General features: G+C 35.0%; 56 protein-coding genes, 2 tRNA genes and 8 pseudogenes (2 of these 66 cut by a window edge). 40 read left to right on the top strand and 26 right to left on the bottom strand.

Going from position 1 to position 57,671, the window contains the following annotated elements; translation table 11 throughout:
• Together ABL518_RS00660 and der are read right to left on the bottom strand one after the other, a co-directional pair.
• Positions 1 to 17, bottom strand: partial view of a disulfide bond formation protein B gene (locus ABL518_RS00660; RefSeq protein ID WP_095742801.1) — the 5' portion only. It extends 505 nt beyond the left edge of the window; only the first 17 of its 522 coding nucleotides appear in the window; the start codon lies at positions 15 to 17; its stop codon lies off the left edge, out of view.
• Entirely contained in the window at positions 14 to 1,339 is a 1,326-nt protein-coding gene (gene der / locus ABL518_RS00655; protein ID WP_010963041.1) for a ribosome biogenesis GTPase Der, read from the bottom strand. The genes ABL518_RS00660 and der overlap by 4 nt, the downstream gene beginning before the upstream one ends.
• A 131-nt stretch (positions 1,340 to 1,470) precedes the next feature.
• Here der and ABL518_RS00650 point away from each other — a divergent pair, with 131 nt between their 5' ends.
• A complete protein-coding gene (locus ABL518_RS00650; RefSeq protein WP_010081834.1) occupies positions 1,471 to 1,680 on the top strand; it encodes a hypothetical protein in 210 nt (69 codons plus the stop codon).
• 9 nt (positions 1,681 to 1,689) lie between these two features.
• Here the strand turns inward: ABL518_RS00650 and ABL518_RS00645 are convergent.
• Both ABL518_RS00645 and ABL518_RS00640 read right to left on the bottom strand, forming a co-directional pair.
• Positions 1,690 to 2,833 (bottom strand): annotated as a pseudogene (locus ABL518_RS00645) (transposase).
• 296 nt (positions 2,834 to 3,129) lie between these two features.
• Positions 3,130 to 3,522: a TraR/DksA family transcriptional regulator gene (locus tag ABL518_RS00640; protein WP_010963040.1), complete on the bottom strand. Its 393-nt coding sequence runs from the start codon at positions 3,520 to 3,522 to the stop codon at positions 3,130 to 3,132.
• 106 nt (positions 3,523 to 3,628) lie between these two features.
• Here ABL518_RS00640 and ABL518_RS00635 point away from each other — a divergent pair, with 106 nt between their 5' ends.
• Positions 3,629 to 4,276 (top strand): heme exporter protein CcmB, encoded by a 648-nt coding sequence (locus tag ABL518_RS00635; protein ID WP_095742800.1) that lies wholly within the window; start codon positions 3,629 to 3,631, stop codon positions 4,274 to 4,276.
• Between the two features lie 476 nt (positions 4,277 to 4,752).
• Here the strand turns inward: ABL518_RS00635 and trmB are convergent, their stop codons facing one another.
• On the bottom strand, positions 4,753 to 5,418 hold the full coding sequence (gene trmB / locus ABL518_RS00630; protein WP_012673367.1) for a tRNA (guanosine(46)-N7)-methyltransferase TrmB: 666 nt from the start codon (positions 5,416 to 5,418) through the stop codon (positions 4,753 to 4,755).
• A gap of 139 nt (positions 5,419 to 5,557) precedes the next feature.
• Between trmB and ABL518_RS00625 the strand changes: the two genes are divergently transcribed.
• The 3 genes from ABL518_RS00625 (at position 5,558) to ABL518_RS00615 (ending at position 7,917) form a co-directional block, all read left to right on the top strand.
• On the top strand, positions 5,558 to 7,210 hold the full coding sequence (locus ABL518_RS00625) for a 30S ribosomal protein S1 (RefSeq protein WP_095742799.1): 1,653 nt from the start codon (positions 5,558 to 5,560) through the stop codon (positions 7,208 to 7,210).
• A 29-nt stretch (positions 7,211 to 7,239) separates the two neighbouring features.
• Positions 7,240 to 7,518, top strand: a complete 279-nt coding sequence (locus ABL518_RS00620) for an HU family DNA-binding protein (protein ID WP_010082087.1) — start codon at positions 7,240 to 7,242, stop codon at positions 7,516 to 7,518.
• A 72-nt stretch (positions 7,519 to 7,590) separates the two neighbouring features.
• Entirely contained in the window at positions 7,591 to 7,917 is a 327-nt protein-coding gene (locus tag ABL518_RS00615; protein WP_010082086.1) for a cell division protein ZapA, read from the top strand.
• Here ABL518_RS00615 and ABL518_RS00610 read toward each other — a convergent pair.
• Positions 7,892 to 8,170, bottom strand: coding sequence for a succinate dehydrogenase assembly factor 2 (locus tag ABL518_RS00610; RefSeq protein WP_006279484.1), 279 nt, complete (start codon positions 8,168 to 8,170; stop codon positions 7,892 to 7,894). The genes ABL518_RS00615 and ABL518_RS00610 overlap by 26 nt on opposite strands.
• A gap of 99 nt (positions 8,171 to 8,269) precedes the next feature.
• On the opposite strand from ABL518_RS00610, the gene rseP reads away from it, so the two are divergent.
• The 8 genes from rseP to surE all read left to right on the top strand — a co-directional run bounded on the left by rseP (position 8,270) and on the right by surE (position 20,900).
• Positions 8,270 to 9,388, top strand: coding sequence for an RIP metalloprotease RseP (rseP, locus tag ABL518_RS00605; RefSeq protein WP_010082085.1), 1,119 nt, complete (start codon positions 8,270 to 8,272; stop codon positions 9,386 to 9,388).
• Between the two features lie 8 nt (positions 9,389 to 9,396).
• The gene (gene bamA, locus ABL518_RS00600) at positions 9,397 to 11,733 is read left to right on the top strand and encodes an outer membrane protein assembly factor BamA (RefSeq protein WP_010082084.1); all 2,337 of its coding nucleotides are present in this window, start codon (positions 9,397 to 9,399) and stop codon (positions 11,731 to 11,733) included.
• Positions 11,734 to 12,285 carry an OmpH family outer membrane protein gene (locus ABL518_RS00595; RefSeq protein ID WP_010082083.1) on the top strand — a complete coding sequence of 184 codons (552 nt, stop codon included), beginning with the start codon at positions 11,734 to 11,736 and terminating at the stop codon, positions 12,283 to 12,285. It begins immediately after the preceding gene.
• A gap of 4 nt (positions 12,286 to 12,289) precedes the next feature.
• Positions 12,290 to 12,721: a 3-hydroxyacyl-ACP dehydratase FabZ gene (fabZ, locus tag ABL518_RS00590; RefSeq protein ID WP_010082082.1), complete on the top strand. Its 432-nt coding sequence runs from the start codon at positions 12,290 to 12,292 to the stop codon at positions 12,719 to 12,721.
• Positions 12,722 to 12,766: 45 nt separating this feature from the next.
• Positions 12,767 to 15,649 (top strand): FAD-dependent oxidoreductase, encoded by a 2,883-nt coding sequence (locus tag ABL518_RS00585; protein WP_010963032.1) that lies wholly within the window; start codon positions 12,767 to 12,769, stop codon positions 15,647 to 15,649.
• A 303-nt stretch (positions 15,650 to 15,952) separates the two neighbouring features.
• Complete coding sequence (locus tag ABL518_RS00580; protein WP_038228212.1) at positions 15,953 to 17,512, top strand: proton-conducting transporter membrane subunit; 1,560 nt, start codon at positions 15,953 to 15,955, stop codon at positions 17,510 to 17,512.
• Entirely contained in the window at positions 17,497 to 18,840 is a 1,344-nt protein-coding gene (gene ffh / locus ABL518_RS00575) for a signal recognition particle protein (RefSeq protein ID WP_095742798.1), read from the top strand. Before ABL518_RS00580 ends, ffh begins: the two co-directional genes overlap by 16 nt.
• A gap of 1,307 nt (positions 18,841 to 20,147) precedes the next feature.
• On the top strand, positions 20,148 to 20,900 hold the full coding sequence (gene surE / locus ABL518_RS00570) for a 5'/3'-nucleotidase SurE (RefSeq protein WP_010081939.1): 753 nt from the start codon (positions 20,148 to 20,150) through the stop codon (positions 20,898 to 20,900).
• A gap of 20 nt (positions 20,901 to 20,920) precedes the next feature.
• Here surE and hisS read toward each other — a convergent pair whose 3' ends face one another.
• Together hisS and ABL518_RS00560 are read right to left on the bottom strand one after the other, a co-directional pair.
• Positions 20,921 to 22,147 (bottom strand): histidine--tRNA ligase, encoded by a 1,227-nt coding sequence (gene hisS, locus ABL518_RS00565; protein ID WP_095742797.1) that lies wholly within the window; start codon positions 22,145 to 22,147, stop codon positions 20,921 to 20,923.
• Positions 22,144 to 22,707, bottom strand: coding sequence for a NifU family protein (locus tag ABL518_RS00560; RefSeq protein WP_022626407.1), 564 nt, complete (start codon positions 22,705 to 22,707; stop codon positions 22,144 to 22,146). The genes hisS and ABL518_RS00560 overlap by 4 nt, the downstream gene beginning before the upstream one ends.
• 169 nt (positions 22,708 to 22,876) lie before the next feature.
• Between ABL518_RS00560 and ABL518_RS00555 the strand changes: the two genes are divergently transcribed.
• Positions 22,877 to 23,128: a J domain-containing protein gene (locus tag ABL518_RS00555; RefSeq protein WP_223823149.1), complete on the top strand. Its 252-nt coding sequence runs from the start codon at positions 22,877 to 22,879 to the stop codon at positions 23,126 to 23,128.
• 19 nt (positions 23,129 to 23,147) lie between these two features.
• Here ABL518_RS00555 and ABL518_RS00550 read toward each other — a convergent pair whose 3' ends face one another.
• A complete protein-coding gene (locus ABL518_RS00550; RefSeq protein ID WP_251371767.1) occupies positions 23,148 to 24,677 on the bottom strand; it encodes an N-acetylmuramoyl-L-alanine amidase in 1,530 nt (509 codons plus the stop codon).
• A gap of 68 nt (positions 24,678 to 24,745) precedes the next feature.
• Here ABL518_RS00550 and ABL518_RS00545 point away from each other — a divergent pair, with 68 nt between their 5' ends.
• The 5 genes and pseudogenes from ABL518_RS00545 (at position 24,746) to truA (ending at position 28,572) form a co-directional block, all read left to right on the top strand.
• Positions 24,746 to 24,916: a J domain-containing protein gene (locus ABL518_RS00545; protein ID WP_010082675.1), complete on the top strand. Its 171-nt coding sequence runs from the start codon at positions 24,746 to 24,748 to the stop codon at positions 24,914 to 24,916.
• 104 nt (positions 24,917 to 25,020) lie between these two features.
• Positions 25,021 to 26,250 carry a cytochrome b gene (locus tag ABL518_RS00540; RefSeq protein WP_006280242.1) on the top strand — a complete coding sequence of 410 codons (1,230 nt, stop codon included), beginning with the start codon at positions 25,021 to 25,023 and terminating at the stop codon, positions 26,248 to 26,250.
• 347 nt (positions 26,251 to 26,597) lie between these two features.
• Entirely contained in the window at positions 26,598 to 27,356 is a 759-nt protein-coding gene (locus ABL518_RS00535; protein WP_010963022.1) for a cytochrome c1, read from the top strand.
• A 284-nt stretch (positions 27,357 to 27,640) separates the two neighbouring features.
• Positions 27,641 to 27,763: pseudogene (locus ABL518_RS00530) on the top strand (IS630 transposase-related protein); the annotation flags it as partial.
• A 71-nt stretch (positions 27,764 to 27,834) separates the two neighbouring features.
• A complete protein-coding gene (truA, locus tag ABL518_RS00525; protein ID WP_010963021.1) occupies positions 27,835 to 28,572 on the top strand; it encodes a tRNA pseudouridine(38-40) synthase TruA in 738 nt (245 codons plus the stop codon).
• A 79-nt stretch (positions 28,573 to 28,651) separates the two neighbouring features.
• Here the strand turns inward: truA and dnaN are convergent, their stop codons facing one another.
• From dnaN to ABL518_RS00500, 5 genes are all read right to left on the bottom strand, one after another.
• Positions 28,652 to 29,809 carry a DNA polymerase III subunit beta gene (dnaN, locus tag ABL518_RS00520; protein ID WP_095742794.1) on the bottom strand — a complete coding sequence of 386 codons (1,158 nt, stop codon included), beginning with the start codon at positions 29,807 to 29,809 and terminating at the stop codon, positions 28,652 to 28,654.
• 123 nt (positions 29,810 to 29,932) lie between these two features.
• Positions 29,933 to 30,430, bottom strand: a complete 498-nt coding sequence (locus ABL518_RS00515; protein ID WP_006279310.1) for an invasion associated locus B family protein — start codon at positions 30,428 to 30,430, stop codon at positions 29,933 to 29,935.
• Positions 30,423 to 31,316 (bottom strand): RNA polymerase factor sigma-32, encoded by an 894-nt coding sequence (locus tag ABL518_RS00510; RefSeq protein ID WP_010963019.1) that lies wholly within the window; start codon positions 31,314 to 31,316, stop codon positions 30,423 to 30,425. Before ABL518_RS00510 ends, ABL518_RS00515 begins: the two co-directional genes overlap by 8 nt.
• Positions 31,317 to 31,634: 318 nt before the next feature.
• Complete coding sequence (locus ABL518_RS00505; RefSeq protein ID WP_095742793.1) at positions 31,635 to 32,348, bottom strand: P44/Msp2 family outer membrane protein; 714 nt, start codon at positions 32,346 to 32,348, stop codon at positions 31,635 to 31,637.
• Between the two features lie 286 nt (positions 32,349 to 32,634).
• Positions 32,635 to 32,931, bottom strand: a complete 297-nt coding sequence (locus ABL518_RS00500; RefSeq protein ID WP_251371803.1) for a hypothetical protein — start codon at positions 32,929 to 32,931, stop codon at positions 32,635 to 32,637.
• Between ABL518_RS00500 and ABL518_RS00495 the strand changes: the two genes are divergently transcribed.
• Both ABL518_RS00495 and ABL518_RS00490 read left to right on the top strand, forming a co-directional pair.
• Positions 32,827 to 33,057 (top strand): transposase, encoded by a 231-nt coding sequence (locus tag ABL518_RS00495; protein WP_227738638.1) that lies wholly within the window; start codon positions 32,827 to 32,829, stop codon positions 33,055 to 33,057. The two genes, ABL518_RS00500 and ABL518_RS00495, sit on opposite strands and share 105 nt — an antisense overlap.
• Positions 33,058 to 33,260: 203 nt before the next feature.
• A pseudogene (locus tag ABL518_RS00490) lies at positions 33,261 to 33,677 on the top strand (transposase); the annotation flags it as partial.
• Between the two features lie 223 nt (positions 33,678 to 33,900).
• Here the strand turns inward: ABL518_RS00490 and ABL518_RS00485 are convergent.
• Positions 33,901 to 34,782, bottom strand: coding sequence for a zinc ABC transporter substrate-binding protein (locus tag ABL518_RS00485; RefSeq protein ID WP_010962934.1), 882 nt, complete (start codon positions 34,780 to 34,782; stop codon positions 33,901 to 33,903).
• Here ABL518_RS00485 and ABL518_RS00480 point away from each other — a divergent pair.
• Both ABL518_RS00480 and ubiB read left to right on the top strand, forming a co-directional pair.
• The gene (locus tag ABL518_RS00480; RefSeq protein ID WP_038199232.1) at positions 34,774 to 35,514 is read left to right on the top strand and encodes a metal ABC transporter ATP-binding protein; all 741 of its coding nucleotides are present in this window, start codon (positions 34,774 to 34,776) and stop codon (positions 35,512 to 35,514) included. The genes ABL518_RS00485 and ABL518_RS00480 overlap by 9 nt on opposite strands.
• Positions 35,511 to 36,941, top strand: a complete 1,431-nt coding sequence (gene ubiB / locus ABL518_RS00475; protein ID WP_095742792.1) for a 2-polyprenylphenol 6-hydroxylase — start codon at positions 35,511 to 35,513, stop codon at positions 36,939 to 36,941. The genes ABL518_RS00480 and ubiB overlap by 4 nt, the downstream gene beginning before the upstream one ends.
• Positions 36,942 to 37,357: 416 nt before the next feature.
• Here the strand turns inward: ubiB and ABL518_RS00470 are convergent, their stop codons facing one another.
• The 4 genes and pseudogenes from ABL518_RS00470 to ABL518_RS00455 form a co-directional block, all read right to left on the bottom strand.
• Positions 37,358 to 37,693, bottom strand: coding sequence for a transposase (locus ABL518_RS00470; RefSeq protein WP_049973597.1), 336 nt, complete (start codon positions 37,691 to 37,693; stop codon positions 37,358 to 37,360).
• 167 nt (positions 37,694 to 37,860) lie between these two features.
• Positions 37,861 to 38,208 carry an IS630 transposase-related protein gene (locus ABL518_RS00465; RefSeq protein ID WP_022626382.1) on the bottom strand — a complete coding sequence of 116 codons (348 nt, stop codon included), beginning with the start codon at positions 38,206 to 38,208 and terminating at the stop codon, positions 37,861 to 37,863.
• 177 nt (positions 38,209 to 38,385) lie between these two features.
• Positions 38,386 to 39,999 carry a hypothetical protein gene (locus ABL518_RS00460; protein ID WP_010962938.1) on the bottom strand — a complete coding sequence of 538 codons (1,614 nt, stop codon included), beginning with the start codon at positions 39,997 to 39,999 and terminating at the stop codon, positions 38,386 to 38,388.
• Positions 40,000 to 40,156: 157 nt separating this feature from the next.
• Positions 40,157 to 40,564 (bottom strand): annotated as a pseudogene (locus ABL518_RS00455) (IS4 family transposase); the annotation flags it as partial.
• 216 nt (positions 40,565 to 40,780) lie between these two features.
• Here ABL518_RS00455 and ABL518_RS00450 point away from each other — a divergent pair.
• Positions 40,781 to 41,712 (top strand): annotated as a pseudogene (locus tag ABL518_RS00450) (IS110 family transposase).
• A gap of 193 nt (positions 41,713 to 41,905) precedes the next feature.
• On the opposite strand, the pseudogene ABL518_RS00445 reads toward ABL518_RS00450, so the two are convergent.
• Both ABL518_RS00445 and ABL518_RS00440 read right to left on the bottom strand, forming a co-directional pair.
• A pseudogene (locus ABL518_RS00445) lies at positions 41,906 to 42,888 on the bottom strand (IS4 family transposase); the annotation flags it as partial.
• A 25-nt stretch (positions 42,889 to 42,913) separates the two neighbouring features.
• Positions 42,914 to 43,303 (bottom strand): hypothetical protein, encoded by a 390-nt coding sequence (locus ABL518_RS00440; protein ID WP_179943772.1) that lies wholly within the window; start codon positions 43,301 to 43,303, stop codon positions 42,914 to 42,916.
• On the opposite strand from ABL518_RS00440, the gene ABL518_RS00435 reads away from it, so the two are divergent.
• From ABL518_RS00435 to ABL518_RS00410, 6 genes and pseudogenes are all read left to right on the top strand, one after another.
• Positions 43,199 to 43,429, top strand: coding sequence for a transposase (locus ABL518_RS00435; protein WP_227738638.1), 231 nt, complete (start codon positions 43,199 to 43,201; stop codon positions 43,427 to 43,429). The two genes, ABL518_RS00440 and ABL518_RS00435, sit on opposite strands and share 105 nt — an antisense overlap.
• 203 nt (positions 43,430 to 43,632) lie before the next feature.
• A pseudogene (locus tag ABL518_RS00430) lies at positions 43,633 to 44,049 on the top strand (transposase); the annotation flags it as partial.
• 32 nt (positions 44,050 to 44,081) lie between these two features.
• Entirely contained in the window at positions 44,082 to 44,399 is a 318-nt protein-coding gene (locus ABL518_RS00425) for a hypothetical protein (protein ID WP_251371766.1), read from the top strand.
• A 12-nt stretch (positions 44,400 to 44,411) separates the two neighbouring features.
• Positions 44,412 to 44,684: a 30S ribosomal protein S15 gene (gene rpsO, locus ABL518_RS00420; RefSeq protein WP_006279944.1), complete on the top strand. Its 273-nt coding sequence runs from the start codon at positions 44,412 to 44,414 to the stop codon at positions 44,682 to 44,684.
• 14 nt (positions 44,685 to 44,698) lie between these two features.
• Entirely contained in the window at positions 44,699 to 46,972 is a 2,274-nt protein-coding gene (gene pnp / locus ABL518_RS00415; protein WP_095742791.1) for a polyribonucleotide nucleotidyltransferase, read from the top strand.
• A gap of 247 nt (positions 46,973 to 47,219) precedes the next feature.
• Positions 47,220 to 47,561, top strand: a pseudogene (locus ABL518_RS00410) (DUF6444 domain-containing protein); the annotation flags it as partial.
• 28 nt (positions 47,562 to 47,589) lie between these two features.
• Here ABL518_RS00410 and ABL518_RS00405 read toward each other — a convergent pair.
• The 3 genes from ABL518_RS00405 to ABL518_RS00395 form a co-directional block, all read right to left on the bottom strand.
• Positions 47,590 to 48,018: an IS630 family transposase gene (locus ABL518_RS00405; RefSeq protein ID WP_255322255.1), complete on the bottom strand. Its 429-nt coding sequence runs from the start codon at positions 48,016 to 48,018 to the stop codon at positions 47,590 to 47,592.
• 42 nt (positions 48,019 to 48,060) lie between these two features.
• Positions 48,061 to 48,441, bottom strand: coding sequence for a helix-turn-helix domain-containing protein (locus tag ABL518_RS00400; protein ID WP_007549224.1), 381 nt, complete (start codon positions 48,439 to 48,441; stop codon positions 48,061 to 48,063).
• 86 nt (positions 48,442 to 48,527) lie between these two features.
• The gene (locus ABL518_RS00395; RefSeq protein WP_233641170.1) at positions 48,528 to 48,734 is read right to left on the bottom strand and encodes a transposase; all 207 of its coding nucleotides are present in this window, start codon (positions 48,732 to 48,734) and stop codon (positions 48,528 to 48,530) included.
• Between ABL518_RS00395 and ABL518_RS00390 the strand changes: the two genes are divergently transcribed.
• Positions 48,654 to 48,953, top strand: a complete 300-nt coding sequence (locus ABL518_RS00390) for a hypothetical protein (protein ID WP_156768666.1) — start codon at positions 48,654 to 48,656, stop codon at positions 48,951 to 48,953. The genes ABL518_RS00395 and ABL518_RS00390 overlap by 81 nt on opposite strands.
• A gap of 930 nt (positions 48,954 to 49,883) precedes the next feature.
• On the opposite strand, the gene ABL518_RS00385 is transcribed toward ABL518_RS00390, so the two are convergent.
• A tRNA-Gly gene (locus ABL518_RS00385) sits at positions 49,884 to 49,956 on the bottom strand.
• Between the two features lie 179 nt (positions 49,957 to 50,135).
• Here ABL518_RS00385 and ABL518_RS00380 point away from each other — a divergent pair.
• From ABL518_RS00380 to radA, 9 genes are all read left to right on the top strand, one after another.
• Positions 50,136 to 50,756, top strand: a complete 621-nt coding sequence (locus ABL518_RS00380; RefSeq protein WP_010962900.1) for a ribonuclease D — start codon at positions 50,136 to 50,138, stop codon at positions 50,754 to 50,756.
• Between the two features lie 127 nt (positions 50,757 to 50,883).
• The gene (trxA, locus tag ABL518_RS00375) at positions 50,884 to 51,207 is read left to right on the top strand and encodes a thioredoxin (protein ID WP_010962901.1); all 324 of its coding nucleotides are present in this window, start codon (positions 50,884 to 50,886) and stop codon (positions 51,205 to 51,207) included.
• A 42-nt stretch (positions 51,208 to 51,249) separates the two neighbouring features.
• Positions 51,250 to 51,326, top strand: a tRNA-Ile gene (locus ABL518_RS00370).
• 70 nt (positions 51,327 to 51,396) lie between these two features.
• Positions 51,397 to 52,053, top strand: coding sequence for a CADD family putative folate metabolism protein (locus ABL518_RS00365; RefSeq protein WP_095742869.1), 657 nt, complete (start codon positions 51,397 to 51,399; stop codon positions 52,051 to 52,053).
• A gap of 39 nt (positions 52,054 to 52,092) precedes the next feature.
• Entirely contained in the window at positions 52,093 to 52,479 is a 387-nt protein-coding gene (locus ABL518_RS00360; protein ID WP_007548841.1) for a dihydroneopterin aldolase, read from the top strand.
• Positions 52,476 to 53,756, top strand: coding sequence for a dihydropteroate synthase (gene folP, locus ABL518_RS00355; protein WP_095742789.1), 1,281 nt, complete (start codon positions 52,476 to 52,478; stop codon positions 53,754 to 53,756). The genes ABL518_RS00360 and folP overlap by 4 nt, the downstream gene beginning before the upstream one ends.
• Complete coding sequence (locus ABL518_RS00350) at positions 53,753 to 54,232, top strand: dihydrofolate reductase (protein ID WP_038199174.1); 480 nt, start codon at positions 53,753 to 53,755, stop codon at positions 54,230 to 54,232. The genes folP and ABL518_RS00350 overlap by 4 nt, the downstream gene beginning before the upstream one ends.
• Before the next feature lies 1 nt (position 54,233).
• On the top strand, positions 54,234 to 54,971 hold the full coding sequence (locus ABL518_RS00345) for a putative folate metabolism gamma-glutamate ligase (RefSeq protein WP_010081866.1): 738 nt from the start codon (positions 54,234 to 54,236) through the stop codon (positions 54,969 to 54,971).
• 852 nt (positions 54,972 to 55,823) lie between these two features.
• Positions 55,824 to 57,167, top strand: coding sequence for a DNA repair protein RadA (gene radA / locus ABL518_RS00340; RefSeq protein ID WP_070356933.1), 1,344 nt, complete (start codon positions 55,824 to 55,826; stop codon positions 57,165 to 57,167).
• On the opposite strand, the gene ftsY is transcribed toward radA, so the two are convergent.
• A protein-coding gene (gene ftsY, locus ABL518_RS00335) for a signal recognition particle-docking protein FtsY (RefSeq protein ID WP_010962907.1) crosses the window boundary here: on the bottom strand, positions 57,154 to 57,671 show its 3' portion. The gene runs 394 nt beyond the window's last position; the window shows 518 of its 912 coding nt (coding positions 395-912); its start codon lies beyond the right edge, outside the window; the stop codon is at positions 57,154 to 57,156. The genes radA and ftsY overlap by 14 nt on opposite strands.

Raw genomic sequence — 57,671 nt, 5'->3', positions numbered from 1 at the left:
TAAAGCAGAGTATTCATTTTACATAGGGATTTTTATTTTTTTTCAAAAGCAATCTAACTGGCACACCGTCTGCAAAGAAATTTTTTCTGAGATCGTTAATTAAATAGCGTTTGTAACTTTCATCAACACTTTCAGGTATGTTACATATCAAAGAAAAAGCTGGAGGTTTAGTACCAATTTGAGCGATATACTTCATTTTAACTGCTTTGCCTTTTACAAGAGGGTGAGAATGTTTTCCTACAGCATCTATGAGCCACTTATTCAGTTTTGCAGTGCTGATCTTCTTGTTCAAGGATTCACTCACTTCAAGACACTTATCTATCACATCACCGCAGCGCATGCCTTTTAACGCAGAAATTGTTATAGTTGGCACTTCCAAGAATAACCTGGTTACTTCCTGTTGTTTGACAAATTTTATTAACCTGCTTCTGTCATCCTTACCTATTAAATCCCACTTATTTAAAACAACAATAATCCCTTTCCCTCCCTTAATTGCAGCTTCACCAATTGATAAATCCTGCTGCTCAATACCAACTAGGGAGTCTAGCATTAAAACTACCACATGAGAGCGCTTGATTGATTCCATGCTTTTCTCAACAAATCTTGATTCTAAGCCATCTACAACATTCGCCTTTCTGCGGATTCCGGCAGTGTCAATTAGAGTAATTAACTCTCCATCATGATCATATGTAATATCCACAGAATCACGTGTGGTACCTGGCTCTGAACTTGTTATTAGTCTGTTTTCTGCAAGTAAACCATTTAAAAAAGTTGATTTTCCAACATTCGGACGGCCGATGATCGCGATCCTCAGCCTACTCAGTTCATTGTTAGGTAACTCAGTGTTCTCGTTAAAATTTTCAATAACACCAGCTAATGCATCATAAAGATCAACCATGCCAAGATTATGCTCGGCAGAGATATACACCGGGCCAAGAAAATCAAAAAACTGCAAATAATCAACATTTTCGGATTTATGACTCTCGCATTTATTTGCTACTAGTATTACAGGTTTATTTATTTTTCTCTTCAGCCACTTTGCAAACTCTTCATTTCGCTCATTTTGCACTTTTGCATCAACAAGAAAGAAAATTATGTTTGAATTGGATAAAGAAAATTCGATTTGTTCAATAACTTGTAGTGAAAAATTAGTTTGGTCGTTCCATCCTCCTGTATCTATAACTTTAAACTCCAAATCGCTAATTCTCCCCATTCCCTCTCGCCTATCCCTTGTCACTCCTGGAATGTTACTCACTACTGCTGCTTTTCTTCCTACTAATCTGTTGAATAGGGTCGATTTTCCAGCATTTGGTAGGCCTACTATGGCGATTTTTAGCATAATTCAAGGGCATGTTCTATATGAAGTAAATTATAACCGAAACTTTTCAATTTAACTATTGACTTCGTAGATTATATAAGCATACTACAGTTAGAATTTTTTTATTTCGTTATGTAAAATATGGGGTAGTTATGCTAGTGTCAGAGCAAATAGAGAGTGTAGATAGAGAAGAATTAAAGCAACAAAATCATATACATAAAGATACAGAGTATTCGGAAGAGACGACAATATATGGGCATATTAATCAACATATGGAAAAAAACATCTCAAATACATTGCATGAAATATATGATGCTCTTATGTCATATAACGAATCGGAACAGCCAATGGCGTCAACTTAAGAACTTTCATTAGCAAACTCTCCTAAAGACATGATGGCGTTTAGGCTTATCTACTTTATTGCGGCTGTCCCGGTCGGATTTTAACTTTAGCGCGTATACTTAAAAAGGGCTTGAAAGTTTTTTGGCGCAATAAGTACCTGATAGAGTTTCTGCCTCATTACACTAAATAAAACTGAAAAATTTAAACGATACTCAGTAATTTGATCTGGGTTCCAAGGCCCTTGTGCATCACACATATGAAGCGATAATATATTGCACATGACCAAGTTTGCCCAAAATTCTTGTAATACAGCCTCTCCAGAAAAATTCTCTAACTCTGCTCCTACTTTGAGTCGTTTATAGCACTCCTCTATGTGCCACCTTAACACATAAGCTTTGCTCCAAAGTCTCGGTCAAAAACTCTGTTTCTCAGTTGGCTAATGTCAGCACTATAACTCTTACTTTCTGTCCTTTCATTTTATTTTTTAGCTTTTCATTTTCTAATATAAAATCAAAATCTAATTCGCCAGCGTTCCCATAGCTTACTATAATTTCTTTTTTGCAAGCGAAAAATAAAATCTACTTCCAAATTATAATGCTGCTGAATGAATTTTACTGAAGACGATCATAGATAAATAATAATTTCTCTTGATTTAATAAACGCATTTGAGTGATAACTTCGGGTAATTGCTCTGCCGCCAACGTTTGTTCACCTATATTCCAAGCTGCAAGACGAGCACTGCAAATCAGCGAAGTACACAAATCAACAAACAAATTGCCAATGGTGCCTGTTGTTCCATTTGGTTCAAACTCGGATACAATTTCCCCAGAGCTGGGTAATCTCATACCAGAACCATCTGCTGCAATAAGTCTATAGCCTCTCCAACTCAGGTTCATCCTGATAGGCTGTTTGGATGCTTAAATTCTTGAAAGCCTGTATGGCAAATCTTATATCTTGCTTTAGAAAAAGCTTGCTTTGAGGGTACATGTCAATGGCTCCATAAGTTCACATTCTATTCCCAAACTTTTTTTAACTAACTTTAAAATCATAGAAAATACTGTCGAAAAAGGAAGTTTTCTTGTTCGTGTAAAACTCAACACAATGGATTTTCTGAAAAGTTTTCGAGTATATTATATTTTTAATTTGTAGAATAAGGTTTTTTCCTTTTTGCATATTTCACCTAAAAAGGACACATTTTAGACTTCTTTGTTGAAATAAAACAGAAACAAAAGTGCTGTCCCTTGCACTCTTTGGATAATTTAATGATAAAAAATTTGGAGAGAAATTTTATACACTATCGCTGATATTTTTCCTTAAGTTGACGCCATTGCCTGAACGGATACAACTTAATTTTTAATCTGCAGGAGTCAAGTTGAGAATGTCCAATTTTCCACTTTCTTTATAGCATAACATACTTCAGCGCCTCTTGCTCCTCTTGAAGTCCAATGGGCTCACCACTTATGTGTAAATTAATCGTTAATGTTGTACACGTTCTTTTCTTTTTCTACTCTCTCTTGCTCTTCAATACAATATATAGCAAGCGGATTAGCTTTAAGTCTTTCGACTCCTATTTCTTCTCCTGTTCCATCGCAGTAACCATAAGTGCCTAATTTTATTTTTTCTAACGCCTCCTTAATTTTTTCTTTTCTATCTTTTCGACGCTTGATTAATTCCTCGTTTCCACTATCTTCATCAGAATAGTATGTATCAATACTATTATCTTCTAGTTCTTGTTTCTCTAACTCAGCGAGTATTGATTGTAACTTTAAGCTGAAGTATTCCAGTTGTTTTACGCTCATATATTCTTCATCTTCTGAAGGAGTGTAATCTTCTGGTGACTTTATTTTTGGTAACTTTTCCATAATTGCATTATCAAAAAAATAATAAAACCTATATAATTTATGAACAAAAAATTATACTACCTCAAAGTAAACACTATAATTTATAATAAACATTTAAAAGCCTAGTATGATCGACTCAGTAAAAAAATTAGTAATAGATGATAAGAACTCTACCTATATAGTATGTATTTTTATCATGATGTTAAGTTTATCTTCATTTACACTTAAAAACAACAATAAACAAGAAGTTATGTTAACATTAACATGGATATGTGCTACATTTGTTTTGCAGATTTCTACAAATAATTTGTTTACATCTGATTATCATGATGGAATATTAGAGCAAATCTTTGTACAGCCACTCTCTTCTAGGCTTATAGTTGCTTATAAAATTTTCGCTCACTGGTTATTATTTGGGTTACCGATTTCAGTAATTTCTTCCATATTCAGCTTTGCAATTCTAGGCAATAGTATTGAACACTCAATAGCAGTTGGAGTGTCTTTATTATTTAATACGCTGATAATCACTAATATTTCAGCTACTGGAAATGCATTGATGATTGGTCAAAACAACTTAGCATCAGGAGTATCGCAAATTCTTGTTTTGCCAATGATAATGCCAACCTTTGTGTATTTTAAAATGCTAACTCAATTTGAAAATTTATCCTTGAATATTTATACACTACTAATCACCATCTTAGTTTTTGTTATTTTGATTGTTAACAGCACCATAACTACTCACATGGCACTAAAATTTGCTGTGGAACAGGATTGAAAAATCTTACTGTTATTCAGTAGACTTCTTGCATAACCTAGAAAAAAGGCAAATAGTTATTATAGATTTAGGTTTATTGACAATTTGAAAAACCTTCATTCCAGCATCCTTCCCTGTCATCCAAGTAGCCCTTCGTTGTCATCCCAGTGTCAAAAACTGGGATAACAGCTAACCTGACAACCGTCATCCCGCTACTTGTTAGCGGCTAAGAGATACCGTGACGGTATGACGGTTCGCGGTGGCATGACGATAAGCCTCATCATCCCGCTACGTGTTAGCGCCGCGGCGGTATGACGATTCGCAGCGGCATGACGAGAAAGGGGCTACTTGGATGATACCTTTTTTCTACTTAGTTTGGGTTATGCAAGAAGTCTATTCCTTCATAAGGAGAAGTAGTTAAAGGAATTTACTCTATTTCTCCCTCTTTTTTTATTATTTTTAATCTATAGTTAACGTAAAAGAGATATGCAAAAACTCTATTGATCCATAGTCTGCAAATTATTAATAACACTTACTTTAAAGAACCTCACTTTACGCTGATCTTTGAGCGCTCTTCTGTGGTATTTTGTAAGAGTATAACTTGTGAAATCGTCTTCCCTATAGATTAAAGAGTTACACTGCTTTATATGTGATGCTATCCACTCTGCATAGTCCTGATGATCGGTTGCAATGAATATTTCCCCTGTTATAAGTATTTTTTTTGCTAATAAATTTAAAAATTCCGTATTAATTAATCGTCTTTTATTGTGACTTCTTTTTGGCCATGGATCTGGAAAGAGAATAAAGAATCTTTCAACACTGTTATCAGGAAAATTTGCAATCAATTCTCTTGCATCTTCTGTCCACATTAAAATATTTTTTATGTTCTGTATTTCTATGTTTGTTAGCAAGCGAGAAACCCCCTTTAAGTAGGGCTCACATCCTATAAATAATAGATCAGGTTCATTGAGCACCTGGTAAAGCATATTTTCACCGTTGCCAAAGCCTATTTCTACCCATATTCTTTTTTGTGAATTTACAATTTTCTCTATAGATTCCTTGCTGTTTTGAATAGAATATTTTTCCAATATTTCATCAACATCAGGTTTTAGCCTGGACCTTCTGGAGAACGATCTAATCCACTTGCTATTCTTAAATAGCATATTCTTGATACATATATAATTTTCTCACTATATTTTATATAGCTTAAACAATTCTCGAAATGAGTTAATGAAAAATTACTTGTCAATAATTGTTAATATTATATAATATATGAGTTCTAATAAAGTTTAAGTTAAAGGTATGAATAATAATAATCCAGTCGTAAATCTACCGGTTACTATCAGAAAGCTATCATCAAACAAATTTATAGAAGAGATATGTCAAGGCCAATTTGAGGATCAAGATAATACCTTGTTTGAAGATTCTTTTGTTAACAAAATTAAAGAAGGAGATGTGGTAGAAGGTGTAATTACAAGAATAAACCCTAACGACGTTGTGGTTGATATTGGTTTAAAATCTGACGGGAGAATTCTGATCAAGGAACTCGGTTGTAATGATGAGGTCATTATTGGCTCGAAAATCAGAGTTTATGTGGAAAGAATTGAAGATTATCATGGTAATGTTGTTCTTAGTCGTGAAAAAGCAATTAGGGACGAAAAATGGAATAAGTTGGAAGAAGATACAGTTACAAGGGCTGAAGTAAGCGGAGTTATTAAACGCTCAATTAAATGTGGCTTTATTGTTGATCTTGGTGACGGAATAAGCGCTTTTTTACCGCTGAGTCATGTGGATTTGAAGCAAGTAAAAGATGCGAAGCACCTTATTGAAACTGAACAAAAGTTCATCGTGCTTAAAATGGATAAGAAGCAGGGCAATATTGTAGTATCAAGAAAGCTGGTGTTAGAAAAATTGCACGCTGGTGAAAAAATTAAATTTTTAGAATCTTTAAATGAAGGCGATATAATAGAAGGGAAAATAAAAAGTATCACTCATTACGGTGTATTTGTCGGTATTCATGAATCAGATGTAGTGGGAGTTATAGATGGATTGTTACATATTACAGATATCTCTTGGAGTAGGGTAAGTCATCCGTCTGCAGTTTTTACTTGTGGTCAGACTATAAAAGTTAAAATTATAAAAATAGATAAGGAAAATGCTAAAATTTCCTTGGGTGTGAAGCAGCTAGAAGATAGCCCTTGGCAAGATGCAGAGTCAAAATATCCAGTTGATAGTGTGCATAAGGGTTATGTAACAAGCATAGAAGGTTATGGATTATTTGTTGAGCTTAGACCTGGAATTGAAGGTTTAGTGCACTCGTCAGAAATAACTTGGGTTAAGAGTAATTTACCAGTTAGTAGTCTCGTAACAAGGGGACAAGAAGTATATGTAAAAATTCTCAGTATTGACATTGCTAAGAGTAGGATGAGTTTAAGCATGAAAAGGTGTGTAGACAACCCTTGGCAAGTATTTATCAATAAATATCCTCCTGGTTCTATTGTTTCTGGTGAAGTGAAGAATAATACCGGCTCATATGTATCTGTTGCTTTCGGTGATTCTGAAATAGATGAGAACGTAGAAGGGACAATATATGTGAAAGATTTTAGTTGGTCTAAAAATGGTTCAGATGAGATAAAGAAGTATAATGTAGGTGATAAAATAGAAGCAAAAGTAATAAGGGCTAACGTGAATCGGGCAAGAATTTATCTTGGAATAAAACAAATAGAGTATGATCCTCTTGAAGAACTGATAAAGAAAGTTAAGGTAGGTGATAAAATACAGGTTATTGTAGATAAGAGAGAAGATAATGGACTAGTCGTTGAAGTTGAGAACGATGTAACCCTTCTAATAGATCAAGAGCATTTACCAGAGAATAAAAAATTCTCTATATCAGAAAAAATAGAAGTTGAAGTATTGGGTGTTGAAGAATATAACATAGCATTATCTGCTAAGTGATAAGGTTTACTTATTTTGGCTTCATATAAATGGCAACAAAATCTGATATAATAGCGAGGGTAGCAAAAAGACATCCTTTTTTAGATAAGGTTGTTATAGCAGCTATAGTTGATAGATTTTTTGGGATACTTTCAAGCACATTGAAACATCATAATAGAGTTGAAATTAGGGGGTTTGGTTCTTTTTCAGTTAGAAGTTATAACTTGAAAGAAACAAGCCATTTAATGTTACAGAAGTTTACAAAGAATCAATACTTTAAAACATATTTTCGTAGCAGTAAAAAATTATCTGATTTGATAAATGAATAAAAATTTATACCATAAATAAGATGAAAGTAGGGGTTTGAGTTTATACTGTACGATAGAAATTTTTAGCACCATATGCAAGTAGTAGAAATAGTTATACGTAATAACACATATAAAATATCTTGCGAAAGTGGGAAGGGGAATCATTTATTACGCCTTGCTAATAGTTTTGACAAGTTAGTTAGTTCTGTATCTCAAAAAACTGGAGGTAAGGGTTCGGATGCATTAAATTTCTTACTTGCAGCACTAATTCTTGAGGATAAAATTTTAGAATTAACAAAGCGATTAGATGAAGTAAATCAAGAGCGCGAAAAGTATAGAAACGAGAAAAGAATAGAATATACTGAGGTACTAGATAAGGTAAATAAGATTATCACTAATCTTGAGTGCATAAAGGATTAGCTTCAATAAAGCAAGCAATTAAATTGACTATCTGACTATTCAAGCCAGGAGGGAGGTTTGTCTTACGAGTTATGTAACAATATAATTCGTAATCATCAAGATCAACTATTTTTTCGTATTCGATTAGTTCGCTTAAGGAAAATTTATCAAGATATTTCAATGCGAAATGCCCTAAAAGTATATCGGTTTCTTTGCAACCCCTATGCCAGCTTCTATATATTAATTTTCTTCTGAGTAGTGAGGTATCTGTCATTACAATTAAACTTTTTTTAATTTAAAAGTTAAACTAAATACTTGTCAAGCGAGGCGCATTTTAATATACTTAACATTTTGTTAAGATCTAAATATACAGGTGGAATTAATTTCTAATCTTATCCATCAATTTAGCGATGGAATATATTATTTTTTATCATTTTCTTTAATAATTTCTGTCATAGTATTCGTGCATGAATATGGGCATTATGTTGTTGCCAAAGCATGCAAAGTTAAAGTTGAATCTTTTTCCATAGGTTTTGGTCCTGAAATTTTTGGTTTTAACGATAAGTCTGGAACTAGATGGAAATTAAGCGTTGTTCCATTGGGTGGTTATGTTAAAATGCTAGGAGATACTAATGCAGCGAGTGTCCCAGCTGATCAACAAGAATTAACGGAAGAAGAAAAATTGTATTCATTTCATACAAAACCGCGTCATAAAAAAGCAGCAGTAGTTTTTGCAGGGCCTTTTGCAAACATGGTATTTGCTGTTATAGCTTTTACAATATTTTTTAGCATAGCAGGTTATTATCGCACTCCACCGGTGATTGAAAATGTAATCGAAGGTAGTGCAGCTAAGCAAGCTGGTTTGTTGCCAGGTGACACTATTACACAAATCAATGAGCATAAAATAAAATACTTTGAAGATATTTCACGTGTGATAATGTCGAATCCTAAAACAAGAATGGAGATTGAGTATAGCAGAAATAATGAGAAGCACAGGACCAGTTTAACTCCATTAATAATCAAGGACAAAGACGTTTTTGGCAACACAATAGAAAGAGAAACTATAGGGATTATTTCAGTCAATACATTAAAGCAGTCGTCTTTTCTTGGGGCTGTGAGCTTATCAGTAAGTGAAACTTACCACACTATGTGCTTAACGATTAAAGCTATCTTTCAAATTATTGTTGGTAAGAGGAGTGCAAGTGAAATAGGTGGACCAATAAAAATCGCAAAATATTCAGGACAATCAGCTAAAAAGGGATTTATTATGGTTCTATATTTTATGGCAATCATTTCAGCTAATTTAGCTGCAATTAACTTGCTGCCAATACCACTGCTAGATGGTGGGCATTTATTTCATTATATCATAGAAGCGGTTATACGTAGGGATTTAAGCTTGAAATGTCAAAAATATGCAGCTATTTTTGGTGCTTTAGTGTTGTTTTTGCTTATGGCAACTGGAATGTCAAATGATATTAGGGATCTTTTTTGAAATAAAATATGAAAAAGCTATTTTATATACTGGTAGTGGTTTTTATTTCTTTTCCTGCCCTGCTTGTTGCTTTAGGAACTGCGGAAAAAGTGCAGGTGAAAGATGTCAAATGTATTGGTAATGAGAGGGTAAGCAACCAGACAATAGGGTTCTATATAAAACTAAAATCTGGTGATTATATAAACGACGATGATATAGACTCAATTATAAAAGATCTATATAAAACAAAGTTATTTGCTAGTGTTAATGCTTACATAGATGATAAAAAAAATTTAGTAATAAAAATTCAAGAAAATCCACTGATTAACAAGGTAGTGTTAAAAGGCAATAAGTTATTTAACAGCAAAGAGCTGCTAAGTAATGTGATTCAATCAAAGTCGCTAACTATTTTAACTGAAACAAAATTGCAAAACGATTTAGTGAATTTAGTCACTACTTATAGAAATAACGGTAAGATTGGTGTTAAAATTGAATATGACCTGAATAAGCTTTATGGCAATAGAGTCAATCTAATTTTTAAAATAAAAGAAGGCAAAACCTCTAAAATTAAGGATATAAGATTTATAGGCAACAAAAACTTTTCTGAAAATGAGCTAGAGCAAGTTATCAAAAGACATAGTAATGACATATTTAGTAAGTTATTTAGAGCTATTTTTAAAGGCGGAAATCATTATTCACCGCAATATCTATTGATTAACACAGAATTGCTCGATCATTTTTATTCATCTAAAGGATATATTCAAAATAATATTCAACCAATTGTTGAGGTTGATAATAACAATCAAACAGAGTTAACTTTTTTGATTGACGAAGGACAGCAGTATTTATTTGGAAATAATGAGGTTAATATTGAAACTGAAATTCAGGATTTGAGCCTAAAAGAAGAAATATTGGATTTTATAACAGAGGAAAACGGTAAGATATTTAATAGAGTTAAAATTAATAATACAGTAGAAAAAATAAACAAATATTTAAATGAGAAAGGATATATATTTGCAAAAGTTAATCCAGAGTATGCACAACGTGACAATGTTGTAGATGTAACCTACAGAGTGCTGCCGGGTAAAAAGATTTATATAAATCAAATTACAATTGATGGTAACGATCGCACTTTAGATAAAGTGATCAGAAGTAAGCTAAGTGTAGCAGAAGGTGATGCGTACAATATATCTGAGATTCAAAAGTCACGTAAAAAACTAATGAGTAGTGATTTTTTTGAAACAGTGAAAGTAAATAGTTATGCAGTTAATGATAATGCAGTAAATCTTGACTTAAGTGTTAAAGAAAAAAACACTACTTCGTTGTATTTGGGAGGAGGTGTGTCTCTTCCTGGTGGAGCATTGATTAAAATTGACCTCAAAGACCGTAATTTATTTGGTACTGGAAAAGAGCTCTCTTTTGCTCTTGAAAAAAGTCAATACGTATTTTCTACTGATTTAGAGTTTGTTGAAAATAATTTTAACGATTCTGATACGTCACTAGGCATGGGTGTATTTTATGAAAAACAAGATAAACCAAACACTACTTTTGATAGTTGCGATATGGGATTTTTTACAAAGTTATCATATAAAGTCACAGAGAACTTAACTAATTCCCTTCGCTATTCTTATAAGTATAATCATATACACATGGATAATAAGGGTGGACAAGACACCGATATCTCTGAAATAATACTGGACCGAAAAGGTAAACATCAGATTTCATCAGTGGGATACACGTTGGCATATAATAAACTGGATAACCTCTATACTCCAAAAGAAGGGTATTTACTGCGCTTAAGTCAGGATATTTCAGGATTGGGAGGAAACGTGAATTTCCTGAAATCTGAATTCTTATCTTTTTATACGCACCCTATATTAAGCAAAATTGACGATGATATAACGCTACGCTTTAAGATGGCGGCAGGTCATATTTTTTCTTATACTGATGAAAATCTAAACATTGGCCAGCACTTTTTTAAAGGGGGTAATGAGATTAGAGGGTTTGACCTTTCCGGTATTGGACCAAGAGCAGAAGACAAAAATAAAAGCTCATTAGGAGGCAAAACTTATTTTAATCTAACACAGCAAGTGGATTTTCCTCTACCAAAACTATATGACTATGCTGGTATCAAAGGCTCACTATTTGTTGACTATGCAACACTTTTTGGCTTAGATGATAAAAATAAGAAGTATGAAGGGAAATACTATGATAGCAAGCTTGTGAGAGTGTCACCAGGTTTTGGCTTTTCAATGCTTTCTCCTTTTGGTAGACTTAGATTGGATTTCGGGTTTCCTTTAGTAAAGGAATCTTATGATATAATACCATCACCAAATGTTAAATTTTCTATTGAAGCGGGGATTTGAATGAAATATATACAGTTATTTATATCAGTTATTGCCTTAATTATTTCCTTATTTGTGGGGTATAAGTTTGTAGGATATCAACCTCAGAACACAAAGGCTGCAATTATCGATAGTGAAAAAGTCATCAATGAATCTCTTGCTCTGCAAAATATACAACAACAAATAAAGGAGCAGAATTCTAGATTACAACAAGAATTTGAAAATGAGTTAGAAAAACTTAAGCCATCAAAAGAAGAATTTGACCTTTTGTCAGAAGAAGCAAAAAAGGAAAAGACAGGACAATTTAATAAGCACACTGTAAATGTTAGAGATAATTATGCTAAAAAAATGTTACATTTAGAAGAAAGCTATAGAGAAGCAGTAGAGAGTGTTTTTAACAAGATAAAAGAAGTCGCTAAAAAAACGGCAGAAAAAAACAACATAGATTTGGTACTATTTATTTCAAAAAAGAACCAAGTTTTATACTCCATGGATGAAGTTGATTTATCAGATGTGGTATTAAACAATATAAACAAGGAAATACCTGAATTTGCTTTAAAAGGCATTGAATAGACTTATGCAATTTAATATCAGTGATATTATAAAAACACTACCACATTCTTATCCGTTTCTCTTAGTAGATAGAGTTATAGAGTGTGATCCTGGTAAAAGTATAAAAGCAATCAAAAATGTGACTTTCAATGAGCCATTTTTTATTGGCCACTTCCCTGGTCATCCGATAATGCCAGGAGTCTTGATAATTGAATCTCTAGCTCAGGCATCTGCTATATGTGTTCTAGGTAAAGAAACAATAGAAAATAAAGTTGTTTACTTGAGATCCATTGAAAATGCAAAATTCAGAAAGCTAGTTACTCCAGGGGACACATTGATTCTTCAAGCTAACATTCAAAGTGTGTGTTTAGGTGTATACAAATTTAGGTGTATTGCATCTGTTAGCGAAGAAAAAGTTGCAGAAGCAACAATCTCAGCAGTATTGCAAAATAAATAAAATCTTCATCTGTAAGAAACAGCATGTACACTTTATAGTATAGCAATGAAGCTGAATTTCAAAATCTCATTTTCGAATCTATATACTCGCAATGGATTAACAAAATTAGATGAGACATTTTTGAATTATATTAAATCATGTGATGAGAGCTTGTTTTGTTCATTAATTGAAGCAAGAGAAAAAGCAGCTTCTTCTTCGATGTCATCCCAGTGTCACCTCCCATCATCCCAGTGTCACCCCCCGTCATCCCAGTGCTTGACACTGGGATCTAGAAAACAAGAAGAACGGTCAGCTACTTGGATGACAGATAGCCAGCTCATTATAGACCTCTCATATTTACTTGATGAATTTATTGCAAAACTTTTTAATGTTGAAAAAGAAATAGAGGAGCTAAAGAAAAAGCACAACGACTTTGCTGTAATATATAAGTGCAAAAGATTATTTGTCCAACGCTATGCATTGAAGAAATACACTAATGTGGCGAATATAGATATTACTAACAAACTCAGTCATTTTCTCACTTTGCCAACAACAGAAAAAAATTTTGCTGAGCAGGTGATGCATTGGTTTGAAGATAAAGAAAATCACAAAGAGGAAATAGAACTTGCGGCACAATATGCAGTGTGGAGAGTAAAAAATAAACAGAGTATATTATTTAGCATACATAAAAAAATTGACCACGAAAACCTCATACCATTTTCTAAAAAAGAAGTAGACAAAGTTGAAGTGCTGTATTCAAATGAAGTAAAAAGACGATACGGTTTTGACCTAACAAGTGAAAAGGCTAGTTTAGATAAAGCATTGGATAATGCTCACTACTGCATATTTTGTCATAAGCAAAGTAAGGATAGCTGCTCAAAGGGGCTAATTAATGATGACAATACTTTCAAAAAGTCTCCACTTAGAGTTGAACTGCACGGCTGCCCACTAGAGCAGAAAATATCAGAAATGAATCTGGTGAAAAGCGAAGGGTACAGCATAGCAAGTCTTGCAATTGTGATGATAGATAACCCATTATGCGCGGCTACTGGACACAGAATATGCAATGACTGCATGAATTCGTGCATATATCAAAAACAAGAACCCGTAAATGTGCCAGCAATTGAAACAAGGATTCTGGATGATGTGCTCAGTTTACCGTACGGATTTGAAATATATTCTCTGCTCAGCCGTTGGAATCCTTTAAATTTTCAGCGTTCATTGCCAAGAGAAAACACCGGAAAAAACGTTCTAGTTGTAGGCCTTGGTCCTGCTGGTTTTAATTTAGCTCATCATTTGTTGAATGATGGGCATAACGTTATTACCATTGATGGACTAAAGATTGAACCTTTGATCGATAATTTCCAGCTAATTAAAGATTTCAAACACGAAAAATTGAGTGAACGCACGGCAGGAGGGTTTGGTGGGGTGGCAGAATATGGCATTACTTCTCGGTGGGATAAGAATTACTTAAAGATTATTAGATTACTGCTGGAAAGACGTGAGAATTTCGTACTTTATGGAGGCATTCGTTTTGGTGGCACGATTAATGCTGATGACGCGTTCAACTTGGGTTTTGATCACATCGCCCTAGCACTTGGCTCTGGTAAGCCACGAATGATCAAAATAAAAAACATACTAGCTCGTGGAGTACGCATGGCATCTGATTTTCTGATGTCGTTACAACTGACTGGCGCTCTTAAATTTGATTCTATAGCAAATCTGCAAGTTCGTATGCCGATAGTTGTCATAGGGGCGGGGCTTACTGCGATTGACACTGCCACTGAAGCTTTAGCGTATTATCCAATTCAAGTAGAAAAATTTCTTCTTCGTTATGAGATATTAGTTGATAAGTATGGAAAGGACTGTGTTGAAAAAGATTGGACAGAAGAAGAGCGCGAAATTGCGAATGAGTTTATATCGCACGCACAATTGATCCGAGAAAAGCAAAAGTTAGCAAAAAAAGAGAATAGAGAAATAAAAATATTAGAGTTAATGCAGAGCCTTGGGGGAGTGAAAGTTATATATAGAAAAGAGCTAAAAGATTCACCAAGTTATCGATTAAATAGCGAAGAGGTGCAAAATGCACTGTCAGAAGGAATTTACTTTATTGAAAACTTAGAGCCAGTTGAAGTTGTGACGGATAAATATAACCATGCTGAATTAATAAAACTGATAGACACAAAATCCGGCGAAATCAAACGTATAAAAGCACGTTCTATTTTTATAGCAGCAGGTACTGAGCCAAATACAGTTATTGCAACAGAAGATAAAAAGCATTTTAAATTAAGTAATGGGTATTTTACTCATTTGAATTCATCAGGAAAAGAAATAGACCCAATATTTTCTCCTAAAATGCAAAATAAAGATAGAATATTAGTGTATAAGCAAGGCAATAAAACAATCAGCTTTTTTGGTGATCTTCACCCTTCGTATAGTGGCAGCGTCGTGAAAGCTATGGCAAGTGCTAAAAACGGCTACCCTATTATTTCTCAGCTTTTGAGTGGAGTTAATAGCTTCGTTTCTGTCATTCCAGTGTGTGATGTTGTGGGCCAGAAAAAAAATGCGTGGTCAAGTGTTGAAGACCTGGCTAATAAAGAATTATTTAATAGAATCAAAGAGCAATTCACTGCAAAGGTTATAAAAGTTCAATATTTAACAGACAAAGTTGTGGAAATAGTGATCAAAGCACCACTTGCGGCAAAGAATTTTAAGCCTGGGCAATTCTTTAGATTGCAAAATTTTGAAACCAATGGCAGAAAAGCCAATAATACAAACCTTGCTATGGAAGGTATAGCCGTAACCGGCACTGAAGTAGACAAAAAAAAAGGAATTATTTCCACTATTGTGCTGGAAATCGGCGGCTCCACTAATTTATGCAGACACTTAAGAGAAGGCGAGCAAATAATTCTTATGGGCCCAACTGGCAGACCTACTGAGGTTTACTAAGTCTCAATATTAAAGTGATGCCAAATTTTATTTCAAAAAGTAAATAATTTACTAACGCTCGTGCACAAATTAAAAATAAATTATGCACGAGTGTAGCGTTATGAATTAGGAGTGCTATATTAAAGCTTACCTCACTATTAAAGCTGTCGGTCAGATTAGATTAAAAACCTAATCTGACCGGTTTCTCTATAACCCTCTAAACTCTGATATAATTATATGATAATTAGTTTAATTAGTGGTTAATATGCAAATTGATTTTATTCATATATTGAGATAGCATAAACCATATTGGTTTTAATTATTGTGCAACTTTATAAATCGTCACTGTTACTTCTACTGACTGTATTAATAGTTATAGTCCTAAAATTACCTGAAAATTTGAGCATTGCAGTAAATTGGTCTCTCCCAATTCTAGATTTTGATTTATCTTTTCGTACCATACTAATATCTTTTTTATCAGTTGCATTTTTAGCTGTTCTACCAGCACAAAATTTGACTTTTTCAGAGATGCTATCTTTTGCTGCTTACACTATTAGTTCACTTTATGCAGTTTTATCTGAACATATGATATTGGTTATAATATTCTGTGAATTAATGACCATCAGTGCATTTTTTATTATCGCAGCTAGCTGTAGAGATAGTGGACCTGCAATAAGGTACGCTTGTGTACACTTTTTCGTTGGAGTTATATTAATAGCAGGATTGGCACTTCAAAGCACTAACCTGATAATTTTGGGTTTATTGATAAACTGCGCTTGTTTTCCTTTTTCATTTTGGGTTGTTGATGCATATCCTGCTGCATCGCTACATGGCACCACATATCTCTCTTTATTTACCACTAAAGTCTCTTTTTTAGTGATGCTTTTACACACTTATAACCTATGGCAAGATTGTACTGAAATATTAGCGCTTGTAGGCGCCATCACTGCAATTTACAGCATTATATTTGCTTCTCTTGAGCAAAATATTCGCAGATTTTTATGCTATAACGTTGTAGGACAAATGGGCTTGCTGATTATTGCAGGAAGTTTGCTCAGTCCTTCGGAAAAAGCAATACCAATTTTGATACTGCATATAATCTTCTCTCTTGTTTATCAATCATTATTGTTTGTGGTCAGTAATTCGATTATTTCACAAACAAAAACAATTAGTTTTAATGGAGTGGGTAAACTGATGTCAGTGGAAGGCATGTGTGCTATAATCGCAATACTTACAATGGCTGCATTTCCTGGAACCGTTGGATTTATCAGTAAATCATATATCACAGCTGAAATTGAAATGAACACTGTTGCCTTAAAAGGGTATAAAAATTTATATAAGCTTCTAAATTTGCTGCTTCATTTAAGCGTGGGGCTAAAGTTTCTTTATTACTTATTTATTGCAAAAAGTAAGTCAAAACCTTTAGCAGAGAGAGGAAGCAAAATGACTATGATTATTTTAGCATTTATATGCGTAATCGCTGGCAATCCTTACTTACCTATTTACAATAAACCTTCGATTTTCGATTTTGTGTACAACACAAAAAATATTTGGTCGCAATTTAATTTATTACTATGTACCACTTTATTGTTTATTCCTTTACGCAAGTTATTTTACCCGAGAGTAAATTTTAAAATGGATGTTGATTGGATTTTTAGAGCTTTCATACCCTATATTATCTTGCTGTTCAATCAGTTAGTCTCTAAAACTAGAGAAATGTTTGCCAGCGTAGTGCAAAACTTGACTAATCCACTTGTTGGTTTATACTTTAATAATATTACTAAACTTAAAGAAGTGCTGAGTTATAACTCAGTGAGTTTTGTTTCAGCTTCTTCTCTCTTTTTAATGAGTATTCTACTAATGCTATTATGTTTAAATCGTTAACTGAAAGTTTAAATTCTGTATTTAGTAAACTGAGAGGAAAGTCAATCATTTCTGAAGATGATTTTAATCTTGCCATGCGTGAAATACGCATAGCCTTAATTGAAGCTGACGTTTCACTTGAAGTTGCAAAAAAATTCATCAACGACATTAAAGATAAAGTGATTGGGGAAAAAGTCATAAAAAGTGTTTCTCCAGCACAAATGATAATTAAAATTGTACAGGATAATTTAGTTGCAGTTCTCGGATCAGAGAAAAGTGACTTAAATCTAGCAGTTAAACCCCCTGCTGTGATTATGATGGTGGGCTTACAAGGTGCAGGTAAAACAACTACCTCAGGAAAGCTTGCTTTAAAACTAAAAAAGCAAAAGAAAAAAGTGATGCTTGCCTCTTTAGACATTTATAGGCCTGCTGCCCAGAAACAACTTGAAGTGCTAGGTAAACAAATAGATGTGCAAACTTTACCTGTAGTAATAGATGAGAAGCCCATTACAATTACAAAAAGGGCAATAGCAATAGCAAAGAACGATAATTATGATGTATTAATACTAGACACTGCAGGCAGGCTTCATATTGACAATAATATGATGAATGAGTTGAAAGCCGTAAAGGAAATAGCTTCACCTGCAGAAGTTATTTTAGTAGCCGACGCAATGATAGGCCAGGATGCGGTCAACATTGCCAAATCATTCAATGAGGTAATAGGTGTAACCGGCATTATTCTCACCCGTGTTGATGGTGATGCACGTGGTGGTGCTGCTCTTTCTATGAAAATGATCGCCGATTGTCCAATTAAATTTATTGCTTGTGGTGAAAAATTAAGTGACCTCGATGATTTTTATCCCGATAGAATTGCAAAAAGGATACTTAGCATGGGTGATGTTGTCTCATTGGTTGAAAAAGCTGCTGAGATTGTTGGTCAGGAAGAAATTGATAAGTTACAAAAGAAAGTGAAAAAAGGTAAATTCGACCTAAACGACCTAGTGGGAATGTTAAAAACTCTGAGTAAAATGGATGGCATTAGCAACATAATGAAATTCATTCCTAGTTCATTTACAAAAAAGCTAAGTAGCAGTGTGCCAGATGACAATAAAGTGAAAAAATATATAGCCATCATAAACTCAATGACTGAAAAAGAAAGGCAAAATCCAGATATTTTAAATGGCAAAAGAAGACTTAGAATTTCTAAGGGGTCCGGAACAACTGTAACTGACATTAATCTTCTAATTAAGCAGTATAATCAAATGAGCTCTATGGTAAATAAGTTCAGTAAAGTTGACCATAGTAAACTCAAAGAATCTGATTTGATGGATATGCTAAGCAGAAAGTAAGTCAGCAGGTAGTGGAATGAGACAAATCATCAGTAAACCTTTAGCTATATCAAAAGCGGCTTAGGTCTCGCAAAAAAATTTACAGCTTCTTGCTAGCCAAGAAATTTATTATTAATTTTAAGAAATACTATAGCTGACCCAAGCAACACGTCATACCGCGATTCATTCGCGGTATCTCATCCGCTAACAAGAGATCCCGCTAACAAGCAGCGGGATGACGAGTTACTATACCGCTGCGAACCGTCATACCGCCGTGGTATCTCTAGATCCCGCTAACACGTAGTGGGATGACGATTGTCAGGGTAGCTGTCATCCCAGTAGCCTCTTTCTCTTGTCATCCTAGTGCCCTGACTACTTGGATCCAGGAAAAAGAATGGTGTCATGAAAGTAGCTGACACTGGTCTCCATCCAAAAGGGTGTCATCCGAGTAGCTTGACTACTTGGATCCAGGAAACTTAATTGCAAGTAATGCATTGGGTTTGGTGAGTATGGGTTTTGCGTTATAGAATGAAGCACTTTTTGTGAATTTGTAAAGAAAACTGGATCCAAGTAGTCAAGCTACTCGGATGACATCATCCTTTTTTTTGGATTCCAGACTGGAATGACAGCAGTCCTACGTCATACCGCGATTCATTCGCGGTATCTCTAGATCCCGCTAACAAGCAGCGGGATGACGGTTGTCGTTTAGCTATAAATATTTAAGAAATTTACTAAACAGAAAAAAAGGCAAAAGAAGCCCCGTAGTTGGCTAATTACTTACATTATACTTTCAAGTATGGCGTTTTTTTATTCTAAACGCTTAATAACCGCGACTCAGCTGCTTTTAAATGCAACTAACCTCAGCTATAAATGTTTAAGAAATTTACTAAACAGAAAAAAAGGCAAAAGAAACCCTAGGGTAGCTAGTTATTCACTATCCATTTTTTAAGTTGGCGTTTTTTTATGTTTTAAACGCTTTATAAGCGCGTTTCAGCTTATGTAGGTAGAAGTTTGATAAAGACATAAGGTGCACATAGTGCAAAAAATTAAACATGAGACGCCAGATACGTGAGTTTTTTTGTCATTTAATCTGTACAGAGAAGATAAATAAATAGCTTCAGTGTTTATGATAAGGGGGCTGGCGGAGTTTGTCAAGTAAGTTTTTTCGTTTCTATTGTAATGACAGTTATGGCCTGTGCAAGAAATCTATTGATTTACAGCAGGTTCTTTGTTACAGTCCACAGTTATGCAAAGAAACTTAAAGCCTCATGAGTTTATTTACAGCCAGTGGTTTACATAATTTGGAGCTGTATAGCTGAGTATTGTATATGATAATATTGATAACAAACGATGATGGCTTTGGAAGTGAAGGAATAAAATTACTCAAAGAGGTTGCACGGAATTTTGCGTCAGAAATATGGATAGTGGCACCAGATACTGATAGAAGCGGAGCTGCAAGATCTCTTGATTATCCAGTGAAACAATCTATTGGAATAAAACAACATAGTGAAAGGGAATTTAGTGTGTCTGGTACTCCTGCAGATTGTGTCATTATTGCGCTAAATAAAGTTATGAATAAAAAACCAGACTTAATATTGTCCGGAGTAAATATTGGATCAAATGTCGGGGACGATATTTGTTATTCAGGAACAATTGGTGCTGTAATGGAAGGTGCTGCAAGGTCTATACCTTCTATTGCGCTGAGCCAAGTTTATCATGATAAAATAGACTGGCACAATACAAAGGTTTTTGCACCAAAGGTTATTGCCAAGCTAGTTAAGGTTGGTTGGCCTAAAAACATAGTGATGAGTGTAAATTTTCCTGCTACGGAAAAAGTAAAAGGAGTAGAATTTGCTGAACAAGGTGAATATAACATTGATGGGGATTTAACTTTTACTGAAAATTCGAATGGCTCTTTTAGCTTAAATTGGTCTCGAGAGCACTCAGGCAGTGGTAGTATAAATAAAATAAAAGAAGGATTTATTACTATTACACCGGTAAAATTAGATTTTACAGATTATGATACTTTGAATACTATGAAAAATTCTTGTGCAGACGAATTTTCTTCTATAGCTGACTGAGAAAAACATTTGCATTGCTCCTAATAGATATTTTCTATTGTGTTATCGCGAGCAATTATTTTTTCTTCACCTGTATCCATGTTTTTAATCTTTAAAGTTTTACTACTCAATTCTTCATCGCCAAAGATTAAAGCAGCTTTAGCATTTGCTTGATTTGCTTTTTTCATTCGGGTTCTGAGCGTTCCGCTATATTCATAGATTACATATAAACCATTTCTGCGCAATTCATTTGCAAGTGTTAAAGCATGTTTTTCAGCCTCTCTACTGATTGGAATTAGGTAAATAGGTCGCTCTTCTTTCGGAGAATAATTGATTAACTCCATTATGCGCTCAATACCCCCTGCAAATCCTATTGCTGGAGTGTGTTTTCCACCTACTGAAGATACTAAATTATCGTATCTTCCACCGGCAAAAACTGCCCCTTGTGCACCTAAATCCTCTGTAACAAACTCAAACACTGTGTGGCAATAATAATCCAAACCTCGAACTAGTTTATTGTTTACGGTATAAGGTATATCAAGAATTGTTAATCCATTTAGTATTTGTTCAAAGAAATCTGAGGACTCTTTCGTATAATAATTGCTGATTTTAGGCGCATCAGAAATTATTGATTTATCTTTCTCATCCTTGGAATCCAGTATTCTGAGTGGATTTTTGATCAACCTATTTTTGCTATCTTCTGATAGATCATTTTGATACTTTGTAAAGTATAAGATCAAAGCTTCTCTATATTTAGTTATTGTTTCACCATCACCTAAAGAGTTGATTTCCAGCTTTACATTTTTATTGATGCCAAATTCAGTTAGTAAGTGCTGAGCGAGTGATATCAATTCAATATCAGCTTTTGGATCTTCTATGCCAAAAACCTCAAAATTTATCTGATGAAATTGCCTTTGTCTTCCCTTTTGCGGTCTTTCATAGCGAAATGCAGGTCCTGTTGAGAATAATTTTATCGGTGTTTGCAGTTTTTTTTCAATGAGTAGCCTGACAATCGCTGCAGTGAACTCAGGACGTAAAGTTATGCTCTTTCCCCCTTTATCATTGAAGCTATACATCTCTTTAGTGATGATGTCTGAGCTATCACCTAAGGTTTTTGTAAAAACCTCCGTGCACTCAAATATTGGAGTTTGGGTGGGCAAAAAGCCGTATAAACTTGAGATTCTGTTTGCTGTTTGCTCTATGTATTTAAACTTGTACCATTCATCAAACAGGAGATCTTTTGTTCCTCTAACCGTTTGATTAGTCATAGTGTGGTCTCTATACCTGCAATCTCTGGTATGTGGTAGCTCAACATATTTTGCACTCCTTGCTTTAAAGTAATTGCAGCACTTGGGCATCCAGAGCAAGCTCCTTGCAACTCAACATAAACTATTCCATCTTTATAGCCACGAAATTTGATATCGCCACCATCTTGAGCAACTGCAGGTTTGATATGACTTTCCATCAATTCTTTTATTCTATTTACAATTTCTATATCATTTTTATCAAAAAATTCTTCATCTGGATCATTCACTTCTTCTTTATCTAGTGCTTTTCCACCAGAAGTAAAGTGATTCATGATTGTAGTTAAAACTTCTACTTTTAATATATCCCAATTAATTCCATCCAATTTTGTTACTGAAATAAAATCATGACCGAAAAATACTCTTACCACATGCTCTATTTGAAAAAGATTTGCTGCTAGTTTAGAATTTTTTATCTCATTCGCATTTGAAAAATCAGCAGTTTCTCCTTCGTTTAAAATTTCAAATCCAGGAAGGAATTTTAGCGTATTTGGGTTTGGTGTTTCTTCAATCTGGATGAACATGTTATTTACCATGACAATTATAATTGTTACTATTTAATCATAAAATGATAAAAAAATATACATGTCATTCATCTTTTTTCTTTTTTTAGTATTCATAGTAATTACATTTGTCTTGCCTAGCGTTGTTATATTTTTTCTTTTCCTGACAAAAAAAAATAATATGAGTTTCATGATGAACTCTATATTGAGTAAGTTTTTGAACGAATTTAGTAGCAGTAGAAGTTATACTGAAAATTACACTGGTGATAACATGTCCAAGGATGAAGCATTAAAGATACTGGGGCTGAATCCTGAGGCAAGTCAAAATGAAATCAATAAAGCATATCAAAATTTAATGAAATTAGTTCACCCAGATAAGGGAGGCTCGGAATATTTTGCGCAAAAGCTAAATGCGGCACGTGATAAATTGTTAAAAAAGTGATCTTAAAAAAAGTTTTCGTTTAACGAATTTCTTCCTTTGCTTTTTCTAAATACTCCAATATTGCTTCATGTAGTGCAGTCCATGTTATCTGTTCTTCCAGGGAAGGTATAAATTCTTGTCTCCAAGCATTCTTAAACTCCTGAAACCACTGTTTTTCAAAACCCTGAAATTCTAAAGAAATATCTACTTTAAAGCTATCAATTAAACTGGAAACTTCTGCAGCTTTAGAGCTATCTAGTGATTTTAAAGATAACACTCCACTCTTTAAAATCTCTAACTCTTCCAATACATTAAGCTTAAATGGTTTATAGAGTGAAGACCATATGCGATATCTTAAATAAGAATCATAGTATAACTTAATTTTGTACATTAAAGTGGTAGATGCATCAGGAGAAATGTTATTCTCATATTGTGCAAGAGAAGATAATAAATTCTCATAATCTACTTTGCTTAAACATGGTTGTAGAGTCGATTTAATTTTTTCACTAAAGGTTAGATAACTAGAAGAAATGCCATGACTATATTCACTAAAGAATTCAGGAAATATATCTGCTTGTTCTAGTTTAAGAGGTAGATCTTTTCTAATTTCTCTTGGTAAATTATGTATTGAAAACTGATAAATAACCCATACAAAATTCTCATCAAACTCATCTGAGTAATCAGCATTATTATCAGGAAAAATTACATTACCTTTCTTATCATTCCAAGGTTCTATCTTATAGAAAAATCTGTTCAGCCTTTGTTTTAATTTCAAAATACCTTCATTTCTATCACCTGCTTTATACAATGTTTTGCCCATTTTGTGTTTAGCATCTTTAGGGTTTATTCTGTCACTTATGTGCAATCCAATTTCATTTTTCTCTAATAACTCCCAATCAAACAATTTGTGTGGATCTGGTTTACGCATTGTATAGCCAAGCTCTGGATCATACACTATAGTTCCTATTTCAGAATGACTAAATATCATATCCCTTTTAATTTTAAAACGCTCCATAAGGTATAAAATCAGCTCTTTAACAGATCTCATTTGCTCTTCCGGAAAAGGCTCAAGTCCTGTGTTTACAATTTCAATACCTACAGAATAGTTGTTAAGCTTCCGTAACTCTTCAAGCTTACTATCTACCTTAACTCTTGCATAACTAATACCAGCATGCCATGCTTCTTTCTCTAATGGAACCATTAAGGTGATGCTGCCATCCTTATCGACAATAAAATGAACTGACAATCCTCTAGCATTCAGCGTATCTTTTGTACCTTTTAGTGTTGATGTTTCAGTATGGTGAACTATAACCATTAACACTTTTTTACCTGCCCTATCACCATAATTTAAAGCTGAAGCTGGATCTAAAAATAACAAATCCTGATCTTTCAATAATGGTAATTTTTCTTGTAAATCTTGAAAATCATTCTCGATATTGCTTGAACTGGATACTTGCCCAGATATGAGAAATGCTGAGACAGTAATCAGTAAAACTAATAAATATTTGTTGACTTTAGATAGTTGGATTTTCATACCATCTTCATAAACACTTTGTAGATAATTTTTCATTATATAGTTAGAATAGGGTTGTTGAATAAATTTACAAGACAAAATCATACTAGTCTGGTAGTAGTAACATGTTCAGAGATGGAGCATTTAAAGTGCTAGGAATAGATTCTGGAGCGAACCAAAATGAAATCAATAAAGCATATCAAAATTTAATGAAATTAGTTCACCCAGATAAAGGAGGCTCGGAATATTTTGCACAAAAATTAAACGCAGCACGTGACAGGTTGCTGAAGAGGTAATTAATATTGCTTTAAAGTTTTTATTTGTGCGTAAAGGATAAGTTGCTACAATAAAAAAATAAGATAAAAGTAGCAATGGACATGTGTTCAGAAAGGTTTAAGTTATGCAGGAAGATAACAAAAAAGAAACAATAAAAGAAGAAAAAGGCATATTAGGATGGATAGAATATAGATTGCCTATATTTTCTTTTCTAAGACACACTGCTTCTTACCAAGTGCCAAAAAACTTAAATTATGCTTGGAACTTTGGCTCTTTGGCTGGTATAGCGCTGATTTTACAAATAATAACAGGTATATTTCTTGCTATGCACTACACTCCGCATGTTGATTATGCGTTTAATAGTGTAGAGCGCATAATGCGAGATGTGAATTACGGGTGGTTAATACGCTACACTCACGCTGTTGGAGCATCGCTCTTCTTTATGGTAGTCTATGTTCATATAATGCGTGGATTATATTACGGATCTTATAAAAGACCGAGAGAGATGGTGTGGTTTATTGGAATATTTATATTTTTTGCAATGATGGCAACTGCCTTTATGGGATATGTATTGCCTTGGGGACAAATGAGTTTCTGGGGTGCAACAGTTATAACCAACTTATTTTCTGCTATACCTTTAATTGGCAATAAAATAGTTATATGGTTATGGGGTGGTTTTTCAGTGGATAACCCAACACTTAACCGTTTTTTCGCTCTGCATTATCTTCTGCCTTTTGTTATTATTGCTTTAGCTATGCTTCATGTGATAGCTCTGCATAGGTTTGGCTCTGGTAACCCAAGTGGAGTGGAGGTAAAATCAGATAAGGATACCATCCCTCTCTATCCTTATTATATAGTCAAGGATTGCATAACTTTTGGTCTGTTTTTTGTAGTTTTGTTCGCATTTGTTTTCTATGCTCCCAATTATCTTGGGCATCCAGACAATTATATAGAAGCTGATTCTATGGTCACTCCGGTACATATAGTGCCAGAGTGGTATTTTTTACCTTTTTATGCAATGCTACGTTCAATTCCAGATAAACTTACTGGTGTGCTTACCATGTTTGCGTCTATTTTAGTGTGGTTTTTGTTACCTTGGCTTGATAAATCAAAAGTTAAAAGTGGTGCTTATCGCCCGGTGTTTAAGAAATTTTTTTGGGTTTTTGCAATAAATTTTGTACTTCTTGCCTGGCTTGGAGGACAAGAGGTAAAAGAGCCTTACATCACTATGAGTAGGCTATCTACTCTTTATTACTTTGCATACTTTGTGATAGTTTTACCACTGCTTAGTAAGTATGAAAAGCCAAAAGAACCACCAAAAACCTTAAGTGATTCTGTGCCGGAGATGAGGTGATGTCAATTCAAAGCAGATCTCTTACAAAATTCTCTTTCATCCCAGAGCTCTCTTCTGTCATCCCAGTGCTTGACACTGGGATCCAGAAAAAAAATAAATGGATTCCAGCATCATGTACACAATTGTATGAACGTTGTATACAACACACAGTGTCATTCCACTATCTTCCGTTGTCATCCCAGTGCTTGACACTGGGATCCAGGTATAAAAATACTTACAAATCATGCAATGGACAACAGATTCTAGGAGTGCATGATAACCATAATGTCAGTGATGAAATAAGCTGGATTCCAGTGTCAGCTACTTGCATGACATCAATTCGAAATTTACTAAAACAGTGGTTATGCATGGGATCTAATGTATTTGCAATCTTCTGCATGTTATTTCTATCTAGTCTTATATCTGCAGAAGAATTTAAATCATCACCAAATAAGAAAATAGACTGGAAATTTGATGGAATTGTCGGATCTTTCGATAGAGAGTCAATTCAGCGTGGCTATAAAGTGTATAAAGAAGTCTGTGCTGCTTGTCATTCAATGAATAGGGTAGCATTTCGTAATTTGCAAGATGTCGGTTTTTCTGAAGAAGATGTAAAACAAATAGCAGCTTCTTATCAAGTTAAAGATGGTCCGAATGATTTGGGTGAAATGTTTGACAGACCTGGAGTACCTTCGGATTATTTTATTGCGCCTTTTGATACAAAAGAAGCAGCTGCAGCAAGCAACAATGGTGCAGTCCCACCAGACTTATCATTAATTATTAAAGCAAGGCATGATGGTGCAAATTATGTCTATTCATTGTTAACAGGCTATCAAAACGGCGAACACGATGAAAATGATTTATATTTTAATTCGTATTTTCCAACAGGCAGATTAGCTATGGCGCCACCACTTTCTGAAGGAATGGTGGAATATGATGGTGCAAGGCAAGCCACAGTTGAAAATATGGCGTATGATGTGATAAATTTTTTACAATGGGCAGCAGAGCCAGAATTAGAGCGCCGGCATAAACTTGGATTAAAAGTAGTGGCGTATTTTATAATTTTAACAGTGTTTTTTGTATTAACTAACAACAAAGTTTGGAGCAAGCTCTATAAAAAGAAGTGATAGTCAATTTTGCCTCAAGCACAATGGTTGTCATCCAAGTAGCTAACACTGGTTCCTTTATGACGGTGTCATCCGAGTAGCTGACACTGGGATGGCTTTGTCGCATCGTACCTTATACGGTAATAATTTACGATAAATTCATGTAGCCATTTCGAATTTAGCCATACCAATGTCAGTAAATTTATTAAGCAAACAGCACTTAATGAGCAGTTCTTTTTCACGATTTATAGCTCTTTTCATAGAAGTCCGGATGTGATAAGGATAGATAATGATAAGGAGGTTGAATGCCAGCAGCATATAGTTATGATTTAAGAAAAAAAGCAATGGAGGCGCTAGACGAAGGAGAAAGCAGAGAAGCAGTGGCAGCAAGATTTAAGATTGGACGAACTACTTTATGGGAGTGGCAGCACTGTAGGCTTGACCATAAATTATGTTAAGATAGAAAATGACTATTTTAGATAGAGCTTGATATAATGCAGTGCGATACAAAATAACGGTAGAATATAATGGTAGTAATTTCTCTGGTTGGCAAAAACAGCAACACTCTGCTAACTCAATCCAGGAGAAGATAGAAAATGCTATATTTAATTTTAGTGGTGAGAAAGTTACTTTGTACTGTGGTGGCAGGACTGATGCAGGAGTTCATGCTTTAGGACAAGTTGCTCATTTTGATATGGAAAAGGAATTTGAGCTTTATAGAATAAGGAATGCAATAAACTATCATTTAAAATCAATTCCTATAGTCGTGCTTAATGCAGAAGTTGTAGATGATGCTTTTCACGCACGGTTTTCAGCAAAAAAAAGATATTACGAATATAGAATAGTTAATCGCTATGCTCCTGCCGCTCTGGAGACGGGTTATGTATGGCAAGTGTTTAGCCCACTTGATGTAAATATTATGCGTGAAGCTGCTAAACATCTACTTGGAAAACATGACCTTTCAAGTTTCCGTTCAAAAGATTGTCAAGCCGCAAATCCGATAAGAACAATTGATGATATCGATATAATACAAAATGGGAATCATATACACATCAAAATATCTGCTATTTCCTTTTTACATAACCAAGTGAGGATTATTGTGGGTACTTTAGTTGAATTTGGAAAAAATAGAACCAATCCGCAAGAAATGCTAAATATATTAAACCAATGCAAAAGAAGTGCCGCTGGAGTTACTGCACCACCTTTTGGCTTATATTTGGTAAAGATAGATTACTAATTTAATAAAAGCTAGTGAAATAAGTGCCATACCGCCACGGTATCTCCAGATTCCGCTAACAAGCAGCGAGATGACGAGTTTAAGTTCTCATTGGCATTACTACATATAATGCACTTGAATCGTCTTCATCAGTGATAATTGTAGCACTATTACCATCGGCTAAGCTAAACTTACATTTATTTTTTATGCAGGATAGAACATCAAGTAAATAACGCGAGTTGAACCCTATTTCTATAGGGGCTTCATTGTAGTCCACTTCTATGGATTCAGTTGCATCACTGCACTCTTGGGAGTTTGAATGCAGAGTTAGCAGCTTTTCTTGTAGTGAGAATTTAATAGATTTTACTTTATCAGATACAACAACGGAAACTCGATCTATAACGTCTGAAAGTTTTTTACTTTCAATAATCATATGCTTATCTTGAGATGCTGGAATAACTGCTTTATAATTTGGAAAAGTTCCATCTATTAATTTTGATATTAGAATATATTCACCGCATGTAAACTTGATTTTTCTGTCTGAGAGTTTTACTTTAATTTCATTACAATCGTCCAATATTTTTAACAGCTCCATAACAGTTTTACGTGGAATGATCACACCAAATTCGCCATTGATGTTCCCAGGCTTTGGCCTCTTTATACATGATAAACGATGGCCATCAGTTGCAACGCAGTACAGAAATTGCTCATCTGTATGTAGATATATTCCATTTAAATTATACCTTGTATCATCTAGTGATACAGCAAATTTTGTTTTAGTTAATAAGTCTATCAGGTCTGTATTTAGTAGAGTAAAATCATGTTTATAATTGTCTTCTTCAAGAGCAGGAAAGCTGCTTGAAACTACATTCGGTAAAGAAAAGTTTGCATTTCCGCAAGACATCAATAATTTTCCTTGGTTGTTTACTTCAAAATTGACATCCAAATCAGCGGGTAACTTCTTCACTATGTCATATAAAGTATGCGCTGAAATTTTTACTTCTCCTTCTGTTAATACGGTTGCAGCAAGTGAGGCAAACATTGAAATGTCAAGATCAGTTGCCATTAATTTTATGCTGCCGTGTTGTGCTTTGATATTTATACACGCCAAAACATCTATTGCATTACGCCTTTCAACCACTCCACTTACTCTGGATAATGTATTTAAAAGACTTGTGCGGCTCACGCTAAAACGCATCTGCTCGCACACAGAATTTTGCTTTTTGATTTCTGTATCTACACCTGCAACCTCTGACATTGCTAACTCTCAAAAATATATTTTAAATGATATCCACATCCCATATAAAGTAAAGTGCTATTTATATTTCCATTGAAAGAGTAGTCTAGTTTATACTATAGCTGGGTATTCTGTTACAATAATTTACTTTGTATGGCATAAATCATGCATTTTTTGATACGCTTTTTGAAAACCAAGTAGGGAATAAGTATCATCAATGGTCACTGTTTTTGTTTTTCCATTAACTACCATTGATAATCCCTGCTTCATTTTTAGAATGAGATCTTGATCTATTTTTGTATGCTCTGCCCACGCAAAACTTCCCTGTATTATGGGCAGTGTATATTTAATTTTTTTGTCGATATTGAGAGCTACAGGCTCCTTATCATACTGAAAACCAGAGGTAACGCTTACCTCATCTGCTTTTTTATCAACATAACTAACCATTACATACGGCTTGCGATTGGTTGTATAATATTCGCTTTTTTTTTTAGGATAGGATACAATATAACATACTTTCTCTCCATCTTCCAATGCAGTATACACGAGCCAATCTTTATATTTTTCCTTCAATTGTACATCACTAACCGATGCAAAAGCGCCTATCGAAAAAAATATTAGAAATATAAAAAAACTACGCATGCAAACCAAATTTCAAACTTTCAGATTGTATATATTGTTTTACCTTAGCCATCGCCTGCTCAGCCAACTGCCTTATTCTTTCTCTTGAAACACAATATTTTTTACTAAGTTCATCCAGAGTTTGAATGTTTTCAGACAAATATCTACTGATAAAAATGTCTCTTGCCCTTTCGTTGAGACTCGCTAGTGCATTGTTTAAAATTGTTTCTTTTAATTCTTTTTCTTCATGATTCTGATAGGTTACTTCTTGACTGACCAAGTTACATGGGATCATATCTTGCAACTCCCTTTTAGAGTCATCACCTATTTTTATGCAATCGTTTAGCGACTGATCCTTACAAGCCATACGGTAATTCATCTGCAGAACGTCTCCTTCGGATACAGAAAGCTCATTAGATATTGCTTTTATTTCTTCATTATTTAAAGTTTCCCTGTTTGTATACTGTAAAATTCTTTTTTTTATTTTACGTAAACTAAAAAACAATCTTCTTTGTGCTTGCGTTGTGCCTATTTTCACAAACGACCAAGATTTCAATATAAAGTCTTTTATTGAAGCTTCAATCCACCACACTGCATAAGTTGAAAAACGAAACCCTAAATCAGGATTAAACTTTTTCACTGCGTGCATTAAACCCATATTTCCTTCCATAACCAGGTCCATCAACAATAGCCCATAATTTTTGAATTTCATTGCAATTTTCACTACCAAATTCAAATGGCTGGTAATCAATTTATGAGCAGAAGAAACATCCTTATATTGGTTCCAATTTTTTGCTAATCGTACCTCTTCCTCTTGAGACAGCATAGGAAATTTTTGCACCCTAGCAATATATTGCATGAGATTGGTTCTGCTATCGACACATAAGTTTGCCATTGAGGTCAACATAACAACTTAAATCAAAACTTCATGCATATAATATATTGATTTTCCAGCAAAAATTCAAGCTTTGATTTGAAAAAAGTACAAATTTCCCATCTAATTTCTTGGAGACAGTAGGCCGCAGTGTTAGCTAATTGGATAACATTATGTAACCTTAGATGATATTCTACCAGTACAATGGTAAACGTTATAGCTTAAACACATAGCAAATAGTGTTATTCCAGTGCCTTGACACTGGAATCCACATTTCTTTTTTCTAGATCCCAGTGTCATGCCACTTAGATGGCAAGAAAAAACTCACTGGGATAACAAGACTGAGATAGACTAGAAATTAAACGCTACTCCAGCTTCTGCACCAACAGTGCTGTAAAGAACTTTGTATGCGCCTGCATCAGTAACCTGTCTGGTTGAATCTTTAGGATCTGTTTTTTTTCCATCAAAATTAGCACCATAAGAACCGAAATAACGAGCTCCAGCATAAAGTTTGACTTCTGGAGTTACATCATAACTAACACCAGCTTTTACTTGACCAGCAAAACCAAATTTACTTTTTTGATCATTCACAGCGGGTTCCAAAGGAGTGCTAATATACGTTGCACCAACACCAACACCAATGTATGGAGTGATAGGCATATCTTCAATTGCTATATCGTAATACACGTTCACTAATCCTGAAATTGCTGTTACACTGTCTGCAATAGTATTTGCTGGGTCAAATGTTACATCTTTAACATCATTTTTGTTTAGGTATGAATAAACTCCTTCAACATCAACCCTGATGTCGTCCATTTTGTAACCAAATGCACCACCACCAGCTATAAAAGATGGTTTTAATGGACTGTAATCACTCTTGTCTTTCTTATAGGTAATACCATCAACTTTTGTGAAAAGAGGTAAAAATTCACCGTTGTATTGCAAACGAACGTAGTAGCTAGTTTCTTCATCACTTATTGGACCAACAGGATCTGAAAAAGCAGAGTTTGATAAACTTAGCAACGTTGCTAAAGCGGCTGCTGAAAAAAACTTTTTATAATGCATAATTGTCCTCGTAAAAAAATTAAAATTCCACTTTAGCAGTCTAAGTAACAACTAAAGTTAAGTCAAGTGCTAACTTAATAACACAAAATATTCTACATTTTAACTAATTTTTAGGAGAAGACAAAGATTTTATTAATGAATAAATACGACTTTTGATTTTTTGGTATAGCTAACACAGGTAAGATTTACTATCGAAAGACCTCGTCATTCCGCTGCTTGTTAGCGGATGAGAAATCCACAACTGTACGAACATTGCAATTTGGGCCTACCAGGAGGGCAATGCCTCTTATCCAAGTACCATCTTCTTGTCATCCCAGTCTGGGATGGCTTTGTTGCATCGCTCAAGTGAAAAGAACTGGCAGTTACTGACAAAATTCATTATAAATAGCCATTTAACTGTTGAAGAAAAAATATGCCACAAAAAATGAGAGTCAGTAACTGCCATGAATATAACAAATTTCTCCAAGAAAGAGGAAGCATTTTTTGTTATATCAATGACGCCATAGAAAATTGGTACGAGAATTGTCCAAAAATGCAGGGCGGCAACTATATTTATAGTGATAAAGTTGTGATTTTGGTGCATATAATCGTCAGTTTCTTTAGAATTGGTTTAAGACAAACAGTCGGGTTTATAAAAGGGTATTTGCAACAAATAGGAAGAGATTTGCAGCTATTCACAAGCATCAAAAGAAACTTAATATTAAGATAAATGATTGCAGAAAATAATATGGAAGATATCGAAATTGCTATAGACAGTGCAGGAATTAGTATATACAACAACACACAGCAAGGAAAATAGCACTGACAGAAAATATCGTGGCTATGAGCAAACGAGAAAATTGCACGTAATGTTGAATATAAACAACAAAAAAGCCATAGCTGTAAAATACAGTAACGGCTGATCCCTATGGAGCTTGTGATTTGCTAAAAGAAGTCGATTTTCAGTATGTCATAAAAGTACTATATGCAGATAGGGCATATGACAGAGAAAAGCTCTATAAGCTGTGTAATCAATATGGTATAAAAACGAAAATTCCTCCGAAAAACAACGCAGCAGAGCATCCAAAGTTAGACTATATGGCTGAGAGAAATTCTGCAGTCAAGCTCATAAAGTCATATGATGAAGATGGTATAAAGAAGTGGAAAAAAGAGATGAGTTATGGAAAAAGATCTTATATAGAAAGTTTTTTCTCGCGACTGAAACAAACATTCGGGTTTAGTTTTAGGAATAAATCTGAGACAAATAGAGAGAAGGAACTACTTGTTAAATGCTATTTGCTCAATAAGTTCACTGATATTGGTATGGCTAAATTTGAGATAGTTACATGAATTTACCATAAATCACCATCTCATAAAGTGTGATGCAACAAAGCCCACTGGGATCCAGGAATTTTATTAAGTTAGTAAGCATAAAAGCAGCCATTTTATGTTAAATACAACGTTTTGATGATTATGAAAAAGCTGGATTCCAGACTGGAATGACACCATTTGTTGTAAACTCACTTCTTCTTGATTTGTAGAACAATAAAACAGTAAGCTAAAAGGGAACTTATTACTCAACAAAACAAGACTTAAAATTTTGTGCAATGCTATTGATTATAGCTAGATATGCATCTTTTCCAGGCTCTATGTCTGATCCAATAGGATCAAGAACTACCATTTTTGCGTCATTAGAAAGGGCGTTAGGCTTTATGCTATCTTCCTGTGAATGAGCAAATATACATTTAACGTTTTCTTCCTTCATTATCTTTTTTAGCTTCATTAAACTCTTCATACCTATGTAAGAATCCTCTTCTATGGAAAGAATAGCGCTTGGATGATTTAGACCGAAATATTTTTCAAAATATTGATAAGCATCATGAGTAACGATGTATTTTTGATTTTTAAAATCATTCAGTTCTTTCATGATTTCTTTTACTTCTTGGTCTATTTTTTTTATAGCTTTTGTTGCATTAGAACTGTATCGATGGGAATTTCCTTTATCTATGTCAGACAATGTTGCACTTATAGAAAGTATCATGCTCTTTGCATTTTCGGGACTCAGCCACATGTGTAAATCTTTTTCATCTTGAATGTGAGTGATTTTTCTAGAAAATGAATGTGGCCGAGTAGGAAGTAGGTTGATTGCCTTTGACAATTGCACTAGTTCTTTATTATTTTTGGCGAAAGTTTGAACAAACGTCTCTAAGTTATCGTCAACATAAAATATAACGTCACTTGATTCTAAATTACTCGCATCAGATGGCTTTAATATATAATTATGTGCAGATGTTGCATAGCCAAGCAATTCCGGTTCTAAAATCCCTTCTGTAACAGAAGCTACAAGTGAGTGGATAGGTTTGATTGTAGCTACAACTTTTAAATTGGATGAAAAGGCAATATTATAGTATAGTGTAAGTGAAAGTAATAGAAAAAAAGCCAGTAAATGTCTCATATAAACGTTGAGAAGAAGTTAAATTTTGTCAATAAATTGAATAATGTCAATAATCGTGTTCTAAAAATAGAAAATCTTGCTCTCGCATATGATGGTAAAAGAATCCTTGACAATATCAATATGTTCATGGAAAGAGGAGACATAATTACAATACTTGGTCCAAATGGTGGAGGTAAAACCTCTTTAGTGAAAGCAATTGCTGGTATAAATAAAAATTATACTGGAAATATTGTGTTAGCTGAGAACACAAAAATTAGCTACATGCCGCAAAATTTTAGTATTAGTAATTTGATGCCAATAACAGTTGAATATTTTCTTTTAAATAGCTCCTTGAAAAGACTAAAGAAAAATCAATCCATTATTACAGAAACGATAGAGTTGGCTGGTATCGGTAACATTTTGAAAAATCAAGTGTTAGAAATTTCTGCAGGGCAAACACAATTATTACTGCTTGCACGTTGTTTAATTGCAGAGCCTGACTTGATCATTCTAGATGAACCAGTTAGTGCAATGGATATTAACGCGCGGGCTAAATTTTATGATATTATAAATAAAATAGCAAAAAAACGATTGGTATCGATTCTTATGACTTCTCATGATCTTAACTCTGCTCTACCATCCTCAGATTACATAATTTGTATAAATAATACTATCTATTGCCAAGGCAAGCCTGATGAGATTATGAAAAATAGAACCCTAAATGAAATATTTAGCAGTTACGCAGCGAAATGATTCAAAATATTTTGCGTCTTCTGCACATAACTACGGTGCTGACGCGTTACAATATATTACCTTATTTACTTCCACCATCAAAAAAATCAATAAATAAAATACAAGGCCACAAGCTAAAGTGTGCTCTTGAAAAATTAGGTCCGGTGTTCATTAAGTTTGGGCAGTCTATCTCATCACGTACTGATGTTTTAAATGAGGATATAACAAATAACTTGTTATTGATATGTGATAGATTGCCATCATTTTCACATAAAATAGCAGTTAAAACTATAGAAAGTGAGTTTAATTGTAAATTGAGCGACATTTTTTCAAGCTTTTCTGAAAAGCCAATTGCAGCAGCATCGATTTCTCAGGTGCATAGAGCGGTTACAACTGAGGGTAAGGAAGTTGCTGTGAAGGTTTTAAGGCCAAATATTGAGAAAACATTCTCAAGGGATATAAAAATGCTTTCTTGGCTTGCAGAAATTGCAGAAAAATTTAGCGAACAATCAAAAAGGCTGAGGCCAATTGAATTAGTCAAAACTTTTGCTGAAATTTGCCGATTAGAGTTAGATCTACGTTTTGAAGCTGCTCACTCTTCGGAACTAAAGGAAAACACAAAAAATGACAGAGGTTTTTACGTACCTGAAATAGATTGGAATAGAACTTCGAAAAAGGTTTTAACATTAGAATGGATAGAAGCAACGTCAATATACGAAGTTGAAAAACTGAATAATCGTAAGCAAATAGCTATCAATCTTATAGAATCGTTTTGCAATCAAGTATACAGGGATTGTTTTTTTCATGCTGATATGCATCCTGGAAATCTAATGGTTGATAGTAATAACAATATTATTGCCCTGGATTGTGGAATCATGGGTAGAATAGATCGTGAGACATGCTATTACGTTATAGAGATACTCAAAGGCTTTTTAAATCGGGATTATGATCACGTTGCAAAAATGCACTTTAGGGCTGGTTATGTTTCATCACAGCATAGAAATTTTGTCACAGCTTGCAGGGCAATAGGTGAACCCATTATTGGGCAGCCTATACAGAAGATTTCATTTGCTAGTTTACTTGCTCAGCTATTAAAAATAACTGGTGATTTTGATATGAAAGTTCAAACACAATTGTTATTGCTGCAGAAAACTATGATTTTACTGGAAGGGACATGTAGAAAGATCTACTCAGAAATCAATATGTGGAAAGTAGTTGAAGCGTGGATAAGCAGTCAACATGAAAATAAAATAGGGTATAGGGAAAAAATTAGAAGTTCTTATCCTGTAAAAACAATCCAAGGGATATTTAGCCTTATAGAAAAATTAAACCTAATAGCTGATAAAAAATTAGAAAACATCCAAATTAAAAATAAATCAAATGGAAAAGTCTATTTTTTATTGTGGTTTGTAATTATAATTCTAATCGTTAAACTTTTAATTTCTTAAACTATGGGAAAAAACTGCGTCAAATCCAATTTTTATTCAACTTAATTTTTAATCTGCAGGAGCCGAGTTGAGAATGTCCAATTTTCCACTTTCTTTATGTATCTGTTCAGCAGAGTGGCAAAATAAGGTAGACGAGAAAAGACAACTATAGGAACAAATGGGTGTCATGCCAGTGCGTGACACTGGCCTCTTGTTTCAATGTTAAACAAAATACCATAGAATTCAAAAAGACAATTCCTAGAAAATTTCTACATCCAAAAAAGGCATAAGTTATGTTAATGCTGTTTGAATGAGATGATATAAAGATAAGCCAAATTTTTACAAAGAAAACATTTCAAGCAGCAAGACACCTTTGATTGAAAGAGAGCACCAAATTTATGGGGTGAGTAACTGCGCTATTTCAACTATAGTATTTTCTAAAACGAATGATAAACGTCTAAAATGGTATTACCAACTAAAAGGTGTAAGTCTGTACATTGATGCATTAGAGGTCTGAGGCAACTTTTGATGGTGTGCCAACAATGCTCTATCGGATTTAGATCAGGTGAATATGTTGGAAGATAAAGCAAATGACAGCCAAAAGACTCTATTAATGACTTTGTTTTGGGAGTTTTATGGAATGTAGCATTATCCATAACTATGGTTGTATCACGCTGTAATTGTGGAAGTAATCTTCGCTCTAACCATACATTAAATATATCTTTATTACACCCTCCTGTGAAGGTCATTGGTGCAATAAACTTCTCATCCACCTATTATACTCACTCTTTCCCGCTTTTTTCCTGGAACATCAGCATATATTTTTTCTCCTCTTGGAGCTCGTGCATATTCTCGGTATAGTCTATTATCAACTCCTGCTTCATCTATATATAAAATGCTACAGTGGTCTATTTTTGAGACTTTATCGATAAATTGCTGCCTATCTTCTTGATTGCGCTCTTGATAGAATGTGACTTTTTTTAAAGGTTATTTTTAGCTGTCTTAATCTATACCAAATTGCACTTATCCCAAAGCCAAGGTTTTGTTTCATTTCTGCTAGTGTGTGATCTGGGTGTTTTTTGACATATTCTTTGAGTATTTCTGGATCTATTTTTCGAATAAAACCAGTACTTTTTACCGCTTTGAGACCTTGGCCAGTAGCTTTCTTTTTTAGCCATCTATATAGTGTTGCTATCCCTATCTCAAAAACCTCTGCAACTTCAACCTTTGACTTTCCTTTTTCTACCAAAGACACTGCTTTTTCCCTTAAATCTACACTATATACCATCGCTTTCCCTACTTTAAAAAAACATATTATACCTTTATCATTCGCTTTTGAAAATACTATAGTTAGCGGAATGACGGTTTTTCAAATTGTCGGTAAATCTAAATCAGTTTAGCTATAATTTCCTAAATTTGCTCACAATCTCTTGACTGGACACATATGTTTTTTTCCCAAATGTTACTATCTTCCTCCTTTTCCTTTCTCAATTTGTGCAACCATTTCCTTTACATTTGCATGCGTGAGAAGGGAATTTTTGCTGACATGAGATTTTGGATCAGATTTTGCTGTTACGTGTTTCGTTGCAGATCTTTTATTCTCTGTTAGAAATGAATGAGATTGTTTTTTCTTCACACCGATATCCGCTTGTGCTGCTGGAGTGGTTTTGCTTTCAGCAAGCTGTACATTAGCATTTCCTTTTGCTTGATTTTGCTCAAATTTTTCTTTTAATGCCTTTACTTTACTGCCCATCTCGCGATTAGCTCCTCCTTTCATAGTAGCTGCTGCTACTTTTGGTATCGCCTTACCAGCAGCTTTTTGTGCTGATTTCCTATTGTCTTGATTTTCAGATTTTAGTGGTACTCTTTCAGCTGATTTTTTAAGAATTACTCCTACTACTTTTGGCTCTGTGCTTACTTTTTGATTAGCACGGCTTAGATTTTTAGGCTTTGGCGGTACTGCAGGTTTATCTTTGATTACCACTTTCGATTCTTGTCTAACTTCTTGACCAGTAGTAAACATTTTTTTTGGCACTTGCGGTGGTTTTGGTGGTACGAGGGATTGAGGTTGTTGTTTCTGCTTACGTTCTCTTTTTGCTTCTATATGTTCTTTAGGAACTGTTGCATAAATTGGCTCTTCTTTGGGCGATTTTGAACTCTGCGAATTTTCTATTAAAATTTTACTCTTCTTCTCTTGATAATTTGATATCTCTTTGTATACAGACTCTTCATTTAATGAACTTCCATAGCCTGAATCTTCTCTCTGCTCATATAAAGGATTTTCCTTTTGCTTTTTCTCTTGATAATTTGATATGTCTTCATATTCAGACCCCTGATCTAATGAACTTTCATAGCCTGAATCCTCAGAAGGATTTTCCTTAGCATCAGGCATACTAAAACTATTAGCTCCTTTTAGTAAAGAAGATGTAGACTTTGCCTTGCTTTCTCCATCTGAGGATATTTCTGATTTAAAGCGTACCTTCCTCGAATCTGGAGCAGCCGGAGGTGCTGTTGTTGGTCGCTTTATTTGCCTCATGCGATTACCACCTAATTTTTCTTTCGGCTGTTCTTCTTTTCGCAGCTCAAAAGTACCTTCCTTTTGCTTTCTACCTTCCAAACTCACTTCGTGTGATCTATCTTTTCCTTGACTCTTTTCACTTTGTTCTAAATTTAAAGAATCTTTTAAAATATTATTTTTTCTGAAATCTTTTTCTAATTGTTCCAAGAGATCAATTTTTTTTAAAATTCTTGTATACTTAGCTGCTGTTTCTAAAGTGAAACTTGACAACTCATCATTTACAAAATTACTTATACTACTGTTCTTGGTTGGAAAATTTTTTCCCAAAATTCTATTCATTAATGTTTTAAAAAGACCTAATGGCTGTTCTACATAATTGTTCAAGTCAGTATATATAACAAACTCAGCTATACCTTTTGCCTCACCTGTAAAACCTTCTAATGCATGAGATAAATCCCTTAACGTTTTGTTATATTGTTTCTCTGCATTTCCTAGCTTTACAGCTTTGATCAGAGAATCGAGATTTTTTTTATAGTTCTCACTTTTAAATGGATTATTCATACTAATTACAGCTCATTATTTATTAAAATATAGATCTAAAATATTAAGATCTAGTAAATATTACTTTTGTAATTCATGTAGAACTATAGCTATAATAAGTAAGATTTCCCTACGTCATACCGCCGCGGTATCTCCAGATCCCCCTAACAACTTACTATTACCCACAAATATAAAGTTCGTGAGCAAGTCGCCATCCTTCTGCTAAATCAAAGAGACGTTTATATCCTTTCCAAAGAGTAATTGGTCCTGGTTTTGGGTCATTTTTTCTTGCTAAATGGCCTCCAAGTTCATGAAACAGCTTCTTTTATGTTGGGAACTACACTTGGACATGGTTTTCTGTGTATTTTAACGTATAAAACTTTCCATTCTTCTTCAGCTAATAAGGTAGTACATGGTAATGTTGGGTTAGCTCTTGCAATTGATGTAATAAAGAAGATCCTCCAAGCAATAATACTCATAACTGTTAGATATCTCATTAGTCTTTCTGCTATTCCAAGCCTACATTCTTCAACTTTGAGACCGGATTTAAAATTTTATGTAATATCTCTATTTTCCATCTAAGGCAATTGTAAGTTAAAAACGTGATATAAAAGAGATAAGAGAGAAAGATAACCCTGCTCACTAGGAATAGCGGGCGTGCGCGACCGAAAGGAAATTGGTATTACAACCGTTGGTATCAAGGTACGCTAGCCCTATCTCTCGATACGTTTGAATAGTTGCTTGGGACATATATATGCACCCGTTTACAATCTTAAATTAACTAAAACTATCGAGATTTATTATGGTTACATCTTATCAAAATTTTATTGGCATTGACATCGGAAAATTTAAAAATATCGTTGCAATTCACAAACAGAAGAATGCTGTCGAATTTGATAATAATGCTTCTGGTTGGCAACAATTATTTCAAGAGTTTTCAGATATTCTACCTAATGCTTTAGTGACTTTAGAAAATACAGGGAAATATGAGCTTGGCTTATCACATTTTCTTACCGACAAAAATATTGCCGTGCATCGAGCTAATACTCGTAAAGTAAAAAGCTTTATTTTATCTCACGGAACTTTAGCAAAGTCTAGATGCAAGAGCTCTTGCTCAATATGGATTTGAACGCCATAGAACTATCTCTCTATTTGTACCTACCTCTACAGAACAATCAACTTTGGCTGCACTTTGTCAACGTCGTGATGATATTACGCAAATGAGAACTCAAGAAAAATGCAGACTTGAAGCACCGGAAAATGATCATATAAAAGAAAGCTGTCAAAAGACCATTGAGTTTTTCGATAGTCAAATAAACGAACTCAATGATACTATACAAAAGATTATTGATGAAAGCCGCGAATTACAACAACGCCAAAAAATTCTTAAAACAGTTCCTGGAAAAGTTATCACAAGATTTTTTGTGTTTAATGCCAGAGCTTGGTTACTTAAATAGAAAAGAAGTAGCAAGTCTTGCCGGAGTTGCACCGCATCCAAAAGAAAGTGGTAAAGCTGTTGGTTACCGAAGGATTACAGGTGGTAGAAGTAACGTTCGTTCAAAGCTCTTTACAGCCGCTATGGCTGCTACAAGGTCAAAATCTATACTTGGCGCCTTTTATTCTAAGCTTGTTGAAAGTGGTAAGAAGAAGATGGTGGCTATAACAGCCCTAATGCGTAAAATTATAGTAATTGCTAATACAAGACTTAAAGAAGCAATTAATTTGCATACTTAAAAATCTTCACAGCGGTAACTGAAATTGGCTAATGAATATGTGCGTCCACACAGACTTAAAGCACATATTCATTAGCTTAAGCAGAAATTGCTGTGGTAGCTGTTTGATATAAAATTCTATTTCTATGACAAACGGGTTTTTATTGCCCATATAATTTGCAAAATTACACAAATAAAAAAATTTTTAAAAAACATAGTTGATACCAACTAATTTTTTCAACAGCTTCATCGAAAGTATTAACTGAAAGATTCGTTAATAGCATCCATTCTAGCGGTTTTTTTTAAGGGAAGGGGAGTTTTCTCAACAACATAAACTGCATAAAGTGGTAATTTAGGTAGTTCTTCCGTCTTATGCCTAATATTATTCTTAGATGGATTCATCATAAACTTTCCAAATCTAACTTCCAAACGTGCTGTTCTTTTTGGCTTATTATCTTTTACAGGAACTTCAACTTCTACCGTACCTGCACAATGAGAGGATTTAATAAATGCCCATAACTTCTGCTCACCTTTTTCAGGATATCGAGATTTTCTATTTACTGCTCTATCTCTGCATGCTCTAACTAGCACTGCCGAATTAAGATTATGTGCAAGCTCAAAAAAGTCATATATATCTGCTTCTCTATCGCATACAGTTATAGTCTCAGTTTGAGTTGGATCAATAATATTATTTGTTTTTCTTAAAGTTTCCAACCACTTTACGCTTTCTTTATCTTCAATGCGATCGCTCTTTTTTTTAAGGTTCTCAGTTTCTTCAGGTCTTGAATAAACTTTTTGATCTAGTATCCCTAGTACCAAACCTTCTATACTAACGGCAAGAGCTGTATGCATTATAATACCTTTTGCAGTATCATAACTGGACAAATTTGCTAATCCGCTTGTTTTTTTATGGTTATTATATACAATGTAACTGGTATCTTGAATGACAAGAACCCTCTTGTGAGCTTTTGTTCTCTCAACCGTCTTATTAATATGTGTAGCTAAAATATCACTTTCTTTTACATTCTCATTTTGAAAAAAACGTTATGCTGTTTTTGCTTCTGACCAACTTTCACATGCTTGATTAATCTAACTTTCAGGTAATTTTGTCAAACATATCAGCAATCTTTACTAATCGCTCAGTTAACCTTTTATCTCCAAATTCATTTTTAGCCCATTCACTACTTTTACTTGCCATTTTACACCCTCAATATTTGCAAACTTTAATATTGTAATATTTTACTTTTTAGTCCATTTATATTTGTGGGTAATAGTAAGGAATGACACCGTCTTGGATGGAAACCAGTGTCAGCTACTTTCATGACACCATCACAAGGTGAAACTGGATCCCAGTGGGCTTTGTTGCATCGCTCAAGTGAAAAGAACTGGCAGTTACTGACAAAATTCATTATAAATAGCCATTTAACTGTTGAAGAAAAAATATGCCACAAAAAATGAGAGTCAGTAACTGCCATGAATATAACAAATTTCTCCAAGAAAGAGGAAGCATTTTTTGTTATATCAATGACGCCATAGAAAATTGGTACGAGAATTGTCCAAAAATGCAGGGCGGCAACTATATTTATAGTGATAAAGTTGTGATTTTGGTGCATATAATCGTCAGTTTCTTTAGAATTGGTTTAAGACAAACAGTCGGGTTTATAAAAGGGTATTTGCAACAAATAGGAAGAGATTTGCAGCTATTCACAAGCATCAAAAGAAACTTAATATTAAGATAAATGATTGCAGAAAATAATATGGAAGATATCGAAATTGCTATAGACAGTGCAGGAATTAGTATATACAACAACACACAGCAAGGAAAATAGCACTGACAGAAAATATCGTGGCTATGAGCAAACGAGAAAATTGCACGTAATGTTGAATATAAACAACAAAAAAGCCATAGCTGTAAAATACAGTAACGGCTGATCCCTATGGAGCTTGTGATTTGCTAAAAGAAGTCGATTTTCAGTATGTCATAAAAGTACTATATGCAGATAGGGCATATGACAGAGAAAAGCTCTATAAGCTGTGTAATCAATATGGTATAAAAACGAAAATTCCTCCGAAAAACAACGCAGCAGAGCATCCAAAGTTAGACTATATGGCTGAGAGAAATTCTGCAGTCAAGCTCATAAAGTCATATGATGAAGATGGTATAAAGAAGTGGAAAAAAGAGATGAGTTATGGAAAAAGATCTTATATAGAAAGTTTTTTCTCGCGACTGAAACAAACATTCGGGTTTAGTTTTAGGAATAAATCTGAGACAAATAGAGAGAAGGAACTACTTGTTAAATGCTATTTGCTCAATAAGTTCACTGATATTGGTATGGCTAAATTTGAGATAGTTACATGAATTTACCATAAATCACCATCTCATAAAGTGTGATGCAACAAAGCCATCCCAGTGTCAGCTACTTGGATGACAAGAAAGGGAGCACTGGAATGACAGAAGATGATGGAGTGACAGGGAGTAATACAAAAAGTTTCGTCATCCCCATTGAATCGGCTTTAAAATCGATGTTCAAAGTTGAAATTTCCCTAGAAGATGCGGGGAAAATCAGAAAAGGTCAGGAAGTTGTATTAAATAACTTGCGTAATTTAAAGAATCATGATATTTGTTGTACGGTGGTGGGTAGTGTACCTATTGCAATCTGCAGTTTTATTTATGGTTGTGTGAAACCTATTCGTGTTTTTAATATTTAAAATGAGGTTTAGATGTCGATAACATCCGAAAAGAAAAAGAGTTTGATAAATATATATGCAATTAAAGAAGATGATACAGGCTCATCTTTTGTACAATGTGCAATTTTGACCGAGAGGATCAGTAACTTAACTGAGCATTTTAAAGTGCACAAGCATGACCATCACTCTAAGCGTGGTTTACTTATATTGATAGGTAGAAGACGCAAGCACTTAAATTATATAAAGCGTAAATTTGGTAATGAAGCCTATCAGGAATTAATAGAGAAGTTAGGCATTAGAAAATAATCGAGGAATTTAATATGTTTAAAATTATAAAAAAATCTATAGAGTGGGGTGGTCGTGCCTTATCTTTAGAAACAGGAAAAATAGCACGCCAAGCTCATGGTTCAGTAGTTGTAAATTACGGTGATACTTCTGTTTTAGTAACTGTTGTACGTAAAAAGAAGGAAGAAAGCGTTGATTTCCTACCTTTAAATGTGCAGTTTATCGCAAAAAGCTATGCCATGGGTAAGATCCCTGGCGGGTTTTTTAAAAGAGAAGGCAAGCCATCTGATAGAGAAACTTTAATCTCAAGAGTAATAGATAGAAGTATAAGACCACTATTCCCAGAAGGATTTCATGATGAAATTAGTGTGGTGTGCAATCTATTAACTTATGATACAGTCAATCCTCCTGAAGTGCCAGCACTGATTGGTGCTGTTGCAGCTCTTGCAATTTCTGGTGTTCCCTTTCACTTTACTATAGCTGGAGTGATGGTTGGTTGTGATGAAAATAATAACTATATACTCAACCCTTCTGTTCAAGAGATGAAAGCAAGCAGCTTGGATCTGTTTTTGTCTGGTGATGAAAATTCAATTTTAATGGTTGAATCAGAAGTGAAAGAGCTCTCTGAAGAAAATGTTTTTAATGCAATAAAATTTGGCCATGAACACCTTAAGCCTGTCATTAAGCTCATAAAAGAGTTTGCTGATACAATTGGCAATAAACCTGAGAGCTTTGCCCCTATTGATGCATCAGATATAACACAAGAGCTCGAAAAATACGGTAAAGATTTTGAAAAAGCATATTCGCAAACAGTAAAACAAGAGCGAGTTCAAGCTCTAGAAGCGATCAGAGAGAATATATTGAATACTCTTAAAGAAACTGGAAAAGACGAAAAGTTAATTACGTATGCAGTAAAAAACTTTGAAAGATCTTTAGTACGTGAAATAATTAGGAAGAAAAGTGTAAGGATAGACGGTCGTAAGCATGATGAGATACGTCAGATAGAAGTTGAAGTTGATATTCTGTCCAAAACTCACGGTTCTGCACTATTTACAAGAGGCAATACTCAGGCACTGGTTGTTACTGCTCTTGGCACCACTCAAGATGAGCAAATTGTGGATGATATTGAAGGGGATAGACGTGAGCATTTCATGTTGCATTATAACTTTCCCTCATTTGCTGTTGGAGAAACTTCTGCTGCGCGTGCACCAGGAAGAAGAGAAATCGGTCATGGCAAACTTGCTTGGAAAGCAATTCATCCTGTTTTACCCGATAAGTCTGAATTTCCTTATACAATAAGAGTAGTGTCCGAAATTTTGGAGTCTGATGGTTCTTCTTCTATGGCAACAGTTTGTGGGACTTCTCTTGCTTTAATGGATACGGGTGTGCCAATAAAGGCCCCTGTTGCTGGAATTGCTATGGGTCTCATCAAAGATAAAGACGAGTATGTAATACTTTCCGATATACTTGGTGATGAAGATTATCTTGGTGATATGGACTTTAAAGTAGCAGGAACTAGTGAAGGGGTTACGGCGCTACAAATGGACATGAAAATTTCTGGTATAAGCTTTGAAATTGTTGAAAAATCTTTAGAACAGGCAAAAGCTGGAAGATTACATATTTTAGAAAAAATGAATGCAGTGATTTCAGAACACAGTGATGATGTCAAAGACCATGCACCAAGGATGTTATCATTTTACATAGATAAAGACAAAATTTCTGCTGCTATAGGTTCTAAGGGGAAAAATATACGCAGTGTGTGTGAAAGAAGTAATGCAAAAATTGAAATAGGAGATGATGGTAAAGTTTCTGTTTTTGCTACGAGTGGCACTGAAGCTGAAATTGCAAAGAGTATGATGATTGATTCAATAACAGAACTAGAACAAGGTTCTATAGTTGATGTCAAGGTTGTAAGAATAGAGAAGTCTATTGTAGAGCTTGAATTTCTTAATGGCAGAAAAGGAAAAATGCACATAAGTGAAGTAGCTAATGAACATATAGATTCTATAGAGAGCGTACTTAAACAAGATGATACTTTCAAAGCACTAGTAATTGACTTCGAAAAAGGTGGGTGTCCAAAGTTGTCAAGACGTCGGGTTGATCAAGAGACGGGAGAGTTTTTTGAAGGTGAGCTTTACAACGAGGAAAGGAAAGATGGTCCAAATGACAGGGATAATTATTACAATAATTCATTTAGTAGAAAACCTGGGGGAAGTCACCATAAGAGGCCTCCTCGTCCTCGTTCTGGTTTCAGCAACAGAAATAGGCCGAAATTTGGTAATAATGATTCATCATCAGGTTTTTATTAAGAGTAAACTTCTTGCGTTACCTCTCGTCATTCCAGTGCTTAACACTGGAATGACACCCTTTCTGGTGAAGGTTGTTCTCAAATCACAATGTTAGTACAATTGTGGTGTTAGCTATAGCTAACCCAAGGTATCTGTTCAGCGGAGTGGTAGAATAAGGTAGACAAAGTGATCTAAAAAGATAATCATAGAGCAAAAGTGAGGTAATGTGGTAAACCTTTGAGAACTTTGCAAAAATTTACAGCAAAAAATAGAAAAACTGAAAGCAGAGATAGAAAACTTAAAAGCAGAAAATAAAGCTTTAAAGATAGAGAACGCTGAATTAAAGGAAAGGCTTGGTTTAAACTCGAAAAATTCATCTCTACCGAGCTCTAAAGAATTGTACAAAACAAAAAAGGACAAGCCAAAAAGCGAAAGGAATGTTGGCGATCAGGTTGGGCATAAAGGAAATTTTCATGCCACAATGGAAGCGGATAAAGTAGTAAAAATAGAGTTGCCTAATATTTGCGAATGCGGAGGAGAGCTTGTAATATGCGAAAAACCTTATGTTCACCAAAAAGTTGATCTTCCGGAAATTAGGCCTTATGTAGTATAGCATTTCTCATAATAGTCCGAACAGGTCATAGGAAGGCAGAATCAACAGCACGACGAAAGGATTCGAATAGAGGAATGTTTTTCCTGGCTCTGTTTTTTATAGCAAACCAATGATGCTCAATTTTGTTGAAATCTGGAGAATAAGGCGGCAGATACAAAATTTCTGCACCAACCCCTTTAGCAAGCTCGATAATCTTATCAGACTTATGAAAAGTAGCATTGTCAAGAATGACAGTCTGTCCAGGTTCCAAGATCGGTGTCAAAAATTGCTCAAACCATCCATTAAAAACATCCATATTACAGTGGCCTTCAAAGGTTAACGGAACAACTATCTTTCTTCCACTTAAGGCTGCAACCATACTGATTCGTTGAGTTTTCTTTCCAGATTTTAAGGCATAAAACCGCTGTCCTTTCTGGCAATATCCGTAGTTCGGTGTTATCAATGCCAGACTCATCTATATACACTAAGTTTTTAGGTTCTTTTGTCGCTATAATTTTCAAAAATTCAGCACGTTTTTCTTCGTTTCTTTCCTTGTATCCATATGTCTTTTTTTGCGCGTAAATCCAATTTTTTTAAGGGCTCGATAGATCGTTTGGATACTAACGTTGTTCCAAAGTTTAGCCATTTCCGATAGAGTCTTTCCTCCGTGTTCTCTGGCAAATTTGGCAAAGGTATCCCAGTCGGTAATTTTGTGATTGTAACCCCCATTTCCAAGTTTTTTTGATTGAAAGTCTCCTGTTTCTTTTCTTCTTTGCTGCCACTCCCATAAAGTAGTTCGTCCAATCTTAAATCTTGCTGCCACTGTTTCTCTGCTTTCTCCTTCGTCTAGCGCTTCCATTGCTTTTTTTCTTAAATCATAACTATATGCTGCTGGCATTCAACCTCCTTATCATCATCTACCCTTATCCTATCACATCCGGACTTTTATGGAAAGAGCTATATTTTTATCAATTCTGCAATCATTTATCTTAATATTAAGTTTCTTTTGATGCTTGTGAATAGCTGCAAATCTCTTCCTATTTGTTGCAAATACCCTTTTATAAACCCGACTGTTTGTCTTAAACCAATTCTAAAGAAACTGACGATTATATGCACCAAAATCACAACTTTATCACTATAAATATAGTTGCCGCCCTGCATTTTTGGACAATTCTCGTACCAATTTTCTATGGCGTCATTGATATAACAAAAAATGCTTCCTCTTTCTTGGAGAAATTTGTTATATTCATGGCAGTTACTGACTCTCATTTTTTGTGGCATATTTTTTCTTCAACAGTTAAATGGCTATTTATAATGAATTTTGTCAGTAACTGCCAGTTCTTTTCACTTGAGCGATGCAACAAAGCCCACTGGGATCCAGGAAAGTTTGCTTGTAAGCAAGCAAACTAGCATGGAAAGTTTATACTAAATGAATGTTTTTGATGAGGTTGCACAGAAGCTGGATCCCAGTGTCAAGCACTGGGATGACATCATCCTTTTTTGGATTCCAGACTGGAATGACAGCAGTCCTACGTCATACCGCCGCGGTATTTCCAGATCCCGCTAACACGTAGCGGGATGATGGTTGTCAGGGTGTTGTCCAAGTAGCCTCCTTCTTCTGTTATCCAAGTAGCCTCTTTCTTGTCATCCCAGTGCTCCTTTCTTGTCATCCCAGTGCCCAGACACTGGGATCCAGGAAACTTAACTTTACACCAGGTAATAAGAACTGGATTCCAGCGTCACGCGCTGGAATGACAGCAGTCCTACGTCATACCGCGATTCATTCGCGGTATCTCAGCCGCTAACAAGAGATCCCGCTAACAAGCAGCGGGATGACGGTTGTCGTTCAGCCACAAACATTAAGAAATTTACCAAATGAAAAAAAAGGCAAAAGAAGCCCCGTGGTTATTATCCGCTTTAAAATATTGGCGTTTTTTATGTTTTAAACGCTTGACAAGCGAAGTTCAGCTGCTTTTAATTGCAACTAACTTATGCTGCAAACGTTTAAGAAATTTACTAAGCAGAAAAAAAGACAAAGAATCCCCGAGTTAGCTAGTCTTTTACTATCTCTGTCGAGTATTGGCATTTTTTGATGTCTTGTAACGCTTTATAAGCGCGTTCAGCTTATTTAGATAAAAATCTAGATGTAGATGAAGTTTTGTAAAGACATACAGTATCTATATACTGCAAAAAATTGAACATAAGACGCCGATACATTAAGTAATCCTTACCTTTTAATCTGCAGATTGGCGAAAGCAAATACAATAGCTTCACTATCATGATAAGGGAGCTGGCGGAGTTTGTCAAGGGATTTTTGACGAAATGATTTTGAAAGCAAAGAGCGGGAGAAGGGGTTCGAACCCTCGACCTCAACCTTGGCAAGGTTGCGCTCTACCAACTGAGCTACTCCCGCAATTAAATTAACCTAAATTTACTTAATTATAGGCATATACAGCGATTTGTAAACCCCGTGTACACGAAAAATTGAGAGCCCATAAATTTGCGTGGTTCCTTCTATGATCTTTTCGTATACTTAAGACTCATTTTTGATTATCATAGGTTTTCAATTGTGCCAAAAAATGTATTAATTTTATGGGAATATTTTTATATAAAGACGACTTGCCAGCTAGTTCCATACCAGATGATATAAGGTCTATAGCTGTTGATACCGAGGCAATGGGGCTACTTCATAGCAGAGATAGATTATGCCTTGTGCAGCTCTCTTTTAATGATGGCAACGCTCACTTAGTTCAACTCAAGAACGATTATACAGCGCCAAATTTAAGAAAAATATTAGAGGATAAAAATATAACTAAAATATTTCACTTCGCGCGATTTGATGTGAGCATAATACGTTATTACTTGGAAACTTGGGCACTTCCGTGCTATTGCACAAAGATAGCTTCACGTTTAGTTCGCACTTACACAGATAATCATAGCTTAAAAGAGTTGTGCTTAGAGCTGCTTGATACCAAACTAAATAAGCAGCAGCAATCTTCTGATTGGGGAAATGAAAATTTAACAGACAAACAAAAAAGTTATGCTGCATCTGATGTTTTGTATCTCCACAGGATAAAGGAAAAGCTAGACTTAATGCTGGAGCGTGAAAATAGAAAAGAATTGGCCCAAAAGTGCTTTGAATTTCTTCCTACTCGTATTGAATTAGACTTAATGGGTTGGGAAAACGTGGATATCTTTAACCACCAGATGTAATAGAAGTTTTTTGTTTGTGCAAAACACTTTAGGGCAATTTTTCAAGCTCTGCGGTAAGAATTTAGTTGATTAACTGCTAATAGATACGCTATATTTTACAAGCAATCGTTTTAAGTTTAGGTATTTTATGAGTGATGATATTACACCGGTAAATGATCAAAATTTCAAATCTGAAGTCACTGACTATAAAGGGTTTGTTCTGGTAGATTTTTGGGCAGAATGGTGTGGGCCATGTAAAAGTCTAATGCCGCGTATTGAACAGTTGGCTAAAGACAGAAAAGGCAAGATTAAGATCTGCAAGTTCGACATAGATGAAGGGACTGAAGTGCCAAGTAAGTATGGGGTTCAATCTATACCTACTTTGATTATATTTCAAGATGGTAAGGAAATTGCACGCAAAATTGGTGCAACAAATGATCTGCTAAGTTGGGTTGATAGTGAAATAAGCTAATAGACAAATTTGCTTTTGTGTGTATTATAAATATTGATAAAAGGGATTGTAGCTCAGTCGGTTAGAGCAGTTCGCTCATAACGAATTGGCCGTAGGTTCGAGTCCTACCAATCCCACCATTGTTAGCATGATCGTAACAATGAGAAAACTATAGTATATGAACTATATATTAATGTAATGGGGGAAATGATGGAATTTACTAAGTCTCTAAATAACAAGTTAGATGAATTGCACTTACTAAATCATCCATTCTACCAATCATGGAATACAGGAAGCTTAAGCTTGCAAGCTTTACAAACCTATGCTAAAGAATATTATCACCATGTTGCTGCGTTTCCTCGTTACATCAGTGGTATACATTTTCTGTGCCCAGATCTAAAAATGCGACAGGTTTTACTTGGTAATTTAATAGAAGAGGAACAAGGTGATGAAAATCATCCAGAGTTATGGAAACGTTTTGCTGAAGGGCTTGGCGTTGCGCGATCTGATCTTCGTGAAAGTGCACAGATTAAGGAGACACAAGAATTAATTGATGGTTACTTTGACATTGTAAGATCAGGTTTTGCAGCAGGTCTTGGAGCCTTGTACGCTTACGAACGTCAAACTCCAGAGGTTTCCAAGTCTAAAATTGAAGGTTTAAAAAAACACTATTCAATAAGTGATGAGCGTTCTCTTCAATTTTTTACGGTCCATATGCATGCTGATGAATGGCATTCTGAGGAATGTGCAAATCTTATTGAAGATCTAGATGAAAAAGAGCAAGATAAAGTTATGCAGGGTGCTCAAAAGGGAGCAAGGCTCTTGTGGGGTTTTCTTGATAGAATGATGAATGCTAGCGTGTGTTAGTAGTTGTAAGTAGCTTAAACTCAGTGATGTTGGAATGCAATGTCTGCATGTAATCTTCTTATATCTGACTTACGGCTTTGGGTTCATTTAGGCTATAGTGCAGAAGAGAAGTATCATTCTCAATTAGTTAGTGTTAATATTGATTTTACCTTTAAATCCCCCCCTTTAGGACTTACAACTGACCGGCTTGAGGATACTATATGCTACTTGGAGGTAGTTCAGAGTATTCAATCTCTCGTTCAAAGCAAGCAATTCAACTTAATCGAGCATTTAACTCATGATATATACAGGACCATTAATAACCTTGTGATGCAAAAAAAGCTTATTATTTCTTCTATAGGCGTAACTATTCACAAAGTTGCACCACCTGTCCCCAGTGTGCATGGAGGTGTTTTCTTTACTTATCGTAATGCGTTGCAAGAATGATTTACATTTCTGTTGGCTCAAATATAGGAAATCGCTTTTCCCATTTACAAAAGGCTGCTCAGTTACTGCAGGAGCGCTATTTTAAAAATTTAAAATCTTCAATTATTCTGGAAACTAAGGCTATTTTACCAAATGATGCTTCACCTGGGTGGGACAGGCCATTTCTAAATATGGTTGTGTATGGAAGTTGTTCTTCTTCTCCTGAAGAGCTGTTAAAGGGCCTTAAACAAATTGAATGTGACATTGGCCGTCTGCAGGTCTATGAAAAATGGGCACCTCGCATTATTGATTTGGATATTTTGTTATGGGATGACCTGACACTTGATACACCCTACCTTAAGATTCCTCACCCAGAATTGATAAACAGACCATTTTTGCTTCACTTGATGACAATGCTGAACCCTATGGCAGTAGTTAACAAAACGTTTGGTACTGTTAACCCTAACATTAAGGATTGCTTTTTAAGGAGTTTTACGCTTTCACCAGAGCTTGTAGGTATTGTCAATATTACTCCTGATTCATTTTCAGATGGTGGTCTTTATTATGATGCAGATCAAGCAACCAAGCAGGCACTGCGGCTGTTATCAGATGGTGCAAGCATAGTTGAACTTGGTGCTCAATCAACAAGACCTGGCTCCTCAATACAAACTCCAAAAGCAGAATATGCACGCTTAAAACCAGTGCTTGATAATCTCAATCAGTATATGAAAGTTGGTGACATTAAAGTCAGCATTGATAGTTTCTGGCCAGATGTTATTTTGAATGTTTTGGAGCACTACAACATTGCCTGGGTAAACGATCAGAAGGGAGATCTAGATGATAATACCTTAAAAGCGATTGCTAGCAGTGGATGTAGTATCGTTATTATGCATTCACTCTCCATACCACCACATAGTGACAACATTATCCCAAGTGACATTGATCCAATTGATACCATAAATAATTGGGCAGAAAGGAACATTAATAGATTACTAGCTCTAGGTTTTGATCAAAGCTCGATCATTATTGATCCTGGTATTGGTTTTGGCAAATCTATGTACCAGAATATCCAGATTTTACGCAGTATAGAAACGTTACAAAATTTTGGCTGCAAAGTTCTGGTTGGCCATTCTAGAAAGTCATTTATTTCTTCTTTTTCTACAGAACCTGTCTTTAACCGAGATTTAGAAACAATTGCTACATCATCTGTATTACACAACAAGGTTGATTTCCTTCGGGTGCATAATGTGCGTGATCACATGCGATTTTTTGTAGCTCAAGCTGCTTTACAGGGATGATAGTTATCGGAATTATGGCTGTTGATCCCAAGGGGGTAATTGGAATAAATAATGGATTGCCCTGGCATTATCCAAGTGAGTTAGATCATTTTCGTCAGGTGACTGAAAAACAAGTTATTGTTATGGGGAGAAAGACATTTGAAACTATGCCTCAAGACATATTAGGGAATCGTATCCCTGTTGTTTTTTCTCGTGACAAATTAAATTCTTGTTTTAACAGAGGAGTAAAATGCACTATTATTTCTTCTATGCAAGAGTTTTTGTCAATCCAAAGTAATTCTAAAGTCTTCATGATTGGTGGAGCACAAATAGCGCATCTTTTTTTGGAGTATGATCTAATCTCAGAATTTATCATAACAGAAATTCACAAACCCTATAAAGGTGATGTATATTTCAACTTAACACTTCTTGATGGATGGCATAAAACTATTCTCACCAAAACGAAAGATTATACTATATGCAAGCTGACACGTTAATATGCATGTTGAAGCAATTTATACCCACCGCATTGAATGTGGAGAAGTATTAGAGCAGGTTCTTGATCGCTATGTTTCAGAGTTGCTAAGAGAGGAAGTTGTTCTTGCTATCACATCAAAAATCATTTCTATTTGTCAAAAACAAGTGGTTTGCAAAACTGCTTGTTCTAAAGAAGAGCTAATCAAAAGAGAAGCTGATGCAATTGTTGATGTAGACCATAATTCTTACGGCATCTATTTAACAATCAAAGACAATATCTTAATTCCATCTGCTGGTATTGATGAATCAAATGGTAATGAAATGTATATTTTATACCCAAAGGATGTTCAGAAAACAGCTCTATCAATATGGAACTATCTCAAGACAAAACACTGCATAAAACATCTTGGTATTTTGATTACAGATAGTAACATAACACCTATGCGCCTTGGGGTTACGGGCGTTGCTCTTGGTTGGTGTGGATTTGAACCATTTTATTCCTATATAGGCAAGCCAGATCTTTATGATCAACCACTGCAAGTAACACAAGTCAATCTTCTTGATGCGCTGGCAACGTCTGCTGTTTTAGTTATGGGAGAAGGGGCGGAGCAAACACCAATGGCAATAATTAGTGGCGCACCAAAGATTCACTTTCTTACTCGTCCGCCAACTACAGAAGAAGAAAAAAGTGTGAAGATATCTATGGAAGAGGACCTTTACTCTCCTCTCCTCATGCGAGCCCGCTGGTTAAAGAGTTAAAGAGGAACTTAAAAATTTGCTATTAGACTTCTTACATAACCATATAACATTGGGAATAGAAACAAAAAACTTACTTGACACCCTTCGCCAGCGCCCTTATCATGATAGTGAAGCTATTGTATTTGCTTTCGCCAATCTGCAGATTAAAAGGTAAGGATTACTTAATGTATCGGCGTCTTATGTTCAATTTTTTGCAGTATATAGATACTGTATGTCTTTACAAAACTTCATCTACATCTAGATTTTTATCTAAATAAGCTGAACGCGCTTACAAAGCGTTACAAGACATCAAAAAATGCCAATACTCGACAAAGATAGTAAAAGACTAGCTAACTCGGGGATTCTTTGTCTTTTTTTCTGCTTAGTAAATTTCTTAAACATTTGCAGCGTAAGTTAGTTGCAATTAAAAGCGGCTGAATCTCGCTTGTCAAGCGTTTAAAACATAAAAAACGCCAATATTTTAAAGCGGATAATAACCACGGGGCTTCTTTTGCCTTTTTTTTCATTTGGTAAATTTCTTAATGTTTATGGCTAAACGACAACCGTCATCCCGCTACGTGTTAGCGGCTAAGAGATACCGCGGCGGTATGACGGTTTGCGGTGGCATGACCTCGTCATCCCGCTACTTGTTAGCGGGATCTATGCTTTGAGATACCGCGAATGAATCGCGGTATGACGGTTCGCGGCGGCGTGACGATAAGCTCGTCATCCCGCTACTTGTTAGCGGGATCTAGAGATACCGCGAATGAATCGCGGTATGACATAGGGAACCCTTTCTTGGGTTAGCTATAGATTTACTTCGCATATTCAGCTAATTTTTATTACAATTACAACAAAATAATTTTGGCTTTGATGAAAACTGTATATGTATGTCAATCCTGTGGTCACAGCACTGGTAGGTGGGTAGGGAAGTGCATCGCATGTGACAATTGGGATACAATTGTTGAGGAAATAGCAGTAAAAACGGGCAAAAGAAGTATATCTGCACCAATTTTAATAAAGACGTTATCGGGTAGCGAAATTATCACTCCAAGTCGTTTTTTAACAGGAATAGAAGAATTAGATAGAGTTTTTGGTGGGGGTATCGTTCAAGGTGCTAGCATTTTAATTGGTGGCGAACCTGGTATTGGAAAATCCACCCTTTTGCTTAGAATTGCAGCTAATGTTGTGCAACTTTCCTCTTTTGAATGTCTTTATGTATCCGGCGAGGAGTCTTTAGAGCAGGTGAGTCTCAGAGCAAAGCGTCTTAAGATAAATGAACCTAAAATTAAGCTTTTATCTACAGTGTCTTTAACTGATGTAGTAGCAACAATAAAGGAAAACAAAAGTATTAAATTCTTAGTAATTGACTCTATACAAACAATGTATGATAGCAGAATTACATCGGCACCAGGAACTGTAACTCAGGTTCGTACTTGCGCACATGAATTAACTATTCTTGCGAAACAATATGGTGTTTCTCTTTTAATAGTTGGTCATATAACTAAGGATGGACAAATAGCTGGACCCAAAACTCTGGAGCATATGGTGGATACGGTATTATATTTTGAAGGTGAAAATAGCAATCAATATCGCATTTTGCGTACTATTAAAAATAGATTTGGCCCTGCAAATGAAATTGGTGTTTTTGAGATGTCTGAAGCAGGACTTGTGCCTGTTGATAATCCATCATCATTGTTTCTGATGGCCCATGACAGAGAAGTAGTTGGCAGCGCCGTATTTGCAGGAATTGAAGGTTCAAGACCAATTTTAATGGAAGTGCAAGCATTAATAGCAGGGACTAATATGGCAACCCCAAGAAGGGCAGTAGTTGGGTGGGATATTAATAGATTGGCTATGATCATCGCGGTGCTAAATGCTCGTTGCAAAATGTTTTTGCATGATAAAGAGGTATACCTAAACATTGCAGGGGGACTCAAAATACAGGAACCATCGGCTGATCTTGCTGTTGCTGCTTCCCTTATTTCAAGTATAGTAAATTTACCGCTGCCAACTTCTTCAATAATCTGCGGTGAAGTTGCACTTTCAGGAGAAATTAGGAACATCTCGCATGCTGATCTCAGACTAAAAGAAGCACAAAAGTTAGGATTCAAAAAAGCAATTATGCCTAAAAATGGTAACTATTCTTCTCATGATATTGAAATAATCAAGCTTGGTCACGTAAGGGAATTAAGAGAAGTCTTTAATTACAATTAAATAACGCTTCAGCAAATTCTTTGCTAGTAAACTCCCTTAAGTCCTCTATATTTTCGCCAATTCCTATAGCATGTAACTTTATCTTATAAGCTTCTGCAAGTCCAATTACCACTCCGCCCTTAGCAGTGCCATCTAACTTTGTTACGATTAGCCCGGTAACATTAACCATTTTGCTAAATGCTTCTAATTGGCTATAAGCATTTTGGCCGGTAGTTGCGTCAAGAACTAAAATAACGTCATGAGGGGCAGTGTCATCCAATTTCTTTATCGTTCTATATATTTTTGATAACTCCTCCATAAGGTTCACATTATTTTGCAGCCTTCCTGCTGTGTCAATTAGAACAACATCAACGTTATCTTTTATAGCTTGACTTACAGCTCTATATGCCACACTTGCAGAGTCGCTACCGTACTCTCCAGTAACAATCAAGCAATCAGAACGTTCTGCCCAAATGTTTAATTGTTCACTAGCAGCAGCTCTAAATGTGTCGCATGCAACAAGCA

This window comes from Wolbachia endosymbiont of Drosophila willistoni (assembly GCF_040084705.1).
Lineage (GTDB): Bacteria > Pseudomonadota > Alphaproteobacteria > Rickettsiales > Anaplasmataceae > Wolbachia > Wolbachia pipientis.
This window is presented reverse-complemented; position numbering and strand designations above follow the sequence as displayed.

Bases quoted from the DNA above. Each gene is read 5' to 3' on its own strand.
- der (WP_010963041.1), bottom strand. From the start codon at position 1,339: ATGCTAAAAATCGCCATAGTAGGCCTACCAAATGCTGGAAAATCGACC.
- ABL518_RS00650 (WP_010081834.1), top strand. From the start codon at position 1,471: ATGCTAGTGTCAGAGCAAATAGAGAGTGTAGATAGAGAAGAATTAAAG.
- ABL518_RS00640 (WP_010963040.1), bottom strand. From the start codon at position 3,522: ATGGAAAAGTTACCAAAAATAAAGTCACCAGAAGATTACACTCCTTCA.
- ABL518_RS00635 (WP_095742800.1), top strand. From the start codon at position 3,629: ATGATCGACTCAGTAAAAAAATTAGTAATAGATGATAAGAACTCTACC.
- trmB (WP_012673367.1), bottom strand. From the start codon at position 5,418: ATGCTATTTAAGAATAGCAAGTGGATTAGATCGTTCTCCAGAAGGTCC.
- ABL518_RS00625 (WP_095742799.1), top strand. From the start codon at position 5,558: ATGAATAATAATAATCCAGTCGTAAATCTACCGGTTACTATCAGAAAG.
- ABL518_RS00620 (WP_010082087.1), top strand. From the start codon at position 7,240: ATGGCAACAAAATCTGATATAATAGCGAGGGTAGCAAAAAGACATCCT.
- ABL518_RS00615 (WP_010082086.1), top strand. From the start codon at position 7,591: ATGCAAGTAGTAGAAATAGTTATACGTAATAACACATATAAAATATCT.
- ABL518_RS00610 (WP_006279484.1), bottom strand. From the start codon at position 8,170: ATGACAGATACCTCACTACTCAGAAGAAAATTAATATATAGAAGCTGG.
- bamA (WP_010082084.1), top strand. From the start codon at position 9,397: ATGAAAAAGCTATTTTATATACTGGTAGTGGTTTTTATTTCTTTTCCT.
- ABL518_RS00595 (WP_010082083.1), top strand. From the start codon at position 11,734: ATGAAATATATACAGTTATTTATATCAGTTATTGCCTTAATTATTTCC.
- fabZ (WP_010082082.1), top strand. From the start codon at position 12,290: ATGCAATTTAATATCAGTGATATTATAAAAACACTACCACATTCTTAT.
- ABL518_RS00585 (WP_010963032.1), top strand. From the start codon at position 12,767: ATGAAGCTGAATTTCAAAATCTCATTTTCGAATCTATATACTCGCAAT.
- ffh (WP_095742798.1), top strand. From the start codon at position 17,497: ATGTTTAAATCGTTAACTGAAAGTTTAAATTCTGTATTTAGTAAACTG.
- surE (WP_010081939.1), top strand. From the start codon at position 20,148: ATGATAATATTGATAACAAACGATGATGGCTTTGGAAGTGAAGGAATA.
- hisS (WP_095742797.1), bottom strand. From the start codon at position 22,147: ATGACTAATCAAACGGTTAGAGGAACAAAAGATCTCCTGTTTGATGAA.
- ABL518_RS00560 (WP_022626407.1), bottom strand. From the start codon at position 22,707: ATGTTCATCCAGATTGAAGAAACACCAAACCCAAATACGCTAAAATTC.
- ABL518_RS00555 (WP_223823149.1), top strand. From the start codon at position 22,877: ATGATGAACTCTATATTGAGTAAGTTTTTGAACGAATTTAGTAGCAGT.
- ABL518_RS00550 (WP_251371767.1), bottom strand. From the start codon at position 24,677: ATGAAAAATTATCTACAAAGTGTTTATGAAGATGGTATGAAAATCCAA.
- ABL518_RS00545 (WP_010082675.1), top strand. From the start codon at position 24,746: ATGTTCAGAGATGGAGCATTTAAAGTGCTAGGAATAGATTCTGGAGCG.
- ABL518_RS00540 (WP_006280242.1), top strand. From the start codon at position 25,021: ATGCAGGAAGATAACAAAAAAGAAACAATAAAAGAAGAAAAAGGCATA.
- ABL518_RS00535 (WP_010963022.1), top strand. From the start codon at position 26,598: ATGGGATCTAATGTATTTGCAATCTTCTGCATGTTATTTCTATCTAGT.
- dnaN (WP_095742794.1), bottom strand. From the start codon at position 29,809: ATGTCAGAGGTTGCAGGTGTAGATACAGAAATCAAAAAGCAAAATTCT.
- ABL518_RS00515 (WP_006279310.1), bottom strand. From the start codon at position 30,430: ATGCGTAGTTTTTTTATATTTCTAATATTTTTTTCGATAGGCGCTTTT.
- ABL518_RS00510 (WP_010963019.1), bottom strand. From the start codon at position 31,316: ATGTTGACCTCAATGGCAAACTTATGTGTCGATAGCAGAACCAATCTC.
- ABL518_RS00505 (WP_095742793.1), bottom strand. From the start codon at position 32,348: ATGCATTATAAAAAGTTTTTTTCAGCAGCCGCTTTAGCAACGTTGCTA.
- ABL518_RS00500 (WP_251371803.1), bottom strand. From the start codon at position 32,931: ATGCACCAAAATCACAACTTTATCACTATAAATATAGTTGCCGCCCTG.
- ABL518_RS00480 (WP_038199232.1), top strand. From the start codon at position 34,774: ATGTCTCATATAAACGTTGAGAAGAAGTTAAATTTTGTCAATAAATTG.
- ABL518_RS00485 (WP_010962934.1), bottom strand. From the start codon at position 34,782: ATGAGACATTTACTGGCTTTTTTTCTATTACTTTCACTTACACTATAC.
- ubiB (WP_095742792.1), top strand. From the start codon at position 35,511: ATGATTCAAAATATTTTGCGTCTTCTGCACATAACTACGGTGCTGACG.
- ABL518_RS00465 (WP_022626382.1), bottom strand. From the start codon at position 38,208: ATGGTATATAGTGTAGATTTAAGGGAAAAAGCAGTGTCTTTGGTAGAA.
- ABL518_RS00460 (WP_010962938.1), bottom strand. From the start codon at position 39,999: ATGAATAATCCATTTAAAAGTGAGAACTATAAAAAAAATCTCGATTCT.
- ABL518_RS00440 (WP_179943772.1), bottom strand. From the start codon at position 43,303: ATGCACCAAAATCACAACTTTATCACTATAAATATAGTTGCCGCCCTG.
- ABL518_RS00425 (WP_251371766.1), top strand. From the start codon at position 44,082: ATGCAACAAAGCCATCCCAGTGTCAGCTACTTGGATGACAAGAAAGGG.
- rpsO (WP_006279944.1), top strand. From the start codon at position 44,412: ATGTCGATAACATCCGAAAAGAAAAAGAGTTTGATAAATATATATGCA.
- pnp (WP_095742791.1), top strand. From the start codon at position 44,699: ATGTTTAAAATTATAAAAAAATCTATAGAGTGGGGTGGTCGTGCCTTA.
- ABL518_RS00405 (WP_255322255.1), bottom strand. From the start codon at position 48,018: ATGAGTCTGGCATTGATAACACCGAACTACGGATATTGCCAGAAAGGA.
- ABL518_RS00400 (WP_007549224.1), bottom strand. From the start codon at position 48,441: ATGCCAGCAGCATATAGTTATGATTTAAGAAAAAAAGCAATGGAAGCG.
- ABL518_RS00390 (WP_156768666.1), top strand. From the start codon at position 48,654: ATGCACCAAAATCACAACTTTATCACTATAAATATAGTTGCCGCCCTG.
- ABL518_RS00380 (WP_010962900.1), top strand. From the start codon at position 50,136: ATGGGAATATTTTTATATAAAGACGACTTGCCAGCTAGTTCCATACCA.
- trxA (WP_010962901.1), top strand. From the start codon at position 50,884: ATGAGTGATGATATTACACCGGTAAATGATCAAAATTTCAAATCTGAA.
- ABL518_RS00365 (WP_095742869.1), top strand. From the start codon at position 51,397: ATGGAATTTACTAAGTCTCTAAATAACAAGTTAGATGAATTGCACTTA.
- ABL518_RS00360 (WP_007548841.1), top strand. From the start codon at position 52,093: ATGTCTGCATGTAATCTTCTTATATCTGACTTACGGCTTTGGGTTCAT.
- folP (WP_095742789.1), top strand. From the start codon at position 52,476: ATGATTTACATTTCTGTTGGCTCAAATATAGGAAATCGCTTTTCCCAT.
- ABL518_RS00350 (WP_038199174.1), top strand. From the start codon at position 53,753: ATGATAGTTATCGGAATTATGGCTGTTGATCCCAAGGGGGTAATTGGA.
- ABL518_RS00345 (WP_010081866.1), top strand. From the start codon at position 54,234: ATGCATGTTGAAGCAATTTATACCCACCGCATTGAATGTGGAGAAGTA.
- radA (WP_070356933.1), top strand. From the start codon at position 55,824: ATGAAAACTGTATATGTATGTCAATCCTGTGGTCACAGCACTGGTAGG.